This window comes from Streptococcus infantis, from assembly GCF_047465525.1.
Lineage (GTDB): Bacteria > Bacillota > Bacilli > Lactobacillales > Streptococcaceae > Streptococcus > Streptococcus infantis_R.
On record NZ_JASGZS010000009.1, the window covers coordinates 1 to 57,671 of the forward strand.

The 57,671-nt window shown below is 41.0% G+C and carries 43 protein-coding genes and 4 pseudogenes (1 of these 47 running past the window's edge); 5 read left to right on the forward strand and 42 right to left on the reverse strand.

What is annotated here, in order from left to right; translation table 11 throughout:
* Positions 1-272: transposase (locus QM374_RS04530; protein ID WP_414310999.1), on the forward strand; the 272-nt coding region annotated here is incomplete at its 5' end.
* Positions 273-390: 118 nt separating this feature from the next.
* Here QM374_RS04530 and QM374_RS04535 read toward each other — a convergent pair.
* From QM374_RS04535 to QM374_RS04570, 8 genes and pseudogenes are all read right to left on the reverse strand, one after another.
* Entirely contained in the window at positions 391-3,096 is a 2,706-nt protein-coding gene (locus tag QM374_RS04535; protein ID WP_414311000.1) for an FtsX-like permease family protein, read from the reverse strand.
* Between the two features lies 1 nt (position 3,097).
* Positions 3,098-3,799, reverse strand: coding sequence for an ABC transporter ATP-binding protein (locus tag QM374_RS04540; protein ID WP_000323392.1), 702 nt, complete (start codon positions 3,797-3,799; stop codon positions 3,098-3,100).
* Between the two features lie 206 nt (positions 3,800-4,005).
* Positions 4,006-5,190 (reverse strand): hypothetical protein, encoded by a 1,185-nt coding sequence (locus QM374_RS04545; protein WP_414311001.1) that lies wholly within the window; start codon positions 5,188-5,190, stop codon positions 4,006-4,008.
* Between the two features lie 3 nt (positions 5,191-5,193).
* Positions 5,194-5,781, reverse strand: a complete 588-nt coding sequence (locus QM374_RS04550) for an ATP-binding cassette domain-containing protein (RefSeq protein ID WP_414311002.1) — start codon at positions 5,779-5,781, stop codon at positions 5,194-5,196.
* Positions 5,782-5,813: 32 nt separating this feature from the next.
* Positions 5,814-6,035: pseudogene (locus QM374_RS04555) on the reverse strand (hypothetical protein).
* A gap of 613 nt (positions 6,036-6,648) precedes the next feature.
* Positions 6,649-7,386, reverse strand: a complete 738-nt coding sequence (locus QM374_RS04560) for an SIALI-17 repeat-containing surface protein (RefSeq protein WP_414311046.1) — start codon at positions 7,384-7,386, stop codon at positions 6,649-6,651.
* A pseudogene (gene bgaA, locus QM374_RS04565) lies at positions 7,362-13,476 on the reverse strand (LPXTG-anchored adhesin/beta-galactosidase BgaA); the annotation flags it as partial. The pseudogene bgaA and the gene QM374_RS04560, both read right to left, overlap by 25 nt.
* 210 nt (positions 13,477-13,686) lie before the next feature.
* Positions 13,687-13,854: pseudogene (locus tag QM374_RS04570) on the reverse strand (YSIRK-type signal peptide-containing protein); the annotation flags it as partial.
* A 295-nt stretch (positions 13,855-14,149) separates the two neighbouring features.
* On the opposite strand from QM374_RS04570, the gene QM374_RS04575 reads away from it, so the two are divergent.
* Positions 14,150-14,281 (forward strand): hypothetical protein, encoded by a 132-nt coding sequence (locus QM374_RS04575; protein ID WP_414311003.1) that lies wholly within the window; start codon positions 14,150-14,152, stop codon positions 14,279-14,281.
* Between the two features lie 142 nt (positions 14,282-14,423).
* On the opposite strand, the gene QM374_RS04580 is transcribed toward QM374_RS04575, so the two are convergent.
* The 9 genes from QM374_RS04580 to miaA all read right to left on the reverse strand — a co-directional run bounded on the left by QM374_RS04580 (position 14,424) and on the right by miaA (position 22,364).
* Complete coding sequence (locus tag QM374_RS04580; protein WP_414311004.1) at positions 14,424-14,981, reverse strand: SMI1/KNR4 family protein; 558 nt, start codon at positions 14,979-14,981, stop codon at positions 14,424-14,426.
* Between the two features lie 14 nt (positions 14,982-14,995).
* Entirely contained in the window at positions 14,996-16,744 is a 1,749-nt protein-coding gene (locus QM374_RS04585; protein ID WP_414311005.1) for a glycoside hydrolase family 13 protein, read from the reverse strand.
* 240 nt (positions 16,745-16,984) lie between these two features.
* Positions 16,985-17,179: a helix-turn-helix transcriptional regulator gene (locus QM374_RS04590; protein WP_033584559.1), complete on the reverse strand. Its 195-nt coding sequence runs from the start codon at positions 17,177-17,179 to the stop codon at positions 16,985-16,987.
* Positions 17,180-17,185: 6 nt separating this feature from the next.
* Positions 17,186-17,515 carry a hypothetical protein gene (locus QM374_RS04595; protein ID WP_049548896.1) on the reverse strand — a complete coding sequence of 110 codons (330 nt, stop codon included), beginning with the start codon at positions 17,513-17,515 and terminating at the stop codon, positions 17,186-17,188.
* A 397-nt stretch (positions 17,516-17,912) separates the two neighbouring features.
* On the reverse strand, positions 17,913-18,668 hold the full coding sequence (locus QM374_RS04600; protein ID WP_414311006.1) for an SDR family NAD(P)-dependent oxidoreductase: 756 nt from the start codon (positions 18,666-18,668) through the stop codon (positions 17,913-17,915).
* 20 nt (positions 18,669-18,688) lie between these two features.
* Positions 18,689-19,618: a ribonuclease Z gene (gene rnz / locus QM374_RS04605; protein WP_414311007.1), complete on the reverse strand. Its 930-nt coding sequence runs from the start codon at positions 19,616-19,618 to the stop codon at positions 18,689-18,691.
* A 14-nt stretch (positions 19,619-19,632) separates the two neighbouring features.
* Positions 19,633-20,256: a cystathionine beta-lyase gene (locus tag QM374_RS04610; RefSeq protein WP_414311008.1), complete on the reverse strand. Its 624-nt coding sequence runs from the start codon at positions 20,254-20,256 to the stop codon at positions 19,633-19,635.
* On the reverse strand, positions 20,249-21,487 hold the full coding sequence (hflX, locus tag QM374_RS04615) for a GTPase HflX (protein WP_414311009.1): 1,239 nt from the start codon (positions 21,485-21,487) through the stop codon (positions 20,249-20,251). Before hflX ends, QM374_RS04610 begins: the two co-directional genes overlap by 8 nt.
* The gene (gene miaA / locus QM374_RS04620) at positions 21,480-22,364 is read right to left on the reverse strand and encodes a tRNA (adenosine(37)-N6)-dimethylallyltransferase MiaA (RefSeq protein WP_414311010.1); all 885 of its coding nucleotides are present in this window, start codon (positions 22,362-22,364) and stop codon (positions 21,480-21,482) included. Before miaA ends, hflX begins: the two co-directional genes overlap by 8 nt.
* A 120-nt stretch (positions 22,365-22,484) precedes the next feature.
* Here miaA and QM374_RS04625 point away from each other — a divergent pair, with 120 nt between their 5' ends.
* Positions 22,485-22,655: a DUF3042 family protein gene (locus QM374_RS04625; protein ID WP_049526232.1), complete on the forward strand. Its 171-nt coding sequence runs from the start codon at positions 22,485-22,487 to the stop codon at positions 22,653-22,655.
* Between the two features lie 108 nt (positions 22,656-22,763).
* On the opposite strand, the gene QM374_RS04630 is transcribed toward QM374_RS04625, so the two are convergent.
* From QM374_RS04630 to QM374_RS04740, 23 genes and pseudogenes are all read right to left on the reverse strand, one after another.
* Positions 22,764-23,603 (reverse strand): thymidylate synthase, encoded by an 840-nt coding sequence (locus QM374_RS04630; RefSeq protein WP_414311011.1) that lies wholly within the window; start codon positions 23,601-23,603, stop codon positions 22,764-22,766.
* A 52-nt stretch (positions 23,604-23,655) separates the two neighbouring features.
* A complete protein-coding gene (locus tag QM374_RS04635; RefSeq protein ID WP_315639717.1) occupies positions 23,656-24,090 on the reverse strand; it encodes a GTP pyrophosphokinase in 435 nt (144 codons plus the stop codon).
* Positions 24,091-24,187: 97 nt separating this feature from the next.
* Entirely contained in the window at positions 24,188-25,147 is a 960-nt protein-coding gene (locus tag QM374_RS04640) for an ROK family glucokinase (RefSeq protein WP_414311012.1), read from the reverse strand.
* A gap of 103 nt (positions 25,148-25,250) precedes the next feature.
* On the reverse strand, positions 25,251-26,096 hold the full coding sequence (locus QM374_RS04645; protein ID WP_414275795.1) for an excalibur calcium-binding domain-containing protein: 846 nt from the start codon (positions 26,094-26,096) through the stop codon (positions 25,251-25,253).
* A gap of 44 nt (positions 26,097-26,140) precedes the next feature.
* Positions 26,141-26,764: an alpha/beta fold hydrolase gene (locus QM374_RS04650; protein WP_153225318.1), complete on the reverse strand. Its 624-nt coding sequence runs from the start codon at positions 26,762-26,764 to the stop codon at positions 26,141-26,143.
* The gene (pabB, locus tag QM374_RS04655; protein ID WP_414311013.1) at positions 26,765-28,486 is read right to left on the reverse strand and encodes an aminodeoxychorismate synthase component I; all 1,722 of its coding nucleotides are present in this window, start codon (positions 28,484-28,486) and stop codon (positions 26,765-26,767) included. It abuts the gene before it with no gap.
* Between the two features lie 117 nt (positions 28,487-28,603).
* Positions 28,604-29,395, reverse strand: a complete 792-nt coding sequence (locus QM374_RS04660; protein WP_414275794.1) for a ZmpA/ZmpB/ZmpC family metallo-endopeptidase — start codon at positions 29,393-29,395, stop codon at positions 28,604-28,606.
* Between the two features lie 316 nt (positions 29,396-29,711).
* Positions 29,712-30,827: a peptide-methionine (R)-S-oxide reductase MsrB gene (gene msrB / locus QM374_RS04665; RefSeq protein ID WP_315639731.1), complete on the reverse strand. Its 1,116-nt coding sequence runs from the start codon at positions 30,825-30,827 to the stop codon at positions 29,712-29,714.
* Positions 30,828-30,836: 9 nt separating this feature from the next.
* Positions 30,837-31,397, reverse strand: a complete 561-nt coding sequence (locus QM374_RS04670; protein WP_315639734.1) for a TlpA family protein disulfide reductase — start codon at positions 31,395-31,397, stop codon at positions 30,837-30,839.
* 157 nt (positions 31,398-31,554) lie between these two features.
* Positions 31,555-37,602 carry a ZmpA/ZmpB/ZmpC family metallo-endopeptidase gene (locus QM374_RS04675; protein ID WP_414311014.1) on the reverse strand — a complete coding sequence of 2,016 codons (6,048 nt, stop codon included), beginning with the start codon at positions 37,600-37,602 and terminating at the stop codon, positions 31,555-31,557.
* A 1-nt stretch (position 37,603) separates the two neighbouring features.
* On the reverse strand, positions 37,604-38,167 hold the full coding sequence (locus QM374_RS04680) for a TIGR01440 family protein (RefSeq protein WP_049526246.1): 564 nt from the start codon (positions 38,165-38,167) through the stop codon (positions 37,604-37,606).
* A gap of 504 nt (positions 38,168-38,671) precedes the next feature.
* Positions 38,672-39,409 (reverse strand): adaptor protein MecA, encoded by a 738-nt coding sequence (gene mecA / locus QM374_RS04685; RefSeq protein WP_000782671.1) that lies wholly within the window; start codon positions 39,407-39,409, stop codon positions 38,672-38,674.
* A 369-nt stretch (positions 39,410-39,778) separates the two neighbouring features.
* Positions 39,779-41,034, reverse strand: a pseudogene (locus tag QM374_RS04690) (TRZ/ATZ family protein).
* 42 nt (positions 41,035-41,076) lie between these two features.
* On the reverse strand, positions 41,077-41,202 hold the full coding sequence (locus QM374_RS04695; protein ID WP_315639741.1) for a hypothetical protein: 126 nt from the start codon (positions 41,200-41,202) through the stop codon (positions 41,077-41,079).
* Between the two features lie 110 nt (positions 41,203-41,312).
* Positions 41,313-43,061 (reverse strand): ABC transporter ATP-binding protein, encoded by a 1,749-nt coding sequence (locus QM374_RS04700; RefSeq protein WP_414311015.1) that lies wholly within the window; start codon positions 43,059-43,061, stop codon positions 41,313-41,315.
* Position 43,062: 1 nt separating this feature from the next.
* A complete protein-coding gene (locus QM374_RS04705) occupies positions 43,063-44,787 on the reverse strand; it encodes an ABC transporter ATP-binding protein (RefSeq protein WP_414311016.1) in 1,725 nt (574 codons plus the stop codon).
* A 49-nt stretch (positions 44,788-44,836) separates the two neighbouring features.
* Positions 44,837-45,775 carry a peptide-methionine (R)-S-oxide reductase MsrB gene (gene msrB, locus QM374_RS04710; RefSeq protein WP_414311017.1) on the reverse strand — a complete coding sequence of 313 codons (939 nt, stop codon included), beginning with the start codon at positions 45,773-45,775 and terminating at the stop codon, positions 44,837-44,839.
* Positions 45,776-45,844: 69 nt separating this feature from the next.
* Positions 45,845-45,970: a hypothetical protein gene (locus QM374_RS04715; protein ID WP_414311018.1), complete on the reverse strand. Its 126-nt coding sequence runs from the start codon at positions 45,968-45,970 to the stop codon at positions 45,845-45,847.
* Between the two features lie 82 nt (positions 45,971-46,052).
* Entirely contained in the window at positions 46,053-46,922 is an 870-nt protein-coding gene (thrB, locus tag QM374_RS04720; RefSeq protein ID WP_414311019.1) for a homoserine kinase, read from the reverse strand.
* A 1-nt stretch (position 46,923) separates the two neighbouring features.
* Positions 46,924-48,210 carry a homoserine dehydrogenase gene (locus QM374_RS04725; protein ID WP_414311020.1) on the reverse strand — a complete coding sequence of 429 codons (1,287 nt, stop codon included), beginning with the start codon at positions 48,208-48,210 and terminating at the stop codon, positions 46,924-46,926.
* Positions 48,211-48,350: 140 nt separating this feature from the next.
* Positions 48,351-49,073: a peroxide stress protein YaaA gene (yaaA, locus tag QM374_RS04730; RefSeq protein WP_414311021.1), complete on the reverse strand. Its 723-nt coding sequence runs from the start codon at positions 49,071-49,073 to the stop codon at positions 48,351-48,353.
* Between the two features lie 45 nt (positions 49,074-49,118).
* Positions 49,119-49,529 carry a peptide deformylase gene (locus QM374_RS04735; protein WP_414311022.1) on the reverse strand — a complete coding sequence of 137 codons (411 nt, stop codon included), beginning with the start codon at positions 49,527-49,529 and terminating at the stop codon, positions 49,119-49,121.
* A gap of 106 nt (positions 49,530-49,635) precedes the next feature.
* Positions 49,636-52,320, reverse strand: coding sequence for a cation-translocating P-type ATPase (locus tag QM374_RS04740; protein ID WP_414311023.1), 2,685 nt, complete (start codon positions 52,318-52,320; stop codon positions 49,636-49,638).
* A 266-nt stretch (positions 52,321-52,586) separates the two neighbouring features.
* Between QM374_RS04740 and QM374_RS04745 the strand changes: the two genes are divergently transcribed.
* Complete coding sequence (locus tag QM374_RS04745) at positions 52,587-53,777, forward strand: cation diffusion facilitator family transporter (protein WP_414311024.1); 1,191 nt, start codon at positions 52,587-52,589, stop codon at positions 53,775-53,777.
* A gap of 40 nt (positions 53,778-53,817) precedes the next feature.
* On the opposite strand, the gene scrK is transcribed toward QM374_RS04745, so the two are convergent.
* Positions 53,818-54,705, reverse strand: a complete 888-nt coding sequence (scrK, locus tag QM374_RS04750) for a fructokinase ScrK (RefSeq protein ID WP_414311025.1) — start codon at positions 54,703-54,705, stop codon at positions 53,818-53,820.
* A gap of 140 nt (positions 54,706-54,845) precedes the next feature.
* Positions 54,846-56,729 carry a sucrose-specific PTS transporter subunit IIBC gene (locus tag QM374_RS04755; protein ID WP_414311026.1) on the reverse strand — a complete coding sequence of 628 codons (1,884 nt, stop codon included), beginning with the start codon at positions 56,727-56,729 and terminating at the stop codon, positions 54,846-54,848.
* Positions 56,730-57,092: 363 nt separating this feature from the next.
* Here QM374_RS04755 and QM374_RS04760 point away from each other — a divergent pair, with 363 nt between their 5' ends.
* Positions 57,093-57,671 carry the start of a sucrose-6-phosphate hydrolase gene (locus tag QM374_RS04760; protein WP_414311027.1) on the forward strand. It continues 876 nt past the right edge of the window, so only the first 579 of its 1,455 coding nucleotides appear in the window; it begins with the start codon at positions 57,093-57,095; its stop codon lies off the right edge, out of view.

Consider the following 57,671-nt stretch of genomic DNA (forward strand, 5'->3'; position numbering starts at 1 on the left):
GGTGTTATAAGGAGGGTGCAAAGTCTAAAACTTATTCAATAACCATTAAGAGTAACGACCATCTTTTCCAGAAGAAATTTCAGGAAACACCTTATTTTAAAGAAATGGCCAGACATCGCTATAAAATCGAAGCGAAGAATGCCGAACTAAAACAGAGACATGGCTTTGATGTCGCAAGGGCATCGGGTCTTTTCAACATGGAGTTACAGGCAGCCACAAGCATCTTCGTGGTCAATATGAAACGAATTATGGCCTTAATAAATACAAAATAACCGAGGAATTCGCTCAAATTGATGAGTGATTCCTCGGTTTTCATTTCATTAAAAGTAAGAGAGCTCCTTTTTCAGTGGGCTTCAAAGGGCTTTCTTATTTGTTTTTGTCCTCTACCAATTATTCTACAGACTTGAGGGCTTCTAACATATCCACCTTTCGGAGATAATGATTGACAAAAACTCCTAGGATGGTCAAAATGACACTGACAGCTAGAACTGGAATGAGATAAACTTCCCAGCCGACCTTGGGTTGAAAACGGAAGGTTCCAGGTGCGATCATCTGAATGAGAAATTGATGGAGATAAAAGCCTGATACCAATCCTACAATCATTCCAATTAGTGACAATATGATGGTCTCCCGATAGATGTAAAGGGTCACTTCTTTGTTATGAAAACCAAGAACCTTAATGGTTGAGAGTTCCCGAATCCGTTCAGCAACATTGATATTGGTCAAATTATAGAGAATCACAATGGCTAATAGCACCGATACCAGCACCAAAATCGCCATGGTATGATTCAGAGAATTGGCAAAACTTTCAAAGAGCTGAATGGTTGAAGCATTTTGAACGAGGCCACTGACAGCCGCCTGATCCATAAATTCTCCTGCGACTCTTTCGGTATTGACTTCACTTTTATCCTTGAGTTGGACCAAATAGGTATTCATCTTGGGTGCTTGACCGTATATCTCCTCATAGGTTGCCTGATTCATATAGACAAAATGGCCCACATAGTGCTCGGTAATAGCACCTACTTTAAAGGTTTTCCCATCGATTGTAAAATTGTCACCAACAGAAACTCCAGCCAACTGGGCTAATTTTTCAGTCAAGACAACTCCGTTAGACAAGCCCAGTTTTTCCCCATTTTTTTCTAGGAGGACAAAGGGAGCTAGGTCATCTTGATCCGTTACCATCATGGTCACGGTCTGAACGCCAGCCTTACCGGCATAGTCTTCCTCAATCTGTTTGGAAGAAATTAAACGATAGTTTTCAACTTCATCACTCTGCAATTTTTCTTCTAGCTTGGCCTTGTCAGAATCAGAAGCCCCAGCATTGACAGAGAGAATCATTTGATATTGTTGCAGATCCTTAAACTGCCTGTCGGCCACGCCAACCACAGAGGATTGAATACCAAGCCCTGCAAAGAGGAGGGCTACTGAACCTGCAACCCCAAAAATGGTCATCAGCATGCGTTGTTTGTAACGGAAAATGTTGCGAGCTGTTACCTTCTGAGTAAAACTCAAGCGTGACCAGATAAATGTTACGCGTTCCAAGAGAATTTTAGAACCCTTGACTGGTGGCTTGGGTAGTAATAATTGCGCTGCTTCTTCATGCAATTCTCTGCGAGATACAAGGTAGGCGGGTAAAACGCTAGCTATTAAGCTTAGTCCAAGAGCCAAGCAACTATAGGTCCAGTAGAAATACTGCTGACTCTCTCCAACAATCATTCGCTCAGTGATAATATGAGAGATTGTAGGTGCCAAGACGTAATGCCCAAGCAAGATTCCTAGAAGGGTTCCAAGAGTTCCAGCAACCAGACCGTAAATCACAAACTTAGCAATGATATCCTTGCTATGGTATCCTAGAGCTTTGAAAATCCCTGCATTGGTTCTTTCCTCGTCTACAAATCGTGTCATGGTGGTAAAGGTAACCATGGCTGCAACGGCATAGAGAACAACTGGAAAAATATTTCCCACGGCACGAATACTCATGGCCGAGTTACTATACATGAGATACCCTTGACCAGTAGGAGAACTCTTGCGATTGTAGACATGATAGGTTGGCTCTGTCAGAGCATTGACTTCATCCTGACTGGTCTGCCATTTAGCCTTTTCCTTAGTAAGATCTGTTTCGGCTTGGCTCAGCTTTTCCTTTTCTTGCTTTAGTCGTTCTTTTGCTTCTCCTAACTGACTAGATGCTTGACTTTTTTGTGGTTCTGGTAGTTGGCTCACTTGATTTTCTTGAGCTTGTAGACGCGTTTCGATTTCCTGCAGGCGTTTCTTGCCAGCTGTCAAGTTGCTTTCAGCCTCATCTAGCTGTTTCTTGCCCTCATCAAGGGACTCTTGAGCCTCCTTCTTCATTTTTTCTAGCCGCGCTTGACCATTATCAGCAACTAAGTTCTTTAGAGTTGCTTCTTCTTCCTCTAACTTCTTTTCGTAATCACTAGAGAAAGGATTGACATCTGTTAGACTAGCAAAACGCAGGCGGGCAATCGTGTAAACAGAGCTCTTAAAATTTTCTTCAGTTACGACACCATAGGCTGCTAGATTCCCATTACCACTGGCTGAACTCCCCATATCCGTTTTTGAGAAAATATCTGGAGAGTGGACGAAGCCTGTAATGGTATAACTATCCCGCTTCAACTGAGAATTGCTGCCCTTCTTTTGGTTCAAATGAATGACTTGACCAATCTGATAACGATCTTTCCAAAAATCCGCCAAAGCTAATTCATCTTCTTTTTCAGGCAAACGACCTTCCGTTACTTGAAATTTTGAAATCTTTTCAGTATTTGAAAAGATTCGTATGGCATCTTCACTATTTGCCAGAGTCAAATCTGTCATATAGCCAAATTCAACATCTGCTCCTGATAGAGTTTGCAATTCTTTCTGGTCTGCCAGATCTAGACCATAATCTGCTATGACGGTCATATCTGCCGCATTAGTATCTTTCAGATAAGCCCAAGCTGTTCGCTCCATATTAGGACTAGCAACCTTGAGACCAACCACGGCTAAAGAACCTAACATCATCAGAGTTAGGATGGATAAAAACCGTCCCTTTGAACCTGTGAAAGACTGGAGCAGGTCTTTCCAATATGTCTTTCTTTTCATCTTAGTACTCCAAATCATCAATATCCTGTGGTTGAGGATTGAGGACAACACTCTTGACACTGGCATCATGCATCTGAATCACCCTATCAGCTATTGGAGCTAGGGAGGCATTATGGGTCACAATGATAACGGTAGCCCCCTTCTTACGTGACATATCTTGAAGAATCTTTAGAACCTGCTTACCAGTCTGGTAGTCCAAAGCTCCCGTTGGTTCATCACAAAGGAGAATTTTAGGATTTTTTGCCACCGCTCGAGCAATGGATACACGTTGTTGCTCACCACCTGACAGCTGAGCTGGAAAATTATTCAGACGGTGTCCTAAGCCTACATCCTTGAGAACCTGCTCAGGATCCAAGGCATCGGCAACAATTTCTGAAGCTAGCTCGACATTTTCCTTAGCAGTCAAGTTAGAAACCAAGTTGTAAAATTGAAAGACAAAGCCAACGTCATCTCTACGATAGTTAGTTCTCTGATGAGAAGTGAAATTCGAGATATTGGTTCCATCAATCCAGACTTGCCCTTCATCGTTTGTATCCATACCACCAAGAATATTTAAAACTGTTGACTTCCCTGCACCAGATGACCCAAGGATAATGACTAGTTCTCCCTTTTCAATCTCGAAGTTGACATCTCGATTGGCCACGATTTCCGTATCTCCAGTATGATACCTCTTATAGCTGTTTTTCATTTCAATATAAGCCATCCTATCTCCTCCTCTTCTATCCCTATTTTCATCTTTATTATAACTCTTTTAATAGCAAAAAAGCCATCTAATGATGACTTTTTTAGGCTCATATTTTGAAAGTCTCCTGATTTTCGTTTTCCCTCGTTTTTCATAGCTAACAATGATTCGGATGTTCTTTCTTATTGTTGTTTGCATGAAGTAGTTATCAAGTGGAAATAGGAAAACTAACACCTATTTAACACACTCTTTTTTCGTGAACTTCCCCAGCTTTCGATAAATAGAATTCCCAATAGCAAAAGAATTATCGTGCAAGGAAGTAAGACTAGCCCCATACTCCAATTTAGATTGACATTATCAATTTGCTTAGGTAATCTTCCAGACAAAATCTCCACTGAACGTAAGTAAGTAAAGGGAATCAGATGTGCAATACTCTGAAGAGGCTGAATGGTTTGGATACCAAACAACAAGCCAACAATCCCAATGAGGGAAAGAAAGAGGACAGGCATTTTTTGCTTGAAAAAGTAAGCAATCAAGTAGACGACTTCCACAATGACGATAAAAGCTAAGAAAGCTAGTAACAAGCTAGGAAATAACACATCTTGTATTTTCCCAATAGTTACTTCTTGATTTGTTAAGCTATATATCGGGTAGGGATAATCTAACTGTCCAAAACCACTTATCAGACTTCCCACTAGGAAAGAAAAACCACAGATTCCAATAAACAGCACAGTTACATAGCTCACCCCAACTCCAAGAGAGGACATGGCAAATGTAACTTTTGAAAAAGGATATAAGCGAGCCGTGTCCAGATGATTTTGATATCTTTCTGCGAACAGTTGTGTTAGCATAAAAATAATAGCAACCACAAACAAGCTTGGGATGATAGCCTCTAAAATCCAGACAATCTGATCAATCCCGTAGGTCGGATAAACTAAATTGTGCGCTTTTATGTTCAAGGGATATAGGGCTTGGTAAGTCTTTCGTTCGCGGTCAACCGCCATTTTTAAGTCAGAACTAGCAGTCGGTTCCTTTGATAAAATTTCATAACTCTTCTCTACATCTTGCCACTGCAAATAGTAGGCTTCTTTCCAGCGTCCTTCTTTTAACAAAGCCAGAATTTCTTTCTTTTGTGTCAAAAGATTTTTTTGCGAGTCTAAATTTTCTTTAGCAAACTGGTATTCCTCCGAGCTGGTGTCAGATATTTGGGAGAGTTTCTCTTCATATTCATTGATGACTCTCTCATGTTTTACAAGACGGGTTTCCAACTCGCTCTCCAAGCTGACGGAGTTTGCAGTCTGACTATTAAAATAAAAGGTAACACCGAGTCCAGATACAAATAAAGCTAAGATAATCCAGTTTAAGCGACTTTTGAAAACTTTTTTTAATAAAAATAGACTAACATCTTTCATAAACTAAACCTCTTCTATCTGCCCCTGATGAATGGTTACTACTCTATCGCAGACATCAACCAACTCTTCCTTATAGTGGGAACTTAAAAGAACCAGCTGTTCTTGTCTATTGATTTGTGCCAGCCTATCAAAAAACTTCTGTCGATAATACTCGTCTAAGCCATTTGTAATCTCATCCATAAGCCAGCATTTCGCCTGACTGAGGAAATACATGGCAATCACCAAGCGTTGCTTCATGCCTAAGGAATACTTTCGAATGGGAAGGCTGATATAATCAGACATTTCCCAGTAGGCGATTTCGTCCCTTAAGTTCAGGTCTGACTTCCAGATGTTTTTTATAAGACGAAGGTAGTCCATCCCACTTAAGTTTCCATCCAGCCATTCAACACTTTCATAATAAAATAAAGAAGGAGGGACTGTGATATTTCCACTACTTATGGGAATTAAGTTGCTAATGGCGCGGAACAGTGTCGTCTTTCCAGATCCATTGATAGCAAGAACTCCATAAATCCTGCCTTTTTTAAAGGTGAAATCTACATCTTGTAAGATGACTTGTCGCGTTTTTAAGGTAACATGAGTAAGCCTTAACATATCAAACCCTCCTTTTTCTCACTCTTTAACGATTAAAAGTCTCCGCTGTAGTAGTTTATGACCTCATAACGATAGAAATTCCAGCCAGAACCTACTTTATACTCTGAATAGTTGTCATAACGAGACCACGACGGGATGTTAAAAGATTAATGGTCGTGATAGTTGGTACTATATTCCCAAACCGCATTCCAATCATACCGATAACTTTTAGTGACTGTCACAACAGATACACTGGATTGAAAAGACCAATTCATAACAAACTAGCTAATAACACGACTTTGACTGACTTTTCATATTTTTCATTGCATTTATATCATTAGCATTGAAAACACTTTCATTATATCGTTTTTCTCATTTTTATGCAACAGTTCCCCATTGGTTTTAATAATATATAACACTTAGAAGTTATATGAAAGTTCTAAATTGAAGTTAGCTAGTCTTACTTTCTAAAACTAAGATTGTTTGACTAACTTAGAGGAAATATGGGACGTAATTTCATTTGACAAAATGGCTTAGGCTAAGACTAGCCTTGGTTTAGCTGACTAAATATTTTCAAGGGAACCTGTTGTCAATTGAAAGGTAATTTAGGAATAAGAAACCAGCTCTGTCTTATACTCAATGAAAATCAAAGAGCAAACTAGGAAACTAGCCGCAGGCTGTACTTGAGTACGGCAAGGCTACGTTGACGCGGTTTGAAGAGATTTTCGAAGAGTATTATACTTTCTTGTTGTTCACTACAGTTGACAAAGAGCAAAAAAAGCGAACAAGACCAGTCTCTGTAGATCAGAAAACTAGTTTTGTCCGCTTTTTATAATCGAGATTAATCTCTTGATCCAATCTCTATGACCTAGATGCTTTTACATCATCTTATTCGTCGTCTTTTTTCTTTCCCATTGCAAACATGCCAAGAAGTGCTCCTACAAGACCTACGGCTGCAAGACCAGCATTTTCTTTAGTGCCTGTCTCTGGGAGTTTGTATTGATGACTTGCAGGTGCTTGATAAGTCTTATCTTGTGACATAGTAAGAGCTACAAGAGACTGCTCATCTTTGTATTCTGGAACCTCATGGATTGCTCCTTCTGCTCCATTGACACCACCTGTGAATTCTGGGCTTACTTCCTGAACAGCTGATGCGTCACCATTCACTCCACCTGTAAACTCTGGAACTTCATGAATAGCTGCTTCCGCTCCATTGACACTGCCTGTGTATTCTGGCAACTCATTCTTAGCCGCTTCTGCTCCATTGACACTGCCTGTGTATTCTGGGCTTACTTCATGAACAGCTGCTTCGACTGCGTTAACGCCACCCTTGAATTCTGGGACTTCTACTACTGGTGCTGCTTCATCACCTGCTGTACCAATAGCTTCAGTGTATTCTGGAACTTCATGAACAGCTGCTTCGACTGCGTTAACGCCACCCTTGAATTCTGGGACTTCTACTACTGGTGCTGCTTCATCGCCTGCTGTGCCAATAGCTTCAGTGTATTCTGGAACTTCATGAACAGCTGCTTCGACACCATTTACTCCACCAGTAAATTCTGGAACCTCATGGATAGCTGGATCTGTTTTACCAGATACTTCTTTCTTAGTTCCGACTAAGACAATCTCATCTTGCGGTGCTTCAATAGTTTCGCGAAGTTTTTCAGTACGGCTTCCATCTACTGCTACTTCAGTCAGGATACGTTCTTTACCTTCACGACCTGCTTGAGTCACACGAGTTTCACCTTCTGCTAGAGTTGGGTCTTCTTTCTTCACTGTCTTGAAGCTGAGAGCTTCTTCAACAACTTCAAGGCTAGGAAGCTCTTCCTGAACAGCTGGGGCAACTTTTCCACTTTCAACCTTTTCTTTGGTCAATTGGATACGGTATTCCTTGACCTGTTTACCACTTTCTGAAACGAGACGTACCAAGACTGGAAGTTTGTCGTCCCCACTATCGACAACTGTTGCCGCTACGTTTTCACCAGCTTCAACGGTCACTTTAGGACGGCTTCCACTATAGGTTACTTGGTAATCCACACGAGCTTCAGAGAAGTCAGCAAGCTCTCTACCATCTACTAGAAGTTTAGAAGCTGTATTGTCTTTAGGTGCTTCACTTGGTGCGATAAAGGCCATTTCAGTGATAGCCACACCCTTCTTGTCTGCTTTTCTGTCCATGCGCCATCTCATAGCTTTAGCTTTGACTGGTGCAAAGGTTACATGGATGTCAGTTCCTGCTTGAACTTCTTGATCCGCACGGTATTCAACTTTCTCCCAGTTAGACGGAGTGTTGAATGGATGTTCTGGATCGTATGGTTGGTAGTTAGAGTAATATTCTGGTGAATCAAATTCTGGTCCAACATAGCGTTCTAGGACGAGTTTAGAAGGTGCATCTGTTCCACCATCTGCAAAGAAGCGAATTTTTCCTTCTGCAACTGAACGCTCAACAATCTGACCAGCTTCTCTAAAGATAACCCCTACTGAAACTTCTGGATTTTCAGATGGAGTTGGAGACCAGTTAGTCCAACGACGACTTTCATCATCAGAACCATCATTGACATAGTCCACACGGTCACGAGAATTTGGATCAATATCGTTAGTTGCTGAGGCAAATGAACGGTTGCTATCGTCATCGAAGTCTGGGTTGTCTGAAAGGTTTTCACCGAGTTTGTCTGTCACACGTACAGCCACTTCAGCAGTTAAATCAGTACCCAAAACGCGACCATGAACTGTAAATTCACCTGCTTTTGTTAGATTTTCTGCTGGAACTGCTTCCCAGTCAACAGCCAAGTCCTTGACTTCATAGTCAGATTTTCCTGTGAAGTAAACAGGAACTTTTGCTGGTAACTCAAGGGTTTGTCCTTTAGCAACCAAGCGAGATGATTTGGCAACAGCAACAGGTTTACTTGCGAGCAAATCTTTATCATTTGTGAAGTGTAGGCGGTATTCACCTAGGATATCTCCGTTTTCAGCCTTGACAACAACACGAACTGGATCTCCTTCACCTACGCTTGGTACAACTGTTGCAATACCATTTTCAGTGACACTTGCTATTACAGTTGGAGCTTTTCCTTGGCTTGTTTCTAGATAGTAGTCAGTCAAGCCTGGGTTAAAGTTTGGCAAATCTTTTCCATCTACTTGGATTTGTGCTTGAGCATTCTTAGCTGCAGCTACTTGTTTAGAGAAGATTTGCATTTCTGTAATAGAAGTACCCCATTTACCATCTGGTCGAACCATGCGGATACGAACTGCGTAAGTGTTGACTTTATCAAAGCTAAAGTGGGTCATTTCTCCAGCTCTGATTTGATCTGGAGCCTTGAGATTTGTTACTTCTTTCCAGTTTTTATCGTCATTAAAGACATGGTCTTCGCGTGCTACGAAGCTTGGATTCTTAGGAACTGTTGGAGTTGCTGAACCGACATAGTATTCGATGACATAGGATTTAGGTGCACCAACACCGTGGTCTTCGTGGAAGGCTACATTGAGGTTATCAACTGATCGTTTAGACATGATACCAGAGTCACCAAAGAGAATTCCTACGGATGCTTCACTTGTACGGTTCCAGTTTGTCCAGCGGTTTGCTGGTTGGTTGTTATATGAAATTAGTTTGTCATTGACATTGGCTACTGAGTCACTTGGATTTGAGTCTGATGCAAAGGCAAGTGGCAATTCTGAACCAGTCCACTGGTCAGAAATATTAGCACCAGTTTCTGTCTGAGCAGACACACGAACATGAAGTTTAGTTGGTAGTTGAGTACCTTCGACATGTCCTGTCACAGTAAACTTGCCTTCTTGTGCGTATTGGCTTGGTTCAATTGCGTCCCAAGTTACTTTAGCTGAAGAGACTTGGCCATTTGAGTGGTAAGTACGAACGCTCTCTGGTAGTTGAGGAGCTTCTGCAACTGGAGTAGTTACGCTCACTTCTTCGACAGCAATGATACCTTCGACAGATACCTTAGCATGTGCTTCTTTCTCAATTCCTTCAACTTTACCTAGGACTTCAAAACTATGGTATTTAGCAAGGTCTTCCTTAGCAACTGCTTGCCAAGTCACCTTGTGAACCTTCGGAAATCCTTTGTCATACTCTACAGTTACTGTAGCAGGTAGACTTGGTTCTTGGTTCAAACCTGTCACGACACTAACTGGACGGATGGCTTGGACAACTTTGCTTTCAGTATTTGCTTGAATGTTCAAGTCAATCTGACCTTCTGATCCTTCAAATTGAGCTTTCAGAGTTACTTGACCAGGTTTATGCAATTCAAGCATACCTTTACGAACGGCTACATCTCCTTCACCTGTAGTTGAGAAGGTAACCTTGTCAGCTTTCAAGACTGCTTGTGTACCGTCTTGATAGTGAGCCAAGACCTTGATACCGACCGTTTGGTCTTCTTTCAAAGTAGCTGCATTTTCAACTTCTAGGCTCAAACGTTCAATTTGTGGAGCTTCTTGTAGGAATTGGATAGCATAGGTTTGTAGTGGGCCACCATCGTTTGGTTGAACATGGATGCTTGCACGCATACCATTTGCTTCATTAGCTTGAATAACTGTCACTTGAGCATTTTCAGCTGTAGCTTTGACCTCTGGCAAGGCTGCTCCATAAGCAAGCTTGTGGTATTTTACAGGTTGGTCAGTTGAAAGACCTTCAACCGCTTGATCTGCTACAGTTACACTTGGAACTACTGGATTAGCAGCTTCACCTTCTGCAACTACCAAGGTCGCAGCGATTTCTTCATCTTCTAAAATACCTTTTGCTGGGATGCGAGAGCCTGGGATCGCTAGTTTAGCTTGATCTTCAGCTGCAATTTCCCACTTATTAACCTCGTAGCTCGCTACAGTACCATCTGACAATACGTAAGAAACAGATTTGTCAACTGAATTTAGGTCTGTATTTGGAGCGATTCTCTTGACTACAGGTAATTCTGCTTCGAGAGCCAAGACTTCAACACGCGCTTCGACGTCTCGTCCATCTGCCACACCCTTAACAGTCACAATTCCTGGTTCATTGACATCAACTGCTGACCATTCTACTGGAAGTTTTGTACGGCTACCATCACTGTAGATAAATGCTACCTTCTTAGGCATTTTTGGTGCTTGACCGATAACAGTACGGACTTTAGCAACTTCTGTACCCAAGACAGTTTTTTCAGCTTTATCTTTCTTACCTGTAAAGATAGTAGTTTGATCAGATTTCAAGAGGTCAGAATGAGCAGTCAAGGTGAATTTACCTGCTTGCTCAGTTGATTTGACAATGACAACACCCTTACCATTGAAGGCCTTACGAATCCATGAACCGTCAGCTTGCTCTTTATAACGTTCACGGCTTGCTTGTTCACCGTTATCCACACCGACAATCTGACCTTGACCGTGCAACTGGAAGCGCACAAGGTTATTGGCAGTTGGAACTACATTACCAGCGCTATCAACGATTTCGTAGTAGATATAAGTGAGATCTTTTCCGTCTGCTGCGATAGCATTTTCTTCTTTGACTAGGCGAACACCTGCAGGCTCACCAGCAGTCGTAATCTTATCACGAGCGATTTCATTACCAGCCTCATCACGAGCTACTGCTTCTAGGGTTCCAGGTTGATAATCAACCTTCCACTCAAGGTAAAGTTCCTTGGCATTGGCACCTTCTTGGTAAGTACGGCCATCACTTGTTTGTTTCTTGTTAAAGGTTTTCTTACCTAGTGACTCACCATTTAAGAACAGTTCCACACTTGCAGCATTTGAAAATGCACGAACAGGAATCTTACCATCTGCATCAGCTACATTTGCTTTCAGAGTAGGATCTTCCCAGTTCCAGTGAGGAAGGAGGTGAACCATTGGTTTCTTCTGAGCAGAAACCCATTGGCTTTGGTACAAGTAATAGTCATTCTTAGGAATTCCAGCTGTATCTACGATACCAAAGTAAGAACTCTTAACTGGTGTGTTGTTTTGGTTATGCCATGGAGTAGGCTCACCGATATAGTCGGTACCTGTCCAGATAAACTGACCAGCATAACCAGCATTGTCTCGGTCAAAAGTCCAAGATGCAGTGGCTGTTTTACCCCAGCCAACACGGTCATTACCATAGTCTGATTGCTCATAATGACGGTAAGCTTGGTTGCTATGAACTAGCTCACTTTCTGGACGGAAATAGCTACCACGAGTACGAGTTGCTGAAGAAGTTTCTGAACCGTAAATCAACCAATTTGGATGTTTCGCACGAAGCTTCTTATAGTTGTCTTCTGAATAGTTAAATCCAACCGCATCAAGTTCGTTCGCAATCTTTTCATGATCACCACTACCATCACCAAAACGGAACTTGTCTGCTCCCATAGTAACATAGCGTGTCTTATCAACTGCCTTGATCACTTGCACCAAGCGTTTTACAGTCGCTAGAGAACGAGCCTTACCGTCTGCTTCACCGATTTCATTACCGATAGACCACATGACGATAGCAGGGTTATTCTTGCCTCTCTCGACCATTGTACGTAGGTCAAAATCAGACCATTTTTCACCTTTTTTAGCATCTGGGTGAGTGGCGTCTTTGTCAAAGAAACGTCCGTAGTCATACTGTTTCTTCCCACCGTACCAAGTATCGAAGGCTTCTTCTTGCACCAACAAACCTAGTTCTGCAGCGATCTGCAAGGTCTGCTCACTAGCTGGGTTATGGGTTGTACGGATAGAGTTCACACCCATATCCTTCATCTGTTTCAGACGACGGTATTCTGCCTTATAGTTTTCTTCAGCCCCTAGAGCTCCATGGTCATGGTGAAGAGAAACTCCATGGAATTTAATTCGTTCACCATTCAAAGAGAAACCTTCATTTGGTGTCCAGTTATAGTAGCGGTAACCAAACAAGTCCTTCTTAGCATCGACCAATTGGCCATCACGATAAACACGAGTCACTAATTCATAAAGAGCTGGTTTATCGTTAAGAACTGTCCAGAGTTTTGGTTTCTCAACTTGCAAAATAGCATTCAAGCTAGTTGATTGATGGGCTTTCAAGACTTGGCTGTCTGTACGAACAACGTCCGTCACAGCCTGACCATTTCTTTCAATAATTTGGTATTCAGCAACAATTTCATGATCTTTGTCATCTGTATTGACAATCTTACTTGTTACATGAGTATCAACCTTACCATTTTGTTGTTTTTCAAGGTCTGGTGTTAAGATAGTTGTTCCGTTTTTCTCAGCATGAACCTTATCTGTCACTTGAAGGGTAACATCGCGGTAAATACCACTTCCTGAGTACCAACGGCTACTTGGTTGTTTATTGACCGCATGTACAGCTACGACATTCTCACGACCGTCTTTATTGAGATAGTCAGTAATGTCATAAGAGAATTGATTGTAACCATTTGGATAGTGACCAACTAGCTGACCGTTTACATAGACTTGCGAATCCATATAAACTCCATCAAAGACCAGGCGAACATTCTTATTAAGGTCTTTTTCATCTAGTTTAAAGGTCTTGCGATACCAAGCATCACCACCGTTGAGTTGTCCACCCTCATTTTGGGCAGGAGAATCATGATCGAAGTCATTGTAAATACTCCAGTCATGAGGAAGGTCTAATTTCTTCCAGCTTGATACATCTGCATCTGGTTTGATAGCGTCTTTGGCATTAGCATTGAGTTTAAAATGCCAGTTTTGGTTAAATTCTACTTTACGGTCCTCAACCAATTGATTTACCTCCTCACTGGTAGCCGGTTTTAGGTCCGGTTTTTCCGTTTGAGCAGATTGATCTTGAGTAATTGCTTGAGGTTTCTTATCTAAGATGGAATCCACTTTTTTATCAGAATCTGATTGTACAGTTTGGTCGTCCTGTGCCTTTTCAACCGCATGAGCTGGTGTAGCAACTTCACTTGCAGCTGATTCAGTTGATGCTGGCTGTTCTGGACTTCTTGTTTCACCAAGTTCCTCTTTATGAGAATCATCCGCTACTTTTTCTGCAGCAACTGCAATTGGAGTTTCATCAGCTGAAACTGGGTTTGCACCAGCTACACTTGCTCCAAATAAGACTGAGCAAGTACCGATGACTACAGAGCAAGTTCCAACGGTAAATTTTCGGATACTGTACACTCTTTTTCGATTCCAATGATCTTTTCTCATAAGATCCTCCTTATATTCGTAACCGCTTCCAATTTTATGTAAGCGCTCCACTTTTTCAGTAGTATTTTGCTTCTATTTTATAAAATAATATAAGAAACTTCAATACTGGCAGCATAAAAATCATACTTTTGATTCTTTTTTCTATAATTTGTAGAAAACTTTAAAAATCTGAATGTACATTTAGTGAATGATTTTACTAAAAAAGGCGGTGGGACAGAAATCGATAGACAAAGTCTCGATTTCGTAGTCCCAGCCCCGCGAGGATGATTAGGAGCTTTTTGGAGTCTAATACTCAATGAAAATCAAAGAGCAAACTAGGCAGCTAGCCGCAGGTTGCTCAAAGCACTGCTTTGAGGTTGTAGATAAGACTGACGAAGTCAGCTCAAAACACTGTTTTGAGGTTGCAGATAGAGCTGACGTGGTTTGAATTTGATTTTCGAAGAGTATAAAAGACGAACAGAAAGTTCAATCAGCTACCGCGTCAAAGTTTGATTGCTAATAAAAAGTGAGGTCGGGATCTTTTGTCCCAACCTCTTTTACGGACTATCAAACTGATATTTCCTATTAGATTATTGACTAGATTTCCCCTTTTCCAAAAGCTTGACCATCTCATTTTTACGTTCTTCAAGCTCGGCAATTTGCTGAAGCAAAAGCTCTGAAAAATCACATTCAAGCTCTTCAGTTTCGCCACTATTAAACCAATCTAGAGCTACTATATGATTGTCCTTATCAAAGCAGAAAATTACATCTCCATCACCGATGATAGACAGAAATGGAATATAGTCAACAAATCCTAAATCATGTAATTCCTTGGTTTTTATTCGAATGTCTAAGAAGTCTGGGATGCCATTGGCGATCCCCAAGACCTTGATACCTCGGCAGAAGGTCCAAAAAGGGGCTACATCGTAAGCCTTGGCTCTTGGCCATAGCTCTTCCCTGACTTCCATAAAGAGACCTCCCAGAGATGACATGGTGAATTCCCTGAAATCTTCTGGCAGACGAATGCCGTATTGATTTTCAAAATCCTGAACATCTTCTTCCGATGGTTCATTGCCCATGCAGGCGACAACCTGATAAGTTTCCTTATCATAGTGACGAAAATAATCATAAACTTCCTTGAGTGCCATTATTTTAATCCTTTTTACTCAGAAATAGTAACCACAAATCCAGCTGGCAAGATAACTTGTTGTCCATCTTCAAACTGGCAATGGCTCGCTAAATCAACTGAATCTCTGTCTAAAGTATATTTCTCAGGAGACTGGTTGAAGATGGCTTGAACTTCTTTCCCTTGGTAATTCCACTTCAAGGATAGGACATCTGGTTTCACTTCTTGCAAGCAATATGAACCATGCTGAATCATACTTGCCACTTCCTTACGGACTTGGATTAATTTCTTCATGAAATTCAGCATGTCATTGTCTTCAGACACACGCTCCCAAGGCATGACACGACGGCAGTCAGGGTCTGGTCCACCTATTAGGGCAAGCTCTGTTCCGTAATAGATACAAGGAGTCCCTTTTTGAAGGTAGAGGAAGGTTAAAGCAGCCTTGACATGTTGGAGATTGCCTTTGGCAGTTGTGAGGATACGCTCTGTATCGTGAGAATCAAGAAGGTTAAACATCACTTCTGATATTTGTTGCTTGTAGTACATTGACTGGCTTCTGATTTCTGAAATGAACTTCTCTGTCTTTTTATGCTGACGCAAGAAATAATCTTTGATACTTTCAGAGAGCGGGTAGTTCATGACAGCATGGAATTCGTCCCCTTGTAGCCAAGGCTGAGACGTATGCCAGATTTCACCTAAAATATACAAATCAGGCTTTTTAGCTAGAACTGCCTTTCTAAAATCTCTCCAGAACTGATGGTCAATTTCATTGGCAACGTCCAAACGCCAAGCATCGATTTCAAAATTTTCAATCCAATAAGTTGCAACACTTAAAAGAAATTTTTTGACTTCAGGATTGGCTGTATTTAACTTAGGCATATAGCTAGCAAAGGCAAAGGTATGATAAGGGAGTTGTCTTGGATTCTGAAGTTTATCCTCAGTAACCGGGAATTCTTGAATATGGAACCAATCTTTATAAACTGAGTTTTCTCCATTTTTTAGAACATCCTGCCATTGGACTGACTGGTTGCCAATATGATTAAATACTGCATCTAGCATAATCTTGATACCACGTTTGTGGGCTTCCTCGACTAGTTTACGAAAGACTTCCTTGTCTCCAAAGTGACGGTCAATTTCAAAATAATCCGTCGTATCGTACTTGTGATTGGTCGTCGCTTCAAAAATCGGACATAGGTAAAGTCCAGTGATTCCCAAATCTTTTAGATAGTCTAAATGGTCAATAATCCCTTGTAAATCTCCACCAAAAAAATCATCCATGTTAGGTGCAATGACAGCATCCCACTCTCGAGCTCCATCTGGAGTCAAACTAGGATTTCCATTAGCAAAGCGTTCTGGGAAAATCTGATACCAAACGGTATTTGAAACCCAGTCAGGAACCTGACAACCGTCAATTTCGTGAATATAAGGAAGCTTGAAACCATTTCCTTCCGCATCCAAGTTTTCTTGAGTATGTTCTACGCAACCCTTATCACCGTAAAAAACACCCTGACCTTCTTCATCAAGGAGTTCAAAGAGGTACTGAATCCGTGCAAAAGCAACCGATACTGTAACCTGCCAATAATCAAATAAAACATCCGAGGTTACTTTGGTCATCTCTTTCTTAGCTTCATACTTATCCTCAATAAAAATAAAGGGATCTCCATAGTGTAAGATGACCTGCTGAACATCATCTTTCTTGGTTCTGATTCGGATATGTAGCTGACCTTCTTTGTAAAGATATGCATACTCTGATTCTGGTCTATGATAAATAGCTGTTAATTCCATGTCTTGTCTCCTAAATAATCATCATCAACAAAAACGCAAACGTTTTCATAACTAACAGAACTAGTATACTATTTAAAGATCCGATTTGCAATTTTTATACCAGTTTTACGATAGATATATAGATGGACAAGGGTAAAATTGAGTAGACTCTTTATGAGCTTTAAAAAGAGAGTTTCCATGAACCGGAAAACTCTCCATCATTACGAATCAGATGATTAGAATAAATGCTATCTGATATCTTTAATCTTCTAAAATGAAAATTTCTTCAACATGTAGTTGTAGCAACCTTGCAATTTTCATTGCTAGTTCAAGTGTAGGATTGTACTTGTCATTCTCGATAGCAATAATGGTTTGTCGACTAACGCCTAATATTTTTGCCATATCTTCCTGACGTAGTCCTTCAGACTTTCTTAGCTGTTTGATATTATTTTTCATACAGCATTAGTCTTTCTGAAAACAATAAATGCCAATCGCCAAAACTACGATAAGGATAACAACCATCAAAATTACTCCTTGAACAAGTTTATTTGGTTCTTTAAACTCTTCATCACCACCAATCATTTTCTGTTTTATGGCAGTTTGTGCAAATCCTTGAACAGAAATAGATAAACATAAAATCAGACTTGGTAACATTTCAAGTTCAATGCCTTTTGTAATAGATTGATAAATATTAAATACTGTCCACCCACATAAGCCAAATAGAGCCGTTTTATAACCCCATTCCTCAGAACGTAGCTGAATCGCTCTGTCCATTTCATCCATTTTTCTCATAGTCCTGTTCCTCCAATCTGTCAAAACAATGTCAAGAGCTCTTTACATTTTTTATTATACTCTAAATCGATAAAATGTCAAGATGTTTTAACATTTTTAGGCTTTTTTATTTTCTTCTATTCTAAGAATATTTCTAACTCCGATTTACAGCCTAGTCAATCCGACAAAGGGCAAGTTCTTTTAATCCTATTTTATCTTGACTTCATAAGTTTCGACTATAGATATACTTTTAGTTATGTTAGACTCGAAGTTTATCCTCTCTTTTCTGCTTTCTTATCTCTATGATACCTTTAAACTATCTAATAAAGAATAAACTACCAGTATTTTCAGGGATTATTTTTGATAAACAACTCCTCCTAATTAAAGCAAAAAGCCATTCCTCAAGGGAACAGCTTTTTCACTTATAATTAAAGGTTTCCCCAGCCAACTTATCTGCTAACTTAGGAAAGAGGGTGTAAAACTTATGGGCTAGATTGAGTAAGATTGGGAGATTGAGCTCGCGTTTGTTTTTACCTATTGCCTTAACAATCTTTTGCGCGACAGCATCTGGTTCCAATAGAAAACGGTCAACCGACTTGAGGTAGGTCCCATCTGGGTCTGCCTGGTCAAAAAATCCTGTACGGATTGGGCCTGGATTGACCGTTGTCACATAGACACCATAGGTCATGAGTTCAAGTCGCAAAGCATTTGAAAAACCGATAGCCGCAAACTTGGTCGCAGAATATAGACTAGACTTAGCAGTCGCTATCAATCCTGCCATACTGACGATATTGATGATATGACCTTTTCGAATCTCCTTCATACGAGAAGCAACCAAACGAGATAGATTCATGAGAGCAAAGGTGTTAACCTCAAACATTTGATGAATATCTTGATTAGAAATCTTGTCAAAATCCTCAAAAATCCCATAACCAGCGTTGTTAATCAAAACATCAATCTTACCATAACGGAGATAGAGGTCAGCTACCAATCCTTCTAAGGCTTGACTATCGGTAATATCAATCTCAACCAATTCAGCCTGTGGATGATTTCCGTATAGCTGAGCTAATTTTTCTCTATTTCTACCCAGCAAAATCAATTGATCATTGGGCAAGAGTTTGACCATTTCTTGGGCTAGACCACCACTAGCACCTGTAATGAGAATCGTAGACATACTTTTCCTTTCTCGAGATTCTAGATTTCCACTTCTTCTAGGTCTTTAACCACATGGACGTTTTCAAAAATCGTTGCCGCATCTTTCTTGAGCTGGCTAATGTCTTTTGAAAGGAAGCGTGCACTGATATGGTTGAGCAAGAGTCGTTTGGCTCCTGCTTCTGTTGCAACCTGCGCAGCTTGCATATTAGTTGAGTGACCATGGTTGCGGGCAATCTTTTCGTCTCCCTTGCCATAAGTCGACTCATGGACAAGAACATCTGCATTGACACCAAGACGCACACTGGCATCTGTTTTTCGAGTATCTCCCAAAATGGTAATAATCTTACCAGGTCGCGGTGCTGAGATATAGTCTGCTGCCTTGATCTCGGTGCCGTCTTCTAAGACGACATCCTGACCGTTTTTAATTTTTCCAAAAAGAGGGCCGAATGGGACACCAGCAGCCTTGAGTTTCTCAGCATCCAAGGTCCCTTCTAAATCCTTTTGCATGATACGATAACCAACGCAGAAAATAGTGTGGTCCAACTCTTCTGCATAAACGGTAAACTTATCCGTTTCAAGGATTTTGCCAAGAGAATCTTGGTCAAATTCATGAAAATGAATCTTATAGGGTAGACGAGAACCAGAGACACGTAAACTAGTCAAGACAAATGACTTAATACCTTGGGGACCATAGATTTCCAAATCTGTCTGCTCTTCATTGGCTTGAAAGGCACGACTAGAGAGAAATCCTGGCAAACCAAAGATATGGTCTCCGTGCAAGTGGGTGATAAAGATTTTGCTGACCTTCCGTGGTCGAATCGTGGTTTCCAGAATGCGATTTTGCGTTCCTTCGCCACAGTCAAAGAGCCAAACTTCGTTAATCTCGTCCAAGAGTTTCAGGGCGAGACTTGAAACGTTGCGGGCTTTAGAGGGCTGACCAGCCCCCGTTCCTAAAAATTGAATATCCATTCGATACTTTCTAATTAATCAATATATAACATAGCGGTGCGGTTTTCTGAGCGATAATAAAATTTGCCAGAAAAAGCTCTAGCTTCTTGTAGCAAATCCTCTTGGCTGTAGCCTTTGAGTCGCTTTCTTCCATCTGCCAAGCTTTCCAAATCTGTCAAAGCTGTGAGATTTTCCACGCTAACAACTTCCTCTTCTCCGATTGCCTTCATATAAATTTTTCCAGACTCCTCAAAAACTAGCTGATGGGGAAAAATTTGCGCAATCTCAAAAAGCAAGCCATCCGTAATTGCTTCCTCATATTCAGAGAAAATGCGACCAAGACCTTCTTTCTCGTAGCAAAATCCAAAGGATTTACCAGATAGATTGAGGCGAATAAAGGGCTTGCTTTCCAAAGCGAAACTTGGCCCAGCATTATAGAGGTTCAGTTCTTGGCTGACTTCTGCAAAATAATCGGTCGCAGCCTCGGGGCTCTTTTTCTGGTAGAGCTCGGCAAAGTAGGCATTCACTACGCTGGGTGGAGGTGTAATGAGAGCTAGTTGCTCCTCTTCAGACCTACCAGCTAAAAATTGGTCCAGATAGACCTTGTCTAGACTTGTATAGCCACCATACTTGAGTGCCAAAGTTTTGATATCAGTCATAAAATTCCTCTAATCTCCATTTATTTTTCTCAGAAATGTAGCCTGTGATGACTTCACCGTCATCTTGGTAGTCACGTTCTTCGAGGATAGCAACACTTTCTAAATCATGAATCTTGTAAGACTTAGAAAAAGGCACGCGCAGAGTAAAGGCTTCAAAAATTTCCTTGATCTTATCTAGCAATAAAGCTTGCAACTGTTCTCGACTATCTTTAGACTTGGCAGAAATCAGTGCATACGGCGTTTGGGTAGGCGTGAAATCTTCCACCAAATCCGCTTTATTATAAAGGGTTAGGCGAGGAATATCCTCCATGTCCAAGTCTTTCATGATAGACAGGACCGTTTTTTCATGTTCCTCATGGTAAGGATTGCTGGCATCGATGACATGGACCAGTAGATCTACATGCTTGCTTTCTTCCAAGGTAGACTTGAAACTTGACACCAACTCAGTTGGCAAGTCTTGGATAAACCCAACGGTATCTGTCAAGGTTACCTGTATATTCCCCCCCAGATGGATGCTTTTGGTTGTCGCATCCAGAGTCGCAAAGAGCTCATCTGCCTCATACTGGGTCTTGCTAGTCAAGGTGTTCATGATAGTTGACTTTCCAGCATTGGTATAGCCAATCAAGCCAATCTTAAAAGTACTTGACTCCAAACGTTTTTCTCGAACTGTCGCCCGATTTTTCTCAACCACCTTGAGCTGGCGCTCGATATCTGTAATCTGGTTGCGAACACTACGACGATTAAGCTCCAGCTGGCTTTCACCTGGACCACGAGAACCAATGCCCCCTGCCTGACGGCTAAGCATAATCCCCTGACCAACCAAGCGAGGTAAGAGATACTTGAGTTGCGCAAGATGAACTTGAAGCTTTCCTTCATGACTTCGAGCTCTCATGGCAAAGATATCCAAAATCAACTGCATACGGTCAATGACCTTGACACCTAACACTTCCTCGAGGTTAACATTTTGCCGTGGTGTCAAACGGTTGTTGACGATGACAGTCGTGATTTCTTCTGCATCCACCATTTGAGCTATTTCTTCCAACTTACCAGAACCGACGAAGGTCTTGGAGTCGTATTTTTCACGTTTTTGTCTGTAACTATCGACTACGACTGCACCAGCTGTCTTAGCCAGACTAGCCAGCTCTTCCATGGAGAGGTCAAAATTATCCATGCCCTGGAGTTCAACACCAATCAGCAGGACTCGCTCCTCTTTTTTCTCCGTTTCAATCATTTAAAAACTCCTCAATCTGGTTTAAAATACGGTCTTTTACACCAGATTCTCCTATCTGATAAAAGGTCACCTGCATGCGATTACGGAACCAGGTTAGCTGGCGCTTGGCAAAACGACGGGTCGCCTGTTTGAGACTGTCACGAGCTTCTTCCAAGGACTGCTCTCCACGAAAATAAGGAAAGAGTTCCTTGTAACCAATGCCTTTAGTAGCCTGTACATCAGGATAATGATCAAATAACCACTTGGCTTCGTCTAGAAGTCCAGCTTCAAACATCAAATCCACACGGTGGTTAATTCGTTCATAAAGCTGACTACGCTCATCATCCAAACAAATAATCAGAGGTTCATACAAGGTCTCTTGATTTTCCAAGTCTTGACCAAAATGGGCAATTTCCAAGGTACGCATGGCACGACGACGATTAAACTGGGGAATTTCAAGGCCTGCTTGATCCACCAAATGGGCTAATTCCTCATCTGTATAAGGCTCCAAACTAGCTCGATAAGCTAAAATCTCCTCATGGGGAGTCTCTCCACCTAAATGATATCCTTCTAGCAGACTCTGGATATAAAGACCTGTCCCACCAGCGATAATAGCTAGTTTGCCGCGACTTTGAATATCCTCAATGACTGCCTTAGCTTCTGAAACAAAATCAAAAGCCGAGTAAGACTCGGTTACATCTCTCACATCAATCAAGTGATGAGGAACACTTGCCTGCTCCTCTGGACTAGCCTTGGCTGTCCCAATATCTAGTCCTCGATAGACTTGTTGGCTATCTCCACTAACTACTTCACCATTAAAACGCTTAGCAACTTCAATGGCTAGAGCTGTCTTTCCAACTGCAGTCGGTCCAACAATCACAATTATTTTTGTTTTCATCTTTTTTCCTTGAAAAATTCCCATTTTTTCGTTACTATTATTATATCACAAAAAGGTCAGTCAGAAAAATGCGACCTCTTGAGGTAGCTGGCTGATTTATAAGTTAAAGGAGGAATACTCATGGCTAAAGGATTCGCTAAAGGTCTTGTGACAGGTATTGCAGGAACTGTCGCTGCAGTTGCAGGTGCAGTATACGCAGTTAAAAAGAAAGTGATCGAACCAGAAGAACAAAAAGCAGCTTTCATCGAAGAAAACCGTAAAAAAGCAGCGCGTCGTCGCGTATCACGTTAAAAAACAAAAGAAGTTGGGATTTTTCTCAACTTCTTTTTTTCTATTCTTTTATACTCAATAAAAACCAAATAGGAATCTAGCCTAGTTTGAAGAGATTTCCAGAGAGTATTAAATAGCTAGGTCAAACTTCAACTGCGGCTTGACTGGATCATAGTCAATCAACTCAAAATCTTCTGCTTTAATATCAAAGAAGTTTGTCTTATCTGGTACATTCAAGACCAGACGTGGTTGGCAGTTTGAAGGCTCACGACGAAGCAATTCCTGAGCTTGTTCAAATTGATTGTCATAGATATGAAGGTTGTTGATAAAGTAGAAGAATTTCCCAACTTTCCAACCAAAGTGTTTAGCAATCATCATCTGAAGCGCCACATACTGCATGGCATTGATGTGGTGAGCCACCAGCATATCATTAGAACGCTGGGTCAAAGTCGCATCCAGATAGATATCCCCATCTACACGACGGACATCAAACATGGTCTGGAAGGCACATGGAAGAAGACCATCTGTCTCCTCAAAGGCCTGATAATCCCAAAGTGAGATGATATTGCGACGGTTCCAAGGATTGGCTTCTAACTGTTTGAGAATCTTGTTAATGATATCATGTTTCTTAACAACAGCCCCATAACGTTCCCCAATAGTCCCTGTATCTCCAACTTCCCAGTCATTCCAGTAGTGAACATTGTACTTGTCATTGAGTACTTCCAAACTATTGGTCTGGTCTTGGTAGATCCAAAGTACTTCCTTGATGGCTGATTTGATTGCGATGGGGCGCAAGGTCGTGATGGGAAATTCCCCCTTTGACAAATCATACTCCGCAAAAGCACCTGTGATGTACTTGGAGTTAGCTACTGTTCCATCCTTATACTTGGGACGAGCCTGTTCTGAAAAGACTCCTTCATTGAGAATTCGCTCGATATTTTCTTTAAAAATCGTGTCTGCTTTTGTCATTTACTCTCACCTCAATTATTGTCTTAACTAGTATAGCATAAAAAGGGCTTTTCTACCTGCTCAGCAAATCAATGGCCTTTTTATATTTCTTCAATCTTTCCCTATCCTTTGCAGTAATAGAAGGCAATCTCGATAAATCTGAATTATGTTTTAGATCAGCTAATTTGACTACTCGTGCTAGAGGATTTGTCTTTACAGTTTCCAAATATGCTTGATAATCTTGCATTGGTTTCTTTGTCAAAACCTGAACATCAGTAACAACTGTTTCTGGTAAACCAGCTTGTAATAGTTCTTCAGCTGAAACAGGACTATCCTCAAGAACATCATGCAACAAAGCAACTGCTTTTTCTTCTTCCGTTTGTACAAGACTGGCTACATAGATTGGATGTTCTATGTAAGCCACCCCTGCCTTATCCAGTTGCCCTTCATGAGCTTGCCTAGCAATAGACAAGGCTAAATCAACCATGGATTGTTCTACAGTATTCATCCAAAACTCCTCCTATCATTAGTGAGCTATTACTTTATTTTAACAACTTCAACTTAAAAAGAGCTTGATCAATATCCAAGCTCTTGATTCATGTGCATTATTGCAAGACAAGTGACGCAGCACCAATCACTCCAGCGTCATTTCCTAGAGTTGCAAGAGCTAGTTTAGTTGTTGTGCGAACTTGTGGGAAGGTATTTTCATCATAAACCTTTTGCACACCTTGAAGGAGGAATTCTCCCGCAGCTGATACACCACCACCTATAACGATTGTTGATGGGTTTAGGATTGAACCGATGTTGGCACATACAATACCCAAGTAACGTGAGAAGTTACGGTAAACGATCAAGGCAAGGTCATCTCCTTCTTTTGCCAAATCAAAGACAGTTTTAGCTGTTACTTCTTCTCCGTCATCAATCAAGCGTTTCAACTCTGCATCGCCTTCGTATTCATCTGCGTAACGACGAGTCAAGTTGACGATACCTGTCGCTGAAGCTACTGTCTCAAGACAGCCTTTCTTACCGCAAGTACATGCGATTGGTTGGTCAAAGTCAACTGTGATGTGTCCAAGTTCACCAGCAGCACCTGCAACACCGTGAAGCAATTTACCTTCTGCTACGATACCGCCACCAACACCTGTACCAAGTGTCATAAAGACAACATCTGGTTGGTTGTCACCAGCACCCATCCAACGCTCACCAAGAGCTGCCACGTTGGCGTCATTGTCGATAAAGAATGGAATCCCCAAGGCTTTTTCCATTTTTTCTTTGATTGGTTGAAGAGTTTTCCAGTTGAGGTTGTAGGCACCGATAACAGTCCCTTTTTCACGGTCAACCACACCAGGTGACCCCATACCAATTCCACGGAAATCTTCAGCAGACAATCCAAGCAAGCCCAAACGGTGTTGAATAGTTTCAATCATATCGTCTACGATATGGCTTCCTTCATCCAAAATGTTTGTCTTAATAGACCATTTTTCTTGGATTTCTCCTTCTTGCGTTAAAATAGCGAACTTGATAGAAGTTCCACCAAGGTCAATCCCAATAATCTTTTGACTCATCGTCTTCTCCTTATCCTTAATTGAAAATGCTTACAGTACTAGTATAACAAAATCTGCCAATCAGTGCAAAGGTTTGCATTAACTTTCCAGATTTTTTTCTATTCTATGGTTTCCACAAACCAGAAGCATCTACATAATAGCGTCCGCCATCCACTCGCTCATTCTTAGCCATTTTGCCATCTGATTTGAGATAGTAATTTCCTTGCCATGCATTGCGAGCATAAGATCCATCTGATTTCAAGTAATACCAGGCTTGGTAAGAAGAATCATAGACCCACTCACTCTGAGCCATTTTCCCATTTGACTTGAGGTAATATGCACCTTGCCAAGTATTATGCGCATAAGATCCATCTGATTTGAGGTAATACCAAGCTTTGTAGTAAGAATCATAAAGCCATTCACCCTGAGCCATCTTACCATCTGATTTGAGATAGTAACTTCCTTGCCAAGTATTGCGTGCATAAGAACCATCTGATTTGAGGTAATACCAGGCTTGGTAATAGTTATCGTATACCCACTCATTCTCAGCCATTCTTCCATCTGACTTGAGATAGTAAGCACCCTGCCAAGTATTTGTTACTGGAGTTCCATTTTCAGAAAAATAGTACCAAGATCCATTCTGACGAACCCAGCCACTTACAGCTGCTGCACTTGGAGCAGGTACTGCACTATTTGGTGCTACACTGTTGTTAGCTTGAGATGTACTCGTCTTTTTCTCTTTTAAAACTCCCTTTGGCGCATTCTTCGATTCACAGGCAATCCCATCATGATCTTTATCTAGAGTAGCAGAATACCCTGGTTCTCCCTTATGAATATCTGCATAACCATTCTCCCAAGCTTCCTTACAGCTTGAAAAATGGATACTTTCATCTGCAACAACAGGATGTAAAAACAGAGCAAGGACAGGTAAAGAAAATAGGCCTAGTTTTAATAGATGACGTTTGTTCATGATTTTTCTCCTAAAATTATAATATCAATCTCAATATTATTTTATCAAACTTGTTTCAGCAATTCAAGAAAACTTCTGGTTAATTCTGCAAACTCTTTTGGTTTTGCCTTATTCAAGACATGAGGGCCGTCAGGGATGATCTCAAACTGAGAATCTGGCATCAGTTCTTGAATAGCTTTCATTGAACTGAGATTAGGCTTATCCTGACTACCACAAATTAACAAGCTTGGATAGGGACAATTCCGTGCAATCTCTCTTAAATCAAGTGTTTTTAATTCTTCGGAAACTCCAACCATAAGAGCCTTATCTGCCCCCTGCTTCTCATATATCCTCTTAGGAAGCAATTTAAATATCAGCAACTGTATGTAAAAAGGAATGTTACCTGCTAATTTCAGTGGACATCCTGACAAAACCAAGGCCTGAAGATATGGTAGATCATAACTTGAAAGCTCCAATGCAAGTGCAGCCCCTAAAGACAAACCGATTAAGACAAAAGGTTCTGTCTCCTCTGATAAGTGCTGATAAATGCGCTCTTTGGCTTCTTGATAAGTCCCAACTCCAGTAGGAAATAACTCTATGGCTTCAGAAGGATAATCTGCCAGTAAATCCTGAACTTCTTTCCAACTATCTGCTGACTGACCTAGGCCATGTAAAAATATAAGTTTCATTTAGTTCTCCTGTAATGATAACTCATACAAGCCCCTGACTGCATTGCATCCGTATACAGTTTCTGCTCGCTTCAAATCTTCTATGGTTAAGACCTTCTCTTTTACTTGTTCGCTTTCAAGCAAGTGTTGACGATAAGTTCCTGGTAACAGACCTAGCTGACTAGGAGGTGTATAGAGCTTACCATCCATTTTCAAAACCAGATTGCCAATAGAGGTTTCAAGCAATTTTCCATCAACAGTGTAATAGATGATTTCCTGCTCTCCCATTGTCAAATGTGGTCGGTGTGTCGTCTTAAAGTAGGTAAAGGCCTGCTGCAAATCAGCTTCTTGCAGACAAAGTTTAGCCTGACAGAAGCTAGAACTAAGTGGTGTCAATACTTGTCGATCAATGTCTATTTCTCCAGACTTATTGAGACTGATTCGCAAACGGTAGTCTTGATGGAGGTCACAAGCTTGACACACTTCCTCTATCTTTTGTCTCAAACTATCTTCATCAAATGTAAAGGCAAAATAACGACTAGCCTTTTGCAGTCTTTCCAGATGTTGATTTTCAAAGAGTAATTTCTTCTGACTGATTTTCCCTGTCGTTATTAATTGAAAACGAGGCTGTTTTCGGTAAAGAACAGCTGCCTTTTGCTGGACTTCACGGTATTCTGACTCCCAAGTACTATCCCAAGTGATGCCACCGCCGACTCCATAGATGGCTCGATCTCGATGCAGTTGAATGGTTCGAATAGCTACGTTGAAAATCCGTCTACCATTGGGAAGTAAGAGTCCAACAGTTCCACAGTAAACTCCTCTAGCTTGTGGTTCCAAATTCTTGATAATTTCCATAGTCGCTATCTTGGGAGCTCCTGTGATAGAACCACATGGAAAGAGTGAACGGAAGATTTCTACTAGGTCAATATCTGGTCGTAACTGACTCTTGATGGTCGAAGTCATCTGCCAAACCGTTGAATACTGTTCCACCTGACATAAACGTTCCACATGCTCACTTCCCACCTCAGACAGACGATTCATGTCATTACGCAAGAGGTCAACTATCATCATATTTTCTGAACGATTTTTGGGATCCTGCTCCAACCAAGCTGCTTCTTTCAAATCTTCAGCATCAGTCAGACCACGTTTAGTCGTCCCCTTCATAGGACGAGTTGTCAATTCACGATCATTTTGTTCAAAAAAGAGTTCTGGACTCATGGAAATCACTGCCATGTCATCATGCTCTACGTAGGCATTGTAGCCTGCCTCCTGCTCCACCACCATACGATTGTAGATAGCAAAAGGATTAGCAGACAACTCCTGCTTGAGTTGAACCGTATAATTGACCTGATAAGTATCGCCCTGTCGTAAATGATGGTGAATCTGAGCAATCGCCTTTTCATAGTCCTCTGCAGATGTTACTTCCTGCCAGTTTGATGGCAAAGCCACCTCCTCATAAGTCAGAGGAATGCTAGATTTTTCAACGCTGTCATGAATAGTGAAATAGAGGAGATACTCTCCTAACAAGGGACCTGAGTGAACCGCCAACTTCTCCTCAAAAGCTGGCGCTGCTTCATAACTAACATAACCCACCACATAATAGTCCTGTTCTTGGTAGCTTTCCACTTGAGCTAACAAGTCTGTTACTTCTGCTAAATCTCTGGTTTTTAATTCTTTGATAGGCTGGGTAAAGGTGTATCGCTCGCCCAAAGCCCTGAAATCAATCACTGTTTTTCTATGCATATCCTAAGTATACCATAAAAGCCAGACCCCAAACAGGAGATCTGGCAATTTTATTCTTTGAGAATGATAAAGTAGATTTCACTTCCTTAGCAAATCTAAAAACACACTCTCTTTTATCTATCCTTTGGGAAAGAGTTCAGATGAAAAGGCATCTGTAACCTGCAATAGTTTCTGGAAGACTTTTTTCTTCAGGGCTACTGTATAGTTGGCAACTGAACCACCATACTTAAAGTTTCGGTAATCCGTTTCTACTGCTTGGTCAAACAAGTCTTGCAATTTCTCATAAGAATCAATTTGCTGACCATCAATTTCAAAACTATGGATTCCTCGTTTTGCCTTAGCAATAATAGCGTCAAACCAAGCCTTCTTCCATTCTTCCAAGTTCTGGAACTTGCCTTTCGAAACCTTCTGGATAATGAAATCATCCCCAAGGGTGTCACGTCCCTCGCTTAAGGCTTCATCTTTGTATTTATTAGAAGCATAGCCTAGGAAACCATTTTCGTAGCCATAATAACCCCACATACGGAAGGCATTATGCTTGAAGGAGATGGCTCCTGGAGCTCCCTGACTTGTATTTCCACCATAGATAGCATCCACCATCTTGACATTGACATAAGCTGTCTTGAGTTCTTCTGGTCGGTAAGTTCCCTGATAATGCCTATTGGTGATGATGTTATGTTTGATTAAATCATCCACAGAATTTAGCTGAGTCTTGGCTTCCTCATCTGTCAATGGACGGACATAGTCCCACTGGTTTGGAGCAAGGAGTTTATTATCCTGGTCCTGATAGCGCATTTGCTTGGTCATCTTGCTGAACCAAGCCTTCTTCAAAGCCAGATCATTCTTAGCGAGAACTCGTTCCCCTTCCAGATAATCTAGAAGCATCAAGGCCTCATTATAACCTTTCATGTAGTGGTCAATCTACTGGCGTGTTTGCAACTTGGTTGGATCAGGATTGTACCATTGATCCCCATCATTTGGTCGCATGTATGCCATATTGAGCCCGAGAGCGCCATATTCACCCTGATGGCCTTCACCTTACTTGTTTTCAAAATCAAAAATTTTCAGGAGTGATCCCAACACGTTCGATTAAATTGCCAGACCTCATTTTTCTTTTATTAAAAAGAAAACTATTTTAAAAGACATTCTACTTCTAAAATCCAAACTCTACACTTCTTATGAATTAAAATATATTTCTAGTAAACTCTTTTTAATAATTTCAAGATCACTCAACATAATCCAACAAATAGCCATAGCCCTTTTCTTCCATTTGATCCTTAGGAATAAAGCGAATGGAGAGACTATTGATACAATATCGTAGCCCACCCTTTTCTGTAGGTCCATCTGTAAAGACATGTCCTAGGTGAGAATTCCCTGTTCGACTTCTGACTTCTGTTCTGACCATATTGTATGACTTGTCTTCCTTATAGGTCGCAACATCTGGACTGATCGGCTGGGTAAAACTTGGCCAACCACAACCCGACTCAAATTTATCTTTCGAAGAAAAGAGAGGTTCGCCAGTCGCAACATCCACATAAATACCTGCTTCAAATTTATCCCAGTAACGATTTGAAAAGGCACGTTCTGTTTGACCATTTTGAGTCACGGCATACTCCTCTGAAGACAAAAGTTTTTTCAATTCATCGTCGCTCGGTTTTGGATATTGACTTGCATCAATGACCGGATAGGCTGCCTGATTGACATTGATATGGCAATATCCATTAGGGTTTTTCTGGAGATAGTCTTGGTGGTAGTCCTCAGCCACGATAAAATTTCTTAAGGCTTCCTTTTCAACCGCTAGAGGCTGGTCGTATTTCTGAGCAACTTGGTCAAAAACTTGATTGATGACTTCTAAATCTTTCTCATCTGTATAGTAGACTCCTGTTCTGTACTGAGTCCCCACATCATTTCCCTGCTTATTCTTACTGACTGGATTGATAATGCGGAAATAATGAAGCAAGATCTCTTTTAGAGAGATTTGATTAGCATCATAGGTCACATGAACAGTCTCAGCATGCCCAGTTTGGCCGATCAATTCATACTGGGTTGTTTCTCCTCTACCATTTGCATAGCCCGAAACAGCATCTGTCACACCCGCTACTCGCGAAAAATACTCTTCTACTCCCCAGAAACAACCTCCCGCTAGATAGATATCATGTAAGTCAGCATCTTTACTTGGCTCAGTTTTTTTCTTGGCCTTTTGTCCTTGACTAACTGCTGCCTTCTCGATTTGAGTGGTATCTGTGTAGCTTGCGCTCCTTTTTTCCAAAAGAAATAAAAATCCAATAATAATGCAAATGATGATTCCAATGAATACAATTATTTTTAATTTATCATTCATGATGAGCCTCTAATCTATGCTTTTTAGCGTCTGTAAAATAGTTTCCTTGTCCATAAAACCTGGCTGGGTCTTGACTAGTTTGCCTTCTTTATCGATAAAAGCCTGAGTCGGATAAGAACGAACTCCGTAACTCGCTAAAAGTTGTCCCGAAGGGTCTAACAATACTGGTAAATCTTTATAGTCCAAGCCCTGATACCATTTCTTGAAGCCTTCTTCTGCTTGCTCGCCTTTTTGACCAGGAGAAACGACTGTCAAAACAACATAGTCATCGCTTTCTTCTTTAGCCAGCTCATCGGTATCAGGTAAACTAGCTAGACAAATAGAGCACCAAGATGCCCAAAATTTGAGATAGACCTTTTTACCCTTATAATCAGATAGATGATAGGTTTTCCCATCAACTCCCGTGAGTTCAAAGTCTGTAACTGCTTCTCCGTTTTTTGCTACCTGAGAGCTAACTTGCTCTTGTTTGTCTCCATTTTGTTTATCAGCCTCGCTTGTTGTCTGATTTTTACAAGCTGATAGACAAAGAAAACTAGTGCAGACCAATGCAGTTGCTTGCCATTTTTTCATCTTCATCACCTTCCTTGTTTATCATATGAATATAGATATTGACTTTGTAGTTCTATTATATACCTACCTTGCTAAAAATACTTAGAATCTGTTTGGAAAATCATTAAACTTCTTGATTACAAAAACTCCCACCTGCTAAGCAGATGAGAGCTTTGAATTATTTAAAGATTGAAGTTTTAAAGCTATCTGTTTGTTGAAGAAGTTTCTTGAAGACTTTTTCTTTCAAAGCAACAGTATTGTCAAATTTAACAGATCCGTTATTTAGAGTAGCCTTATCTTTATCAACTGCTTCAGCAAATGCGCGTTTCAAGTCTTCATAGCTATTGTATGTTTTACCATCAATTTCAATAGATTGAATTCCATTTTTGGCACTTGTCACAACTTCTTTGAAGTAAGCTTTCTTCCAATCTTCAAGATTATTGAATTTTCCTTCAGAAATCTTGTTAATGATGAAGTCATCACCTAGAGTAGCTTTACCAGCTTTTTTAGATTCAGCTTTTAGCATATTAGATGCATAGTTTAAGAAGCCTTTTTCGTAGCCATAGTAACCCCAGATTCTAAAGGTATTGTGTTTAAATGACATCGCTCCAGGAGCACCTTCACTTGTATTTCCGCCATAAATACCAGACATCATTGGAACGTTCACATAAGCAGAATCAAAGTCAGTAGGATTATAAACTCTGTTACCTGGACCACGGTTAGTCATAAAGTTATTGGTTACTAAGTCATCTACTGTACGCAAAGGAATAGCTTTTTCCTCATCACTTAAAGGTCTAACCTTATCGAATTGGTTCTTGGTGTTATTTCCTCGGTATTGCTTATCAACCTTCTTGAACCAAGCATTGTTTAAATCTTGATTTGCTTTATCGAGGACAGCCTCCCCTTCAAGATAATCTAGAAGCATAAGAGTGTCGTTGTACCCCTTCATATAACGATCAATTTCGTCACGAGACTTCAGATCATTTGGATTTGTGTTATACCACTGATTTCCATCATTTGGACGTTCATAAGCCATATTGAGACCTAGGGCTTTATATTCACCGTTTGGATTTGACACTGATGGAGTTTGCAACATTCCTTGTGCAAATGCTTCAAGATCTGTTCCTTCACGGTGTCTTGAGCCACCTAGATAAACCATTCGGTCATTGACGTGAGTTGTTTCGTGAGTAAAAGCAGAAACTCCAAAATCACTAATCATGTCCGTCACCATAAAGAAGACAGAGTCATCTTTGTATGGATTTGCGTAAACACGAGCAGTTGCTCCCATACGCCAATCAGTCGCATGGTAACGATCGGTTGGTCCATACAATTCGCGAATTGGAGCTACATCTTTACCGCTATTAGTATGCCCATAACGGTCTGTGCTGATACCTTTATAGTTTTGGTTATCCAAAACTGGTGTTGGTACCATGTTGTTGCTCTTCAAAAGTTGATTACGGACCTTATCTAAAGATAAACGGGACCAGAAATCCAAATAATTCTGCTGCTCTTTAGCGACCTTATCAATTTCAGCTTTGAAGGCATTCCGTTCTGCTTCAGTATACTTACCATATTTCTCAAAGGAACTATAAGCCAAGGTATTATAGGTTGAAATTAAGAACATATGAGCATCTTTAAGATTCAAAAGTGGCAAGATCATCTTACCGTGCATATCATTGTTTAAACCTTCGTAGGCTCTATGTTTCTTATCTGCAAAATCAGGATTTGTTGTTTTTGGTTCCACGATATAGACATTATCTTTAGTTGCTTTAATGAACCAATCATTTAGATCTTTGTCTTCTGTGAATAGACGCATATTATAGTCTAAGAAACTGTTTAACTCGCCTATACCGATAACTCCACCAATAGTTTCGCGATAAGCTTCTAAAGTTCTATCACCTTTAATGTTATTTTCTTTGGAACCAATCTTGATCAAGAAGTCTAACACACTTACATTTTTACCATAGAAGTCTGGTTTGAACAACATGAGCTGCTTGATATTGAAGTTATCAAACTTAACTCCGTAGTAACGATTGAGGTAAGACAAACCAAGAAGAACAGCAGCCTTATTGTCATCAATCTTCTTGATCAAGGCACGTTTAGCAGCTTCATCTGTGTTTAATTGATGATCTTCATTTTCAACCAACTGTTTGACAAATTTAGCCAGGTTATCCTTGACTTCTTTGAAGGTTTCTTCCAGGTAAAGGTTCTTAATGGCATTGACTTTATTTGGACCAGTTCTACCTAGGTGTGTGTAGATAGGGTCTGATTGTAATTCTACTGGGCTTAATTTTTCAACGATAGCATTGATAAGATCGCTACGGTCTTTATCAACGATATTAGGCGTGTAAACAACTTCTCCAAGTTCAGCAATGCTGTACTCTTTCACTTGTTTAACCTTAGATTCTTTCAGCTCAACAGTAAAGATGTCTTTAGTCTTATCACCATAATGAACCATAATATGGTCAGCATCAGCTAATTCTGTCACAAAGGCATTGCCCTTCATAGCAGTAACAGATAAGACTTCCTTGGTCAAGAGAGGACTACCTGCAGCAAGTTTATTTCCTTGGTCTACGATCCACTCTTTATTGTAGAATGGTTGTAATTTTTCGATATTACGGTAGGCAAGTTCACGAGAGGCGTCGTAGCCAATGATAGTTTTGTATTGATCGGCTTTGTTGATAATGTTATTGAGTTTGTCTTCAACAGGTTTCGTGCTTTCAAATTTATCAGCAGTGATTCCCATTGCTTCAATTTTCTTGTCAGCTTCTTCTTGTGAGATGCTAGGAATCTTACGAGAATTGTTGTAAGTTTTATTCCCCTCACTTACCCCCTCAACACTGAAGTTACGTTTTGTTCTTGAATAGGTGAAGTAATCATCAGCGTCAATATCAGAGTGACCGAACACCATTTCACCAGTTTTGACTTTCATCATAGTGATGTTGTCTTCAATAGCACCCAAGGCCCAGTTAGTACCGAGTAAGCCACCAGATTGAACAGCTTCTTTCAACTCAATAGAACCTTTAGCAACTGAATTTCTGAGAACACCTTCTCTACCTAGTGTATTATTATCTCCACCATTTTGAGAAGAATAAACTAATCCCGCAGCTTTTGCTTTATTACCAGTAATTTCAGCATCAACGTAAGCTTTTTCTACGATACCTTTCCAGTTTTCACCTAGAACACCTGCTAAATACCAACCTTTGTTTCCAGCAGCGTGAATCTTACCGATAAAGGCAACATTACTTACCTTACCACTACCATCAATTTTATTGATAATACCAGCTACATCGTTGCCCCCGACAACATTACCTGTTACTTTAACATTTTCGACAGTTGCATTATTTTTGATAATACCTGCGATTGGTGCTACTCGATCAAATCCAGGCATGTCAATGTTGACATTTTCAAGCAAGAGATTCTTAACAGTACCACCTTCGATGTTACCAAACAACGGTCTCGTAATGTTATGGATAGCAAATTTATTACCTTCTGTACTTTCCAATGTTCCCTTGAAGGCATTGGTTACATAAGACTTGCCAGCTGGTTGCACGTTACTTGCATTCATACTGCTACCTAGCTTAAAGGTACCAGTAGGATTGTCCTGCATGGCTTTTACAAGATCACTGAAATCGTAATAAACATCACCTTCATGAGCTTTTGGCTTAGCAAAGTAATGGACATATTCTTCTGCAAACTGATTATTTGCATTGCGTTGGACTAGGTCTGGTGCTTTAGCAGTGACTTTGAACAAGTCTTTACCATCAACTGTGACTTCTTCAATCTTATCAACTGCAAGTTTTGTCACCTTGTTATCATGAGTTGTCACTTTCAAGTAATAAGGTTTCACATCTGATGGTTTAGCTGACAATAGACTATTATCAATTTCTACACCTTGGTCATCAACACTGATAAGGCTGGTTTCCTTGATGTTTTTGACTTCGACTTTTTTGAGATCAAGTCGCAGTGGTTCTTCCGCAAGAACTACTTCTTCGTTCCCATTTCCACGATCGTAAACCATCTTGGTCGCAATCTTGTAGTCCTTGTAGTATTTCAAGTTTGTAAGATTTGCAGTCAGGTCTCCCTCAGACATATTGACTGTTTGAAGGCTAGTGTCTCCGTCTTTCAAAACAACTTCAAGAGATTTAATGGTTACACCTGTTGGTTTGACCAATTGGTAACGAACCTTGGCACTACGCTCTAATTCTTCTTTATCTATATGAGTGAGGGTCAACGTTGGCTCAGTCAGGATTTGATCACCTTTTTTGATGATACGATCTTGAACTGCTTCAACAACTTTCTCTGAAATCGTTGGAGCATCTGCAGTTTTCACGCCCTTAAGAGTCTTATAAACTTTGGTAATCTTTTTCTTACCGTTTTGACCAGCTTGAACAACAACTTCTGTTCCCTTCGGAAGAGTGCTGTCTACTTCTGTTCTTGTCTCGAAAGGAATTTCTTCAAATGAAACTTCTTCAACTTGACCTTCAATAGCCTTGGTACCACGACTAATTTTTTCATTTACTGCTGCCTTAACAGTTTTTGTACTCGTGCTGATTGGGTCCCCAACTTTTTGACCATTGACAGTCTTATAGACACGGTGAATCAGCTGACTTCCTACTTGACCATTTTGAATCACTGTTTCTTCATCAGTGTAGCGGTTCGCATCTGATACATATTCGGTTTCATACGGAAGGACCACCGTTTCTGTTTCTGTAACCGTTCCTTCCGTTATTTGATAAGCTGGATTCTCTGGCTGTACAGGAGCTTCACCCACGTGGCCTTCTTCCTGCGTGCCTTTGGCACTAATCTCACCTGTGTAGGCTGGGTTTTCTGGTTGAACTAAGGATTCACCTTCGTGGCCCTCTTCTTGCGTGCCTTTAGCACTTTCTTCAGGTTTATAAGCTGGGTCTTCTGGCTGAACTAGAGATTCACCTTCGTGGCCCTCTTTTTGAGTTCCTTTAGCGCTAATCTCACCTGTGTAAGCTGGTAATTCTGGCTGAACTAAAGACTCACCTTCGTGACCTTTTTCTTGAGTTCCTTTAGCACTAATCTCACCTGTGTAGGCTGGTTCTTCTGGTTGAACCAGAGACTCACCTTCGTGACCTTTTTCTTGAGTTCCTTTAGCACTAATCTCACCTGTGTAGGCTGGGTTTTCTGGCTGAACTAAAGCTTCGCCTTGGTGGCCCTCTTCTTGAGTTCCTTTAGTACTAATCTCACCTGTGTAAGCTGGCAATTCTGGTTGAACCAAAGCTTCGCCTTCGTGGCCTGATTCTTGCGTGCCTTTAGCACTGATCTCACCTTTATAAGCTGGCAATTCTGGCTGAACTAAAGACTCACCTTCGTGACCTTTTTCTTGAGTTCCTTTAGCACTAATCTCACCTGTGTAAGCTGGGTTTTCTGGCTGAACCAGAGATTCACCTTCATGGCCTGTTTCTTGCGTTCCTTTAGTACTAATCTCACCTGTGTAAGCTGGCAATTCTGGTTGAATCAGAGATTCACCTTCGTGACCTTTTTCTTGAGTTCCTTTAGTACTAATCTCACCTGTGTAAGCTGGTAATTCTGGTTGAACCAGAGATTCACCTTCATGGCCTGCTTCTTGCGTTCCCTTAGCAGTAGCAATTTGCTCTGGTTGGTCTTGGAAATCTGATTCTTTAAAGTAACCTACGTATTCGTATCCTTCGATCTGAATGACACCTTTGGCTAAGTCCTCTTGACTACTTGCAGCAATCGTTTGGTTATAAGACACTAAGATTTTATTCTCAAATGCTTGAGCTGACTGAGGGATAAAGTAACTACCACCTAGAGCTCCGATAAAGAGAAGGCCAAGCATTTTATTGCGGTGTTTTTTAGACATCACCACAACAACCATAGACGCTGTTGCAAAACCAAGAGTTGCCAGTGCCAGCTCCTTGCTTCCAGTGTTCGGCAATTGTTGAGAATTCACTTCCTTCTTTCTGTAAACAAGATAGACAACATCATCTTGCTTTAAATCAGAAGGGAGTTCGTGATGGATCAAAGCTTTTTCTGCTTCTGTCAATTCTTGTTCAGCCAAATAACGGTAATGAACTTGGTTGGGTGTTGCCACTTCGTTAGCTGAAACAGTTTCAACTAAAAAGTTATTTGCCCCCAAAAGAAATGTCCCGATAACCGCAGAACCGACACCAACCGAGAACTTCCGAATAGAGTATTTGATGACTCTTTCAAACTGCATTTTTCTAGTATTCATTTTATATCTTCCTAATATGATCTATTGGATATTGAGCACGCGCCCCTCCAATGAGTTTTGGTCGACTCGCAAGTGCCGTTACATGAGCCTGACCAATCTCTCTCAAGACTGGTCGAATGGGTACCTGAACATGTTTGATATGCATACCGATAGCTGTATCACCAATGTCTAGACCAGCATCTGCCCTGATAAATTCGACCTCCACGGGATCCTTCATATAGCGGAAGGCGGCCAATTGACCAGAACCTCCTGCATGTAAGGTCGGGAGTACACTCACAATCTCCAACTGATGTTTTATAGCTACTTCTCGTTCAACAACTAAAGCCCGATTGACATGTTCACAACCTTGAACAGCCAGGTGAATTCCCTTAGCCGTCAACAGTTCCAACATAGTCTTGACAATAAGTTCACCGATTTCCTGACTCGAATCTTTTCCGATGTGTCCTCCCAGCACTTCACTCGAAGACAAACCCAAGACAAATAGTGCTCCCTCCTGTAAAGAAGCCTTGTCTAATACATCTTCAAGTATCTGCTGTGTTTCTGTTTGAATCCGTCTTTGGTCCATATTTCACCTCGCTTTTTTTCATTCTATCATATCGTTTTTCATCAATTTTAGCAAGATTGGAAGGCACAGGAATACCATTTGCTAGGATTCAAAAACTATATGAGGGCTCTTTTAAAAACTGATTCAAATTCATCTAGTTTCAAATATAAGATAAAATTATACTTTGAAAACAAAAAAATATAATAGTTTAGTAAAATCGTTGATGTAACAATATTTACACCTAAAAGATTTGTCAGTCAATTCGATTATAAACTACCGAAAAGCAGCTTCTACCATTCTACCCCATTTCTTCTATTAAAGCTACTACTTTGCTTATTTTTTAGGCACTTTTTCTTCCTTGTAGCTTCAAATGATGATTCAGAAAATTTTCATGAAATGATGCTAAAACTTTAATTTTATCCTCAAATTATAATATGACAGTTTTTTGGATACAAACTGAATCCAAAATTTTAAAAACTAGATTTTACAAAAACAGAGAAGGGTAGCTTCTCTGTTTTTTATAGATTAAACTTTTTGGAGTCCTTGGACAGCATCATGATTGATGAGTAGTTGCCCATATTCTTGTAGGACAGAACGACTGATATCACTATCATCCGCAAATTCTCGCATACGTGCCAACAACCAAGCTGGATAAAGGCTAGGTTGATCTTCTACATCAACTAAGACTGTCAGATAGTACTGGTCATTCATCTTGTAGAGTTCTGAAGTTTCCATTTGGTAGTCAACCGTTTTGGCAAAAGAAACCAAACTAGATAAATCGTCAAAACGTAAGATATAGTAGATATAAGGCTCTCTTTTTCCTTCTTCGACTTCGAGGGCTTCATCGAGCGCTGCTTCTTCTTCCTTTTCAACCTGCTCTAAAGATTGAATAGCTTCAATATCATCTTTAGTTTTTTCTGCCATGGTTTTCTCCAAGGTTTTTAAAAACTCATCTGGAGACATTTTAGCCAACTCATCCATATCTGGAAGGTCTGCCAAATCGTCAAAATCTAAATTCTGGTCGATCTTAGATTTTGTCACAAAAACATCAACCTTGTCTGGCTTAGGTGTTACTCGGAAGCTAAGCATGCCCGTATCCAAGAAACTGTCTGGCATCTCTAACTCATCCAAGATTGCGTAGAAAAATTCTTCTGTTTTCTCTTGTGGAACGAGAAAGTCTGCGATTTCCATTCCACGATCCATCAAATCTTCTAAAGACATGGTGATTTTTAAAGTCGTATCACTGATTTGCTTCATTTTCATAGTTCGTAACCTCATACTTTCAGTTCTATCTATTATACAAGATTTCAAAAATTTTATCAAAAAAAATGGCGTTGGGGTATCGATTAATATCTAGTGTAGAATACTTATTACATCATCAAACTCTTTATTATCATGGACAAAACACTATCAGATATACTTGACCTAGTTCGCGCAAGGATTAAAAGAGGATAAGGTCTGTATCCCTCTCAAAAGTGTTCAGATTAAATATTATGCAACAAAAAGAAGACCATACAGAGTCTTCTTTTTTCTATACGGCCCACACAATAAATACTAACTCAGTGATCTTGTTAGAGCAAACGAGGTCAAGTCGATACTGACCTAGCTTAAAAAAATTAGAAAGAGTATCACTTACAAATCTACTGTTAGTACCTTCCCAGCTCTCACAACTTGCTCACCTGCAATGTAGACATCATAAACATCACTGGATTTGACAGCATAAACGAGGTGAGACAGCATGTTTTCTTGAGGTTGGAGATGGATTTTTCCTTGGGGTTGAATGACTAGAAAATCTGCTTGCTTGCCGACTTCCAGGCTGCCAATCTCATCTTCCATTCCCAACACCTTAGCTCCTTCAATGGTCAGTGCCTTGAGGGCAGTCTCGATTGGAAATTGGCTGGCATCACCACTCTTCATTTTCTGTAAAAGGGCTGCTGTACGTCCTTCCTCAAACATATCGAGGTTGTTATTAGAAGCAACTGAGTCCGTCGCGATACCAACTGGCACTCCAGCCTTTTGAAGTTGGATAATCGGTGCAATCCCTGAAGCTAGTTTGAGATTGCTAATAGGATTGTGGGCGATAGCAACTTGCGAATCTGCCAAGCGGGTAATTTCTGCTTCATTTAACTCCACACCGTGAGCAAATACAGCCGATCTAAATAGCCAAGTTCATCTAGAAAGGCTATTGGACGTTTACCATAACGCTTCAGGATAATGTCTGACTCTTCCTGTGTTTCTGCCACATGGATATGAAGTGGGATATCTTCTTCTTTTGCTAGGTTCAAGCTTGCTTCTAGCAATTCTCGACTACAACTGTAGGGCGAATGAGGAGCCACCATAACCTTGAAATTGGGATCCTGATAGCCTTTGATTGTCCCGATGACAGCACGAGTTTTTGCTATAGTCTCATCTGTGGTCTCCATGTCTGAAGAAAAGAGAGTTGGAGAAAAATAGCAACGCATCTTGGATGCCTTGACTGCTTCATAAATCTTCTCTATCTCTACTCCATTCGGATTGTACATATCATTGAATGTTGTCGTTCCTGACTGGAGCATCTCTGTTAGCGCCTCTTTGACGGCTTTTGTAGTCATCTCTGGTGTAAATTCTGCTTCTGCTGGCCAGATATAGTCTTCTAGCCATTCATGGAGATTGCTATCGTCACGAATGCCTCTCAAGCCTGTCATAGCAGAGTGGGTATGGCAGTTAACCAAACCAGGCATAATCCAAGCACCCTGATAGTCTATGATTTGATCTGCTTGCTTGAGAATTTCTTGATTTTCCTGACCGACATAGACGATTTGAGAATTTTCAAGAGCTAAGATACCATCCAGGTAGACATGGAAATCTTGGTCACAAGTCACGATATTTACATGCTGAAAGACTTTCATCAATAGGCTCCTTTTCTAAATTATACTCTTCGAAAATCAAATTCAAACCACGTCAGCGTCGCCTTGCCGTATGTGTAGGATACTGACTACGTCAGTTCCATCTACAACCTCAAAACAGTGTTTTGAGCAACCTGCGGCTAGTTTCCTAGTTTGCTCTTTGATTTTCATTGAGTATTAGCTTTCATACTAGATAATTTTCTAGCTATTGTAACAAAAAAGTCACCCGAAGGCAACTTTTATTCTGTATTTGCTTGTTTGCTTTATAAACGATTAAAAGTCTATTCTGGACTAAAAGTAGCTGCTTCTTGCATTTGATAGTATTTTCCTTTTCTAGCCATCAGTTCCTGATGATTGCCATACTCGACAATATCTCCATCCACCAAGACAAGAATCAAATCAGCATCCTGAATGGTTGACAAACGGTGGGCGATGATAAAGCTTGTCCTTCCCTTCATGAGTTTGGCAAAGGCATCCTGAACCAGCACCTCGGTACGGGTATCAATGGATGAAGTCGCCTCATCTAAGATAAGAATCTTAGGAATGGCTAGAAAGACACGGGCAATGGTTAAGAGCTGAGCCTGACCAACAGACAAGGATTCCCCTGCATTTTCAAGCTTGGTATCATAACCATGTGGCAACTGTTGGATAAAGAAGTCTGCGTTAGCTGCCTTGGCTGCCGCAATGACCTGCTCTCGGCTAGCATCAGGATTGCCAAAGGCAATATTGTCATGAATGCTTCCTTGCTTGAGCCAAGTTTCTTGAAGCACCATTCCAAACTGCTGTCGAAGAGAAGCTCGAGTATAGTCATAAATGGAATGACCATCCAATAAAATATCTCCAGAGTTAATCGGGTAAAAACGCATAAGAAGATTAATGATGGTAGACTTCCCCGCACCCGTTGGCCCAACGATGGCAACCTTGCTACCAGCCGGAATGTCAATAGACAAATCCTTAATCAAGATTTTTTCTGGAGTATAGCCAAAAGAAACATGCTTAAAGGAAATAGCTCCCTTGACTTGGTCGCTGTTCAATTCTTTAAGACCAGTTTCTCTAATCTCAGGGCTTTCTAAAACAGTATAAACACGTTCTGCACAAGCCAATGCACTCTGCAACTCGGCTAAGACTGATGAAATATCATTAAAAGGCTTAGTGTACTGCTGCACATAGTTTAAAAAGGTCACTAAACGTCCAACTGTCAAAGTAGAGCCCATCATGATACGGAAGGCCCCTACTCCAGCAAGGAGGGCATAAATGAGGGCATTGACAAAACGGGTTGAAGGGTTAACAGTCGAAGAATAAAAGATAGCTGACTGAGAATAACCTGCGTAGTTATCATTTGCCTCATGAAGTCTCTCGATAAATTCTTCTTGAGCATTAAAAGACTGGATTATAGTCTGTTGGGTGAGCGATTCTTCAATCAACTGGGTTTGAATACCCCTAGACTCTGTCTGTTTTTGAAAAAGATGGTAGGATTTCTTGGCAATAAAGCGTGAAATGACCATAGACAGAGGTGTTAAGAGCAGAACTAATAGAGTCATCAAAAGATGAATCTGAAGCATGGCAAGGATGCTGACCAAAATCATCAGAACTCCGATGAAAAATTGGTTGAAAATCATGTTCAATCCCGCTGCCAACTGTTCAATATCTGTCGTCACACGGCTGACCATTTCTCCGCTCCCCTGTCTGTCTACAAGGGCAATCGGGAGACGATGGAGTTTTCCAATGATTTTTTCACGTAAATCTCTGGTATAGGAGAAAATAAGACGGTTATAGAGGAGAGGATTGGCCCATTGTACCAGTGTATTTCCTATCACCACCAATATCATCTGGAGGAAAATCTGCCAAAACACCTGAGATGAGCCCGTCACTAAGACTTGGTCAATTACTTGTCCAATCAAGATTGGAAGATAGATTGATAGGGCTACTTGGGCAATGGTTCCCAAGAAAGCCAGGAAAAGAAGGACGGGATGACTTGCTAAATCTTTTGCCAAACGTTTGAGAGTTTGACTTGCATGTTTACCTTTCATTCTAGTCCTCCTTTCCATGTTGAGATGCATTGATTTCACGATAGACTTGACTAGATTTCATCAATTCCTCATGATTTCCAAGTGCTAATTGTTGACCTTTTTCTAAAAGGAGAATCTGGTCTGCAATCTTCAAGGTCGAAGTTCGTTGGGAAATCAAGATCAAGCTGGTGTTTGGCAAGTTCTCCTGAATGGCCTTTAGAAGATTGGACTCAGTAATGGTATCAAGGGCTGAAGTCGCATCATCCAAAATGAGAAATGGTGCTCGATGCAAGACTGCTCGGGCAATAGACAAGCGTTGCTTTTGTCCACCTGAAAAATTACGACCGCCTGCTTGGACTTCTGCGTCCAGCTGATCTTCCTTATCGCTGACAAAGTCCTTGGCCTGGGCAATTTCTAAAGCCTGCCAGAGTTCTTGGTCCGAGACAGGTTTTTCCATACCTAAAGTCAAGTTGGAACGGATGGTTCCCTTAAAGAGTTCAACTTTTTGAGGGACATAGGCCATCCAGGACCGCCATTGAGCAAGATTTTGAGGACTATTCCCAGCCTGATAGAGGGCCACTGTTCCTTTATCTGGTTTGTACAAACCAAGTAAAACCTGTACCAAGGTTGACTTACCAGAACCAGTTCCTCCGATAATCCCAAGAATTTCTCCTTGCTGCATATCAAAAGAAATATCCCTTAGCGAAGGTTGAGCTGCATCTGGATAAGTAAAGGTCAAGTGACTAACTTGTAAAACTCGATGTCTAGATACTTTTCCTACATAAATCTCAGAATGAATATCTTCAGGTTTTTCAGCGAAGACTTCCTCAATGCGCTTAGCTGATATATAAGACTGGTTGAGTGAATTGATGAGCATGGCTAGTTTAATCAACTCTACCAAGATTTGTAGAAGATAGTTGATTAAGGCAATCAAGGCACCCTGACTGAGCCAGCCTCCTTGGATAGAAATATAACCATTCCAGATAATCACCAGCAAAGTTCCGTTGACGATCAAATAGGTCAAAGGTGTCAAGAGACTAGACCAGTAGCCTGTTCTCATTTGGATAGCCGTATAGACTTGGTTGAGTACTTGGAAATTCTCGATTTCTCGTTTTTCTTGACCAAAAGCACGAATCACACGCATCCCTTGTAGTTGTTGGCGTGTTTCCTGAACCAGCTGATCTGTTTTCTTTCTCAAAATGCTATAAAGAGGATTGACCAAGCGTGATAAAACTACAATGACAAAGGTCAAAATGGCAACCATGACCAAAAACCAGAAGGTCAATTCAGGCGATAGACGATAGGCCATAAAAATGGCACCGAAAACAATAATAGGAGCCCTTAAAAATAAGCGCAAGAATTGATTGATTCCCGTTTGAATCTGGTAGGTATCTGAAGTCAAACGCGTCACCAAACTCGAAGTCGTCAAACGGTCTCGACTATCCTTTGGCAAGGAGAGAATATGACGATAGAGGTCATTGGTCAACTCCTTGGTGAAGCCGACTGCTGCCTTGGCTGAGTATAACTGGGCTACTAAAGCAACCAAAACACCAATAACTGCAAACACAAAGAGGAGGCCCATTTGCATCCAGAGGTGAGCTTGATCTTTTTGAGGGATGGATTGGTCGACAATCCCAGCTATCACCATGGGAACTAAGAGTTCAAAAACAGCTTCTAGCAATTTAAACAAGGGCGCTAGGAAAGACTCCTTGAGGTAGGGTTTAAAGTAAGAAAGTAATTGTTTCATATGTCCCTTCTATTTTCAAAATGAAGAAGGTGGAAAAACCACCATCTTTTTATTTGTTCAAATATGGAAGTAGATAGCCATAACCAGCCTCTTCCATTTCATCCTTAGCAATGAATCGTAAAGAAGCAGAATTGATACAATAGCGTAAACCACCTAGTTCCTGAGGTCCGTCTGTAAAGACATGTCCCAAGTGGGCATTACCCGAACGTGACCGGACTTCGATACGCTCCATTCCATGACTCAAGTCTTTGTAGTAATGAATAAGTTCCTTGGAAATTGGTCGGCTAAAGCTTGGCCAACCACAGCCTGAGGCAAACTTATCCTTAGCAAAGAAAAGAGGCTCACCAGTCGTGATATCGACATAAATTCCTTCCTCAAAGGTTTGGTCATAGGCATTACTAAAGGGAGCTTCCGTCGCAGCCTCTTGGGTAACACGGAAGGATTCTTCAGATAAACTTTCTCGTAACACTTCCTGATTAGGTTTTTCATAGTTGGCTGCGTCTATCAAGGGTTTCTCTGCATCCCTCACATCAATGTGGCAATAACCACCAGGATTTTTCTTGAGGTAGTCTTGGTGATAGTCCTCAGCCAGGATATAGTGACGGAGTTTCTCCACTTCTACCGCTATCTTGCGACCGAGCATGCGCTCCTGCTCTTGGACAAGGGCATAGATAGTCGGTAAATCCTCTTCATCTTGATAATAAATCCCTGTACGATATTGACGGCCACGGTCATTTCCTTGTTGATTGACAGACAATGGATCAATGACTCGGAAATAATAAAGCAAAATCTCACGGAGCGAGACTGCCTTTTCATCATAGATAACTTGCACAGTCTCAGCATGATCTGTTTCTTTGATTAATTGATAATTGGTAGTTCCTACCTGACCATTAGCATAACCAACACTGGTTTGCAACACTCCAGAAATACGGGAAAAGTATTCCTCTAAGCCCCAAAAGCAACCACCTGCTAGATATATTTCTGCCATCTCATACCTCCTTGACCAGCTATCGGTCATCAAATACGGGAAACATGTCATACTCTTCGAAAATCAAATTCAAACCACGTCAGCTTCGCCTTGCCATAGATATATGTAACTGACATCGTCAGTCTTATCTACAACCTCAAAGCAGTGCTTTGAGCAACCTGCAGCTCGCTTCCTAGTTTGCTCTTTGATTTTCATTGAGTATCAGTTCCCACGTTTCATTTTCAAAAAAAGGATAGGAAGCCCTCTAATAGAGAGTTTCCCCATCCTATCGCTATATTTATTTTTCTTCGACGCGCACGCCTTGTGTGTCTACTTGCAAATCATGAAGCTTGCCTTTGAACGGTTGTTTTTCAAGCTCTGCCTTAATCTTCGGCATCTTATCAGGATCAGCTAGAACCATGACAGTAGGCCCAGCGCCAGACAAGTAGGTCGCATAAGCACCGTTTCTCTTGGCAACTTTTTTAATTGTCGCAAATTCTCGAACCAAATCTTGACGATAACGCTCGTGGAAAAGGTCACTCTCGATAGCTTGACCAGCTTTGACCATATCTCCTGTCAATAGAGCTGCGATAGCCACATTGGCGATAGAACTTGCTGCAACAGCTTCTTTATAAGAAAGTTTCTTGGGCAAGACACCACGACTATCGCGAGTTCGCAATTCATAGTTTGGAATATAAGCTAGAAAAGCACACTCTGGGAAGGGCGCCACAACAGCTGAAACCTGATCTTCGACTGAGCTGGCAATGACCAGATTACCATAGATAGCCGGCGCAACATTATCAGGATGGCCTTCAATCTTAGTCGCCAATTGCAATTTGTCGTGATCGCTTAATTTAAGATTTCCTAATTGATTTGCCAGTTCAATCCCTGCAACGATGACAGAACTAGAAGAACCTAGTCCACGTGCAAGAGGAATATCGCTGACCATCTTCAGACGTCTTGGTTGTAAGTCTGGAACGATTTGTAGAGCAATCTTCAGCAAAAGATTACGCTCATCTCGTGGAATCCATTTACCTAGTTGGTGCTCAATCATCCATTCTTCACGTTCTTCACAAACCTGAATTTCTAGATACTTGGTTACAGCTACTCCAACTGAGTCAAAACCTGGACCCACATTAGCACTTGTAGCAGGTACAATAATCTTCATCTTAGTCTCCTAAAACCTTGAAGGTGTTGAGAAGTTCAAATTCAGCTACACCCTTCAAAGATTCTGTAATATTTTCAAGCTGTGCCTTGTTGATTTTATGAGTGATGATAACGACACGAGCCTTGCCTTCTTGCTTGCCATCTTGTAGGATTTGCTTGAAGGAAATATCTTCTGCATTAAAGAGTTCAGCCAATTTCAAGACTTGACCTTTTGAATCTGGAGCCAAGATTGAGAAATAGTAGTTGGCTTTGACATCTTCTGGTTTAGCCAAGACTACTGGACGGCTGTATTCATTAAAGGCTTTTCCAATTGTTCCATCATTCAAACGACGAACGATACGGGCAATATCAGCCACAACACTTGTTGCAGTTGGTTTTTGACCAGCACCTGGTCCATAGTACATAGACTCTCCGATACCGATAGACTCTACAAAGACAGCATTCATAACACCGTTAACACTTGCAAGTGGGTGTTCTTTAGGAAGGAAGGTTGGAGTAACCTCGGCAGCGATTCCAGAAGCTGTTTCTTCGATAGAACCTACTAATTTAACCACGTACCCAAGATCTTGGGCAACTGCCACATCTTCTGGAGTGATATTACGGATTCCTTGATGGGCAACATCTTCAAATTTGACATTCATCCCAAATGCAAACTGGCTAAGGATGACCATTTTGTAGGCTGCATCAATCCCATCAACGTCATTGGTTGGATCACTTTCAGCAAAGCCAAGTCGTTGAGCTTCAGCAAGGGCATCTGCATAAGACCAGCCTTCTTCTACCATTTTGGTCATCATGAAGTTAGATGTTCCATTGACAACACCAAGAACACGTGTGATTTTGTCTGATGCTAGTGAGTTAACCAAGGTACGAAGGATTGGAATTCCTCCCGCAACAGCTGCTTCATAGTAAAGAGCAACATTATGAGCTTTGGCAATCTCAAGCAATTCTGCACCATGAACAGCCAAAAGGTCCTTGTTGGCTGTCACAACGTGCTTCCCTGCTTCTAAAGCACGAGTGATAAATGTTTTAGCAGGCTCGATACGTCCCATCAACTCAACAACGATTGTGATGTCTTTATCTGACAAGATTTCGTCAATATTTGTTACAAAATTAAAATCATTTCCTGCTTCAAGCAAGCGTGATTTTTCTTCATCATCCTTAACTAAAACCTTGGCTACTTCAATTTCTGAATGTGCTGCTTGAACAATTTTTTCTCCATTTTCCTTTAGTAAGAATGGTACACCACTGGCTACTGTACCAAATCCAAGTAAAGCAATCTTAACTGACATGTTTGTCTCCTCGAAATTTTCTAATAGTCTTATTATACCAAAATTGTGAGAAAATTCCTACCATTCTGAACTAAAAATAGGAGCGTCAAATCATAAAAAAGCCTGCCCTGATACAACCTAGGGCAGACTCTATTTTCAATCTATTTCACAAAAGCCAATTCCTTGCCAGTAGACAGGTCTTCTCGATAGTGGAAACCTGCAAAGCTGAGCTTTTTGATTTCTTCTACCGAAGTCACCTGATTTTCCAACAAGGCTGTTAAGAAAGCACCCCTAGCTTTCTTTGAAATGGTTGAGTGGATTTTTAGTTTACCATCTCGCTCTTCCATGAACTTGAAGGTCACCATCTTTTCACGGACCTCTTTAGGGAAGACAGTTTCAAATTCAGAAGACAAGAGTGAAAAGATTAGTTCTTCACCATTCAGCGACTCTTCATAGGCTGACTGCCAGTGACTTTTCAGGCTTTTTCCAGCGACTTTGAGTTTCATCAAAAAGTCCAGTCTGTGGGGAGCAATGGGTGCAAAGGCGGGGATCACACCATAAAGAGCTGACGTTATCATGAGGTGTTTCTCCAGATAGGCTTGTTCAACCTTGCTTAGATTGTCCCTTTTGATGTTGCGATACATGAGTCCATCAAAGAGGTACAAGGCAGGATAAGAATTTACAGTCCCATTTTTCAATGCCTGGAGGCGCTCATACTCCTCTTGCGCTTTTTCAGCAGAAATTTTGTAAAAACTCTCTAGTTCTTGGACCGAATATGTTGCTAACTCCTCTAGTACAGCCTGACTTTCAGGACGCAAGGGATTTGCTTCTAAACTAGGGACATTTGTATTCATTTCTTTTGCAGTTGGGATTAGAATTTTCATAGTCTTAGTGTAGCATATTTTTCTAGGAACACCAAGGATTTGAGACTAAATAATACGACCTTCCAAATGATCCAGTTCATGCTGACAAATCTGAGCCGGAAAACCTGTCAGGGTAATGGTCTGCTCTTGCCAATGAACATCTCTGTAACTTACTGTAATTTTTTCATATCTGGTTGTCGGTCTCACACCTGTCAAAGACAAGCAACCTTCCTCGGTCTCGTAAGGCCCTTCAAAAGACTTGAGAACGGGATTAAACATAACCATGGTAATCATGCCGATATTAAAAATAATCACGCGCTTTTGAACCCCAATCATATTGGCTGCTAATCCAACACAGGTCTCTCGATTAGCCTGCAGAGTATCTTGTAAATCCTTTGCTAGAGGTAAATCTTCTTGCCTTGCAGGCTGGGATACCTGCGATAAAAATATCATATCTCTTACGATTTTCTTTTCCAAGTCTTCTTTCCTCCATCTTTTTCTCTACTTGATTATAGCACAAAATCGATTGACTTTTATCTTTATATAAAAACAAAAAAGCCATCCGAAGATGACTTTTCAATGCTTAAATGGCGTTTTTATCTTTTCCAAGTGCACGTTGAACTGCTTTGACAATTTCAACAAGAACAACAATCATGAGTGAACCTACAATAACTGCCATCCATTGAGTCAAGCTCAAATGTGAAACGTGGAAGAGGCTGTTAAATCCTGGAACCACAATCGTAGCCATCAAGAGGATGAAGGCAACTGGGATTGACCAGTTAAAGGTCTTGTTCTTGAAGAGTCCAACCGTAAAGATTGATTGGTAAACAGACTTGACGTTAAAGGCATGGAGCAATTGGATCAAACCAAGAGTTGCAAAGGCCATAGTAAGGGCATCTGCGTGGATTTCACTTTGAATTTGATGCTCTGGGAAGAGAATTGCCCAACCATATACACCAAGAACCAGCATGGTTTGGAAGATACCTTGATACATGATAGCTCCGAAGACACCACCATCAAAGAAGTTAGACTTACGTCCACGAGGTTTGTGGGTCATAACACCTGGCTCAGCTGGTTCCACCCCAAGAGCGATGGCTGGAAGAGTATCTGTTACCAAGTTAATCCAGAGGAGATGCACTGGTTGCAACACATCCCAACCAAATAGGGTTGCAAAGAAGATAGTGAAAACTTCAGCCATATTGGCAGACAAGAGGTATTGGATAGATTTTTGGATATTTGAGAAGACCTTACGTCCTTCTTCAACCGCTACGATAATGGTTGCGAAGTTGTCATCTGCAAGGACCATATCAGAAGCTCCCTTAGAAACCTCTGTACCTGTAATCCCCATACCGATACCGATATCAGCTGTCTTAAGTGATGGTGCGTCGTTAACCCCATCACCAGTCATGGCAACAACTTTACCTTCTTTTTGCCATGCTTTCACGATACGAACCTTGTGCTCAGGTGATACACGTGCGTATACAGAGTATTGCTTAAAGACTTTTTGGAATTCTTCATCAGTGAGTTCATTCAACTCAGCACCTGTGAAGACATGGTCTTCAGTATCATTTGGATCGATGATTCCAAGACGTTTAGCAATAGCTTCAGCTGTATCTTGGTGGTCACCCGTGATCATGATTGGACGGATACCTGCTTCCTTAGCGACACGGACAGCTTCTGCTGCTTCTGGACGCTCAGGGTCAATCATGCCGACTAAACCAGAGAAGATGAGGTCAGACTCAACAATTTCAGATTCCAAGGTTGGAATTTCATCGCTAGTTTTATAAGCCATCATCAAGACACGAAGTGCTTGTTTAGCCAAATCTTTGTTGGTAGCAAGGATAGCTTGTTTGTCTTCTTCTGTGATTGGACGAACTTCCCCATTGACTTCAATACGAGTCACGCGTTTGAGCAATTGGTCAGGGGCACCCTTGACAGCGATAAAGTATGAACCATCTGCTTCTTTATGGATGGTAGACATAAGCTTACGGTCTGAGTCAAATGGCAATTCAGCCACACGTGGCTCATCCTTCAAGATTTCACGAACATCAAAGTTGTGGTCCAAACCAAACTGTACCAAGGCAGTCTCCGTTGGGTCACCAATCAATTTGCCAGATGGGTCCACTTTAGTGTCATTGGCAAAGTTCATGATACGAAGGGTATTGTTGCTAGCAGTAATTTCGGATGCAGAGCTTTGCAATTGACCGTTAGTATAGACTTTTTCAACCGTCATTTGGTTCATAGTCAAGGTACCTGTTTTATCAGATGCGATGATTTCTGTTGAACCAAGTGTTTCAACCGCTGGTAATTTACGAACAATTGAATTACGTTTAGCAAGGGTTGTTGTTCCCAAAGAGAGAACGATGGTTACAATGGCAGGGAGACCTTCTGGAATCGCCGCAACCGCAAGAGCAACCGCAACCATCAAGCCTTCCAACGGATGTTCACCACGAACGAATACACCAACCAAGAAAGTGATAATCGCAATCACAACGATTAAGTAAGTCAAGGCTTTAGATAATTGTTCCAAGCTTTGCTTCAATGGTGTTTCTGTCTCATCGGCATTAGCCAACATATCTGCAATCTTACCAACTTCTGTATACATACCAGTATTGGTTACGACACCAATACCACGACCGTAAGTTACGTTTGAGTTTTGGTAACTCATATTAACGCGGTCCCCAATACCAGCATCTGCTTCTACCACTTGAGTAATATCTTTTTCAACTGGTACAGATTCACCAGTAAGAGCAGCTTCTTCGATTTTAAGAGACGCCGCTTCAAGCAAACGCATATCTGCAGGCACGACATCTCCCGCTTCAAGCAAGACGATATCTCCAGGTACCAATTCTTTTGAGTCGATCTCAATGGCATGACCATCACGACGAACACGAGCCATCGGGCTAGACATGTTTTTCAGAGCTTCAATTGCTGCTTCTGCTTGACCTTCTTGGTAAACACCAAAGGCTGCATTAAGAACAACTACGGCCAAGATAATAATGGCATCTGTTAAACCGTCCATTCCTTCTGTAATTACAGAAAGTGCCGCTGCCGCTAGTAAGATGATGATCATCAAATCCTTAAATTGATCAAGGAATTTAGCTAGTAGGCTACGTTTTTCGCCCTCTTCTAACTCATTTCGACCATAAGTCGCTAAGCGTTCTTGAGCTTGAGCAGTTGACAAACCTTCGACAGATGAATCCAGATTCTTTAGGACTTCCTCAGAAGATTGTGTGTAAAACAAATCTTTATTTTGTTCTTTTGACAAAACAGTCTCCTCCTTTTTGGCCTCTTTTTACAAAAAAAGAGACCTGTTTTTTAAAAAAACAAGTCTCGCTGTTTAATATAGTGCCGGAAATAATTCGTAATGACGACACTATCGCGGTTAACCGCCAGCTACTCCCTTGAGTAGTTCTATTATAACAGATTTTCAAAAGTTTTCAAGTACTGGAGTGGAGTGAGTCACCTCCATTTGAATTTTCCTTACAAAACCAGTATAATGATAGAATACAAAAATTCTAGGAAGAGAGTCAGATGAATCAATCAGTTTCAAATTTGAAATTAGCTGAGCGAGGTGCTATTATTAGCATCTTGACCTACCTTTTCTTGTCAGCAGCTAAGTTAGCAGCAGGTCACCTCCTTCACTCGTCCAGTTTGGTGGCGGATGGTTTCAACAACGTTTCTGATATCATCGGAAATGTTGCCCTCCTCATAGGGATTCGATTGGCCCGACAGCCAGCAGATAGAGACCATCGTTTCGGTCACTGGAAAATCGAGGACTTGGCAAGTCTTATCACCTCTATCATCATGTTCTATGTTGGTTTTGATGTCTTGCGAGATACGATTCAAAAGATTATCAGTCGCGAAGAAACTGTGATTGACCCACTGGGAGCGATTTGGGGAGTGATTTCTGCAGTGATTATGTTTGGAGTCTATCTCTACAACACTCACCTCAGCAAGCAATCCAAGTCTAAGGCGCTGAAAGCGGCTGCCAAGGACAATCTATCAGATGCGATCACTTCACTCGGAACCACTATCGCCATCCTAGCTAGCAGTTTTAACTTCCCTCTCGTGGATAAGTTGGTTGCCATTGTTATCACCTTCTTTATCCTCAAAACTGCCTACGATATCTTTATCGAGTCATCCTTCAGCCTTTCAGATGGTTTTGATGAGCACTTGCTCGAAGATTACCAAAAGGCTATCATGGAAATCCCTAAGATTAGCAAGGTCAAATCACAACGGGGTCGTACTTATGGAAGTAATATTTATCTAGACATTACTCTCGAGATGAATCCAGACCTCTCCGTTTTCGAAAGTCACGAAATTGCAGATCAGGTTGAATCCATGTTATCAGAACGCTTTGGCGTCTTTGATACCGATATTCATATCGAACCAGCACCGATTCCTGAGGATGAAATTCTTGATAATGTCTATAAAAAATTGCTCATGAGAGAGCAACTAATTGACCAAGGAAATCAATTGGAAGAATTACTGGCTGAAGATTTCATTTATATTCGCCAAGACGGACTAGAACTAGACAAGGAAGCCTATAAGGAGGAAAAAGAATTAACCTCTGCTATCAAGGAACTTCACTTGACATCCATTAGTCAGAAGACAAAACTCATCCGCTATCAGGTTGGTGACACCATCCATACAAGTATCTGGCGCAGACATGAAACTTGGCAAAATATATTCCATCAGGAAACGAAAATTGAAAAAGACTAAAGAAAGTGGCCGAGATAAATCTCGACCTCATTTTTTTTACTTATTTTGCTACGCTCTTAGCAAGAACGAAGTTTCCAAGTGTAGCTGAACCATTACCTGCAACAGCTGGTGTTACGATATAGTCACGCACATCCGGAACTGGTAGGTAACCATTGAGCAAGGATGTGAACTTCTCACGTACACGGTCAAGCATGTGTTGTTGAGCCATAACACCACCACCAAATACGATAACGTCTGGACGGAAGGTTACAGTTGCATTTACAGCTGCTTGAGCGATATAGTAGGCTTGAACATCCCATACAGAACTGTTGAGTTCGATGTTTTCACCACGAATTCCTGTACGAGCTTCTAAGCTTGGACCAGCCGCAAAGCCTTCCAAACATCCTTTGTGGAAAGGACAAACACCGTTGAATTCTTTTTCAATATCCATTGGGTGTTTAGCCACATAGTAGTGCCCCATCTCAGGGTGACCCACGCCACCGATAAACTCCCCACGTTGGATGGCACCTGCACCGATACCTGTCCCGATTGTGTAGTAAACCAAGTTCTCGATACGGCCACCAGCATTGTTACGGGCAACCACTTCACCGTAGGCAGAGCTGTTTACGTCTGTAGTGAAGTACATTGGCACGTTTAGGGCGCGACGAAGGGCACCAAGCAAGTCCACATTTGCCCAGTGAGGTTTTGGAGTTGTTGTGATAAAGCCATAAGTTTTTGAGTTTTTGTCAATATCAATGGGACCAAATGAACCAATTGCAAGACCTGCAAGATTATCAAATTTTGAAAAGAACTCGATGGTTTTATCGATTGTCTCGATAGGAGTTGTTGTTGGAAATTGTGTTTTTTCTACAATGTTAAAGTTTTCATCACCGACAGCACAGACAAATTTTGTACCGCCCGCTTCCAAGCTTCCATATAATTTTGTCATGATAAACCTCTAGTTTTTATTTTCTCTATTATAGCATAATTCCAGAAGGAAAGTTGCTCTATATTTTAGTTTTTCCTCTGTAAATTTTACGATTCAATCAAAAACGAACAAACATGACATTTGTTCGTTTTTTTGATTTATTAAGCTTTAACTTCGATGATTGCATCACCTTTAGCAACTGATCCAGAAGCAACTGGATTTACTGAAGCAAAGTCTGCAGTGTTTGTCACGATAACCATTGTTGTATTATCAAGGCCTGCAGCAGCAATCTTAGCTGAGTCAAATGTTCCAAGAACATCTCCAGCTTTAACCTTGTCACCTTGAGCAACTTTTTGGTCAAATCCTTCACCGTTCATTGAAACAGTATCGATACCAACGTGGATCAAGATTTCAGCTCCGTTTGCAGTTTTCAAACCATAAGCATGTCCTGTTGGGAAGACGATTGTCACTTCAGCATCAGCTGGGGCGTAAACAACATCTTGACTAGGTTTTACAGCGATACCTTGTCCCATAGCTCCACTTGAGAAGACTGGGTCATTAACATCTGAAAGGGGAACTACGTCACCAACGATTGGTGTTTGGATGACACCTTCGCTAGGTGCAACAACAGTACCAGTTACTGCTTCGTCAGCCAAACGTTCAGTTGTAGCTTCTGAAGCCACTTCTGCTTCATCTTCATAACCAAACATGTAAGTAAGAGCAAAACCAAGAGCGAATGATACAGCTACCATAAGAAGGTATTGTGGAAGTTGTCCGTTACCAATGTAAAGCATTGTACCTGGGATGATTGTGATACCATTACCAGTACCAGCAAGACCAAGGATAGATGCCAATCCACCACCGATTGCACCAGCGATCAATGAAAGGAAGAATGGTTTACGGAAACGCAAGTTAACCCCGAAGATAGCAGGCTCAGTAATACCTAGGAAGGCAGAAAGAGCAGCTGGGAAAGCAAGTGTTTTAAGTTTAGGATTTCTAGTTTTCACACCAACGGCTACAGTTGCAGCACCTTGAGCAGTCATGGCAGCTGTGATAATAGCGTTGAATGGGTTGACATGGTCAGCAGCAAGCAATTGAACTTCAAGCAAGTTGAAGATGTGGTGAACACCTGATACGACGATAACTTGGTGAACTCCACCAATCAAGAAACCACCAAGACCAAATGGCAAGTTAAGGATAGCTTTTGTTCCAAGAAGAATGTAGTTTTCAACAACGTGGAAGACTGGTCCGATGATAAACAAACCAAGAATTGACATTACGAGAAGTGTTACGAATGGTGTTACCAAGAGATCAAGTACATCTGGAACCACTTTACGAACAGCTTTTTCAAATTTAGCTCCGACAACCCCGATGATGAAGGCTGGAAGAACTGAACCTTGCAAACCAACAACTGGGATAAATCCAAAGAAATTCATAGCAGTTACTTCACCGCCAGAAGCAACAGCCCAGGCATTTGGAAGTGAACCAGATACGAGCATCATACCAAGAACGATACCAACGGCTGGGTTACCACCGAATACACGGAAGGTTGACCAAACAACCAAACCTGGCAAGATGATAAAGGCTGTGTCAGTCAAGATTTGAGTGTAAGTTGTCACATCTTCTGGAAGTGTCATTCCAAGAGCATTCAAGAGCCCACGAACACCCATGAAGAGACCAGTTGCTACGATAACTGGAATGATTGGAACAAAGACGTCACCAAAAGTACGGATGGCACGTTGGAACCAATTTCCTTGTTTAGCAGCTTCTGCCTTCATCTCATCCTTAGATGTCGTTGGCAAACCAAGAGCTACGACTTCGTCGTACATCTTGTTTACTGTACCTGTACCAAAAATGATTTGGTATTGACCTGAGTTAAAGAAAGCACCTTGAACTTTTTCCAAGTTCTCGATAGCATCTTTGTTGATCTTCGCTTCATCTTTCACCATAACACGAAGGCGAGTCGCACAGTGTGCTACACTGTTAACGTTCTCACGTCCACCTAAGGCTTCGATGACTTTTTTTGCAATTTCTGTATTGGTCATTTGCAAAAATCTCCTTATAAAAAAATTTGTTCTTGTTTGAAAGCGATTTTACTCGCCCCACGAATATTATTCTATCACGTTTGAAAAATATGTCAAGCGTTTTGCAGAAAAAATTTTGCTATTTTTTATTTTTTGATTGTTTTTGCTATTTTTTCATCAACACAGCCATAACACCCTCTAAAATCAAGGTTTTTACTTTAAAGTTTTTCAAAAACTTTCATATTTTCATCATTTTCCATAAAATTACGTTCCCAAACTCTGTCAATCGTTTGACATTTTTTTCTTTAATTTAGTGTAAAAGACTTGCTTTTTTATAAGGAAACGTTTACTATTAAGATAGTAGAATTTATGGAGGAAATAGAAATGGAATGGACTACTGAACGTCGTTACAGACGTTATGAAGATTGGACACAAGAAGAAAAAAAAGAAATCCAAGAAAAGATGGCTCAATCCCCATGGCATGTCAGCTATCACATCGAACCAAAGGAAGGACTCCTCAACGACCCAAACGGTTTTTCTTATTTTGATGGTAAGTGGATTGTCTTTTACCAAAACTTCCCCTTTGGAGCAGCCCACGGCTTGAAATCTTGGGTTCAACTTGAGAGTGACGATTTGGTGCACTTTACTGAAACAGGTGTTAAAATCTTGCCTGATACTCCACTGGATAGCCACGGTGCTTACTCAGGATCTGCTATGCAGTTTGGTGATCAATTGTTCCTATTCTATACAGGAAATGTCCGTGATGAAAATTGGGTTCGCCACCCTTATCAGATTGGTGCCTTGATGGATAAGGATGGAAATATTAAAAAGATTGATAAGATCTTGATTGATCAACCCGCTGATGTAACTGACCACTTCCGCGATCCACAGATTTTTAACTTTAAAGGACAATACTACGCAATCGTTGGTGGTCAAGACTTGGAGAAAAAAGGTTTTGTCCGT

What these genes read in the sequence shown, in the direction of transcription:
- thrB (WP_414311019.1), bottom strand. Translation starts at nt 46,922, where the DNA reads ATGAAGATTATTGTACCTGCTACAAGTGCTAATGTGGGTCCAGGTTTT.
- QM374_RS04575 (WP_414311003.1), top strand. Translation starts at nt 14,150, where the DNA reads ATGAAAATCAAAGAGCAAACTAGGCAGCTAGCCGCAGGTTGCTCAAAG.
- QM374_RS04660 (WP_414275794.1), bottom strand. Translation starts at nt 29,395, where the DNA reads ATGAAAGGTTATAATGAGGCCTTGATGCTTCTAGATTATCTGGAAGGG.
- QM374_RS04540 (WP_000323392.1), bottom strand. Translation starts at nt 3,799, where the DNA reads ATGGCTTATATTGAAATGAAAAACAGCTATAAGAGGTATCATACTGGA.
- mecA (WP_000782671.1), bottom strand. Translation starts at nt 39,409, where the DNA reads ATGAAAATGAAGCAAATCAGTGATACGACTTTAAAAATCACCATGTCT.
- QM374_RS04550 (WP_414311002.1), bottom strand. Translation starts at nt 5,781, where the DNA reads ATGTTAAGGCTTACTCATGTTACCTTAAAAACGCGACAAGTCATCTTA.
- pabB (WP_414311013.1), bottom strand. Translation starts at nt 28,486, where the DNA reads ATGCATAGAAAAACAGTGATTGATTTCAGGGCTTTGGGCGAGCGATAC.
- hflX (WP_414311009.1), bottom strand. Translation starts at nt 21,487, where the DNA reads ATGATTGAAACGGAGAAAAAAGAGGAGCGAGTCCTGCTGATTGGTGTT.
- QM374_RS04755 (WP_414311026.1), bottom strand. Translation starts at nt 56,729, where the DNA reads ATGACCAATACAGAAATTGCAAAAAAAGTCATCGAAGCCTTAGGTGGA.
- QM374_RS04600 (WP_414311006.1), bottom strand. Translation starts at nt 18,668, where the DNA reads ATGTCTACGATTCTCATTACAGGTGCTAGTGGTGGTCTAGCCCAAGAA.
- QM374_RS04745 (WP_414311024.1), top strand. Translation starts at nt 52,587, where the DNA reads ATGAATCAATCAGTTTCAAATTTGAAATTAGCTGAGCGAGGTGCTATT.
- QM374_RS04725 (WP_414311020.1), bottom strand. Translation starts at nt 48,210, where the DNA reads ATGTCAGTTAAGATTGCTTTACTTGGATTTGGTACAGTAGCCAGTGGT.
- QM374_RS04645 (WP_414275795.1), bottom strand. Translation starts at nt 26,096, where the DNA reads ATGAACAAACGTCATCTATTAAAACTAGGCCTATTTTCTTTACCTGTC.
- QM374_RS04650 (WP_153225318.1), bottom strand. Translation starts at nt 26,764, where the DNA reads ATGAAACTTATATTTTTACATGGCCTAGGTCAGTCAGCAGATAGTTGG.
- QM374_RS04675 (WP_414311014.1), bottom strand. Translation starts at nt 37,602, where the DNA reads ATGAATACTAGAAAAATGCAGTTTGAAAGAGTCATCAAATACTCTATT.
- QM374_RS04625 (WP_049526232.1), top strand. Translation starts at nt 22,485, where the DNA reads ATGGCTAAAGGATTCGCTAAAGGTCTTGTGACAGGTATTGCAGGAACT.
- QM374_RS04545 (WP_414311001.1), bottom strand. Translation starts at nt 5,190, where the DNA reads ATGAAAGATGTTAGTCTATTTTTATTAAAAAAAGTTTTCAAAAGTCGC.
- scrK (WP_414311025.1), bottom strand. Translation starts at nt 54,705, where the DNA reads ATGACAAAATTATATGGAAGCTTGGAAGCGGGCGGTACAAAATTTGTC.
- miaA (WP_414311010.1), bottom strand. Translation starts at nt 22,364, where the DNA reads ATGAAAACAAAAATAATTGTGATTGTTGGACCGACTGCAGTTGGAAAG.
- yaaA (WP_414311021.1), bottom strand. Translation starts at nt 49,073, where the DNA reads ATGAAAATTCTAATCCCAACTGCAAAAGAAATGAATACAAATGTCCCT.
- QM374_RS04595 (WP_049548896.1), bottom strand. Translation starts at nt 17,515, where the DNA reads ATGAGAAAAATGGATGAAATGGACAGAGCGATTCAGCTACGTTCTGAG.
- msrB (WP_414311017.1), bottom strand. Translation starts at nt 45,775, where the DNA reads ATGGCAGAAATATATCTAGCAGGTGGTTGCTTTTGGGGCTTAGAGGAA.
- rnz (WP_414311007.1), bottom strand. Translation starts at nt 19,618, where the DNA reads ATGGATATTCAATTTTTAGGAACGGGGGCTGGTCAGCCCTCTAAAGCC.
- QM374_RS04610 (WP_414311008.1), bottom strand. Translation starts at nt 20,256, where the DNA reads ATGACTGATATCAAAACTTTGGCACTCAAGTATGGTGGCTATACAAGT.
- QM374_RS04695 (WP_315639741.1), bottom strand. Translation starts at nt 41,202, where the DNA reads ATGAAAATCAAAGAGCAAACTAGGAAACTAGCCGCAGGTTGCTCAAAA.
- QM374_RS04535 (WP_414311000.1), bottom strand. Translation starts at nt 3,096, where the DNA reads ATGAAAAGAAAGACATATTGGAAAGACCTGCTCCAGTCTTTCACAGGT.
- QM374_RS04590 (WP_033584559.1), bottom strand. Translation starts at nt 17,179, where the DNA reads ATGAAAAATAATATCAAACAGCTAAGAAAGTCTGAAGGACTACGTCAG.
- msrB (WP_315639731.1), bottom strand. Translation starts at nt 30,827, where the DNA reads ATGAATGATAAATTAAAAATAATTGTATTCATTGGAATCATCATTTGC.
- QM374_RS04715 (WP_414311018.1), bottom strand. Translation starts at nt 45,970, where the DNA reads ATGAAAATCAAAGAGCAAACTAGGAAGCGAGCTGCAGGTTGCTCAAAG.
- QM374_RS04670 (WP_315639734.1), bottom strand. Translation starts at nt 31,397, where the DNA reads ATGAAAAAATGGCAAGCAACTGCATTGGTCTGCACTAGTTTTCTTTGT.
- QM374_RS04630 (WP_414311011.1), bottom strand. Translation starts at nt 23,603, where the DNA reads ATGACAAAAGCAGACACGATTTTTAAAGAAAATATCGAGCGAATTCTC.
- QM374_RS04580 (WP_414311004.1), bottom strand. Translation starts at nt 14,981, where the DNA reads ATGGCACTCAAGGAAGTTTATGATTATTTTCGTCACTATGATAAGGAA.
- QM374_RS04635 (WP_315639717.1), bottom strand. Translation starts at nt 24,090, where the DNA reads ATGAATACTGTAGAACAATCCATGGTTGATTTAGCCTTGTCTATTGCT.
- QM374_RS04585 (WP_414311005.1), bottom strand. Translation starts at nt 16,744, where the DNA reads ATGGAATTAACAGCTATTTATCATAGACCAGAATCAGAGTATGCATAT.
- QM374_RS04640 (WP_414311012.1), bottom strand. Translation starts at nt 25,147, where the DNA reads ATGAGTCAAAAGATTATTGGGATTGACCTTGGTGGAACTTCTATCAAG.
- QM374_RS04680 (WP_049526246.1), bottom strand. Translation starts at nt 38,167, where the DNA reads ATGGACCAAAGACGGATTCAAACAGAAACACAGCAGATACTTGAAGAT.
- QM374_RS04705 (WP_414311016.1), bottom strand. Translation starts at nt 44,787, where the DNA reads ATGAAACAATTACTTTCTTACTTTAAACCCTACCTCAAGGAGTCTTTC.
- QM374_RS04700 (WP_414311015.1), bottom strand. Translation starts at nt 43,061, where the DNA reads ATGAAAGGTAAACATGCAAGTCAAACTCTCAAACGTTTGGCAAAAGAT.